The 57,222-nt window shown below is 57.1% G+C and carries 53 protein-coding genes and 1 riboswitch (1 of these 54 only partly in view); of the genes, 29 read left to right on the top strand and 24 right to left on the bottom strand.

Annotation, left to right across the window (positions count from 1 at the left end; genetic code table 11):
- The 13 genes from RMR16_RS17550 to RMR16_RS17490 form a co-directional block, all read right to left on the bottom strand.
- On the bottom strand, nt 1-465 hold the 5' portion of the coding sequence (locus RMR16_RS17550) for a putative urea ABC transporter substrate-binding protein (RefSeq protein WP_320198601.1). Its footprint begins 609 nt before the window's first position; the window shows 465 of its 1,074 coding nt (coding positions 1-465); it begins with the start codon at nt 463-465; its stop codon lies beyond the left edge, outside the window.
- Nucleotides 466-538: 73 nt separating this feature from the next.
- A riboswitch (guanidine-I (ykkC/yxkD leader) is annotated at nt 539-646 on the bottom strand.
- A 192-nt stretch (nt 647-838) separates the two neighbouring features.
- Nucleotides 839-1,345, bottom strand: coding sequence for an EamA family transporter (locus RMR16_RS17545; RefSeq protein WP_320198600.1), 507 nt, complete (start codon nt 1,343-1,345; stop codon nt 839-841).
- Nucleotides 1,342-2,514: a GNAT family N-acetyltransferase gene (locus RMR16_RS17540; protein WP_320198599.1), complete on the bottom strand. Its 1,173-nt coding sequence runs from the start codon at nt 2,512-2,514 to the stop codon at nt 1,342-1,344. Before RMR16_RS17540 ends, RMR16_RS17545 begins: the two co-directional genes overlap by 4 nt.
- Nucleotides 2,498-3,310, bottom strand: coding sequence for an alpha/beta hydrolase (locus RMR16_RS17535; protein WP_320198598.1), 813 nt, complete (start codon nt 3,308-3,310; stop codon nt 2,498-2,500). The genes RMR16_RS17540 and RMR16_RS17535 overlap by 17 nt, the downstream gene beginning before the upstream one ends.
- Complete coding sequence (locus RMR16_RS17530) at nt 3,307-3,651, bottom strand: EamA family transporter (protein ID WP_320198597.1); 345 nt, start codon at nt 3,649-3,651, stop codon at nt 3,307-3,309. Before RMR16_RS17530 ends, RMR16_RS17535 begins: the two co-directional genes overlap by 4 nt.
- Nucleotides 3,648-4,601 carry an arginase gene (locus RMR16_RS17525; protein ID WP_320198596.1) on the bottom strand — a complete coding sequence of 318 codons (954 nt, stop codon included), beginning with the start codon at nt 4,599-4,601 and terminating at the stop codon, nt 3,648-3,650. The genes RMR16_RS17530 and RMR16_RS17525 overlap by 4 nt, the downstream gene beginning before the upstream one ends.
- 4 nt (nt 4,602-4,605) lie before the next feature.
- Complete coding sequence (locus RMR16_RS17520; protein ID WP_320198595.1) at nt 4,606-6,018, bottom strand: aspartate aminotransferase family protein; 1,413 nt, start codon at nt 6,016-6,018, stop codon at nt 4,606-4,608.
- A 14-nt stretch (nt 6,019-6,032) separates the two neighbouring features.
- A complete protein-coding gene (locus RMR16_RS17515; protein ID WP_320198594.1) occupies nt 6,033-6,716 on the bottom strand; it encodes an MtnX-like HAD-IB family phosphatase in 684 nt (227 codons plus the stop codon).
- Nucleotides 6,717-6,805: 89 nt separating this feature from the next.
- The gene (locus RMR16_RS17510; RefSeq protein WP_320198593.1) at nt 6,806-8,170 is read right to left on the bottom strand and encodes a sensor histidine kinase; all 1,365 of its coding nucleotides are present in this window, start codon (nt 8,168-8,170) and stop codon (nt 6,806-6,808) included.
- Nucleotides 8,167-8,829 (bottom strand): response regulator transcription factor, encoded by a 663-nt coding sequence (locus RMR16_RS17505; RefSeq protein WP_320198592.1) that lies wholly within the window; start codon nt 8,827-8,829, stop codon nt 8,167-8,169. Before RMR16_RS17505 ends, RMR16_RS17510 begins: the two co-directional genes overlap by 4 nt.
- Before the next feature lie 287 nt (nt 8,830-9,116).
- Nucleotides 9,117-10,055: a lytic transglycosylase domain-containing protein gene (locus RMR16_RS17500; protein ID WP_432354948.1), complete on the bottom strand. Its 939-nt coding sequence runs from the start codon at nt 10,053-10,055 to the stop codon at nt 9,117-9,119.
- A 237-nt stretch (nt 10,056-10,292) separates the two neighbouring features.
- On the bottom strand, nt 10,293-10,526 hold the full coding sequence (locus RMR16_RS17495) for a BrnA antitoxin family protein (RefSeq protein ID WP_320198591.1): 234 nt from the start codon (nt 10,524-10,526) through the stop codon (nt 10,293-10,295).
- A gap of 145 nt (nt 10,527-10,671) precedes the next feature.
- Nucleotides 10,672-11,550 carry a LysR family transcriptional regulator gene (locus tag RMR16_RS17490; RefSeq protein WP_320198590.1) on the bottom strand — a complete coding sequence of 293 codons (879 nt, stop codon included), beginning with the start codon at nt 11,548-11,550 and terminating at the stop codon, nt 10,672-10,674.
- Nucleotides 11,551-11,775: 225 nt separating this feature from the next.
- Between RMR16_RS17490 and RMR16_RS17485 the strand changes: the two genes are divergently transcribed.
- The 7 genes from RMR16_RS17485 to RMR16_RS17455 all read left to right on the top strand — a co-directional run bounded on the left by RMR16_RS17485 (nt 11,776) and on the right by RMR16_RS17455 (nt 19,164).
- Nucleotides 11,776-12,990: a sedoheptulose 7-phosphate cyclase gene (locus RMR16_RS17485; protein WP_320198588.1), complete on the top strand. Its 1,215-nt coding sequence runs from the start codon at nt 11,776-11,778 to the stop codon at nt 12,988-12,990.
- Nucleotides 12,987-14,003 carry an ROK family protein gene (locus tag RMR16_RS17480; protein ID WP_320198587.1) on the top strand — a complete coding sequence of 339 codons (1,017 nt, stop codon included), beginning with the start codon at nt 12,987-12,989 and terminating at the stop codon, nt 14,001-14,003. The genes RMR16_RS17485 and RMR16_RS17480 overlap by 4 nt, the downstream gene beginning before the upstream one ends.
- Nucleotides 14,000-15,151 (top strand): alcohol dehydrogenase catalytic domain-containing protein, encoded by a 1,152-nt coding sequence (locus RMR16_RS17475; RefSeq protein WP_320198586.1) that lies wholly within the window; start codon nt 14,000-14,002, stop codon nt 15,149-15,151. The genes RMR16_RS17480 and RMR16_RS17475 overlap by 4 nt, the downstream gene beginning before the upstream one ends.
- Nucleotides 15,139-15,885 (top strand): SDR family NAD(P)-dependent oxidoreductase, encoded by a 747-nt coding sequence (locus RMR16_RS17470; protein WP_320198585.1) that lies wholly within the window; start codon nt 15,139-15,141, stop codon nt 15,883-15,885. The genes RMR16_RS17475 and RMR16_RS17470 overlap by 13 nt, the downstream gene beginning before the upstream one ends.
- Complete coding sequence (locus RMR16_RS17465) at nt 15,882-16,694, top strand: sugar phosphate isomerase/epimerase family protein (RefSeq protein WP_432354944.1); 813 nt, start codon at nt 15,882-15,884, stop codon at nt 16,692-16,694. Before RMR16_RS17470 ends, RMR16_RS17465 begins: the two co-directional genes overlap by 4 nt.
- A gap of 164 nt (nt 16,695-16,858) precedes the next feature.
- A complete protein-coding gene (locus RMR16_RS17460) occupies nt 16,859-18,049 on the top strand; it encodes an MFS transporter (RefSeq protein ID WP_320198583.1) in 1,191 nt (396 codons plus the stop codon).
- A gap of 53 nt (nt 18,050-18,102) precedes the next feature.
- Nucleotides 18,103-19,164 (top strand): medium chain dehydrogenase/reductase family protein, encoded by a 1,062-nt coding sequence (locus tag RMR16_RS17455; protein WP_320198582.1) that lies wholly within the window; start codon nt 18,103-18,105, stop codon nt 19,162-19,164.
- Nucleotides 19,165-19,306: 142 nt separating this feature from the next.
- Here RMR16_RS17455 and RMR16_RS17450 read toward each other — a convergent pair whose 3' ends face one another.
- From RMR16_RS17450 to RMR16_RS17440, 3 genes are all read right to left on the bottom strand, one after another.
- Nucleotides 19,307-19,948: a carbonic anhydrase gene (locus RMR16_RS17450; protein ID WP_320198581.1), complete on the bottom strand. Its 642-nt coding sequence runs from the start codon at nt 19,946-19,948 to the stop codon at nt 19,307-19,309.
- 73 nt (nt 19,949-20,021) lie between these two features.
- Entirely contained in the window at nt 20,022-20,897 is an 876-nt protein-coding gene (gene pdxY, locus RMR16_RS17445) for a pyridoxal kinase PdxY (protein ID WP_320198580.1), read from the bottom strand.
- 81 nt (nt 20,898-20,978) lie between these two features.
- Nucleotides 20,979-21,626, bottom strand: coding sequence for a GntR family transcriptional regulator (locus tag RMR16_RS17440; protein WP_320198579.1), 648 nt, complete (start codon nt 21,624-21,626; stop codon nt 20,979-20,981).
- A 255-nt stretch (nt 21,627-21,881) separates the two neighbouring features.
- On the opposite strand from RMR16_RS17440, the gene RMR16_RS17435 reads away from it, so the two are divergent.
- The 5 genes from RMR16_RS17435 to RMR16_RS17415 are packed head-to-tail and all read left to right on the top strand — an operon-like array spanning nt 21,882 to nt 28,065.
- On the top strand, nt 21,882-23,123 hold the full coding sequence (locus tag RMR16_RS17435) for an NRAMP family divalent metal transporter (protein WP_320198578.1): 1,242 nt from the start codon (nt 21,882-21,884) through the stop codon (nt 23,121-23,123).
- Nucleotides 23,124-23,133: 10 nt separating this feature from the next.
- Nucleotides 23,134-23,901: a LamB/YcsF family protein gene (locus RMR16_RS17430; protein WP_320198577.1), complete on the top strand. Its 768-nt coding sequence runs from the start codon at nt 23,134-23,136 to the stop codon at nt 23,899-23,901.
- 12 nt (nt 23,902-23,913) lie between these two features.
- A complete protein-coding gene (locus tag RMR16_RS17425) occupies nt 23,914-24,720 on the top strand; it encodes a putative hydro-lyase (RefSeq protein WP_320198576.1) in 807 nt (268 codons plus the stop codon).
- Between the two features lie 7 nt (nt 24,721-24,727).
- Nucleotides 24,728-26,344: a 5-oxoprolinase/urea amidolyase family protein gene (locus RMR16_RS17420; RefSeq protein ID WP_320198575.1), complete on the top strand. Its 1,617-nt coding sequence runs from the start codon at nt 24,728-24,730 to the stop codon at nt 26,342-26,344.
- Nucleotides 26,341-28,065 (top strand): acetyl/propionyl/methylcrotonyl-CoA carboxylase subunit alpha, encoded by a 1,725-nt coding sequence (locus RMR16_RS17415; RefSeq protein WP_320198574.1) that lies wholly within the window; start codon nt 26,341-26,343, stop codon nt 28,063-28,065. Before RMR16_RS17420 ends, RMR16_RS17415 begins: the two co-directional genes overlap by 4 nt.
- A gap of 20 nt (nt 28,066-28,085) precedes the next feature.
- Here RMR16_RS17415 and RMR16_RS17410 read toward each other — a convergent pair whose 3' ends face one another.
- Together RMR16_RS17410 and RMR16_RS17405 are read right to left on the bottom strand one after the other, a co-directional pair.
- Nucleotides 28,086-28,499 carry a type II TA system antitoxin MqsA family protein gene (locus tag RMR16_RS17410; protein ID WP_320198573.1) on the bottom strand — a complete coding sequence of 138 codons (414 nt, stop codon included), beginning with the start codon at nt 28,497-28,499 and terminating at the stop codon, nt 28,086-28,088.
- A gap of 2 nt (nt 28,500-28,501) precedes the next feature.
- Nucleotides 28,502-28,807 carry a type II toxin-antitoxin system MqsR family toxin gene (locus tag RMR16_RS17405; RefSeq protein ID WP_320198572.1) on the bottom strand — a complete coding sequence of 102 codons (306 nt, stop codon included), beginning with the start codon at nt 28,805-28,807 and terminating at the stop codon, nt 28,502-28,504.
- 325 nt (nt 28,808-29,132) lie between these two features.
- Between RMR16_RS17405 and RMR16_RS17400 the strand changes: the two genes are divergently transcribed.
- Entirely contained in the window at nt 29,133-29,330 is a 198-nt protein-coding gene (locus RMR16_RS17400) for a Flp family type IVb pilin (protein WP_320198571.1), read from the top strand.
- Nucleotides 29,331-29,479: 149 nt separating this feature from the next.
- Here the strand turns inward: RMR16_RS17400 and RMR16_RS17395 are convergent, their stop codons facing one another.
- On the bottom strand, nt 29,480-30,367 hold the full coding sequence (locus RMR16_RS17395) for a methyltransferase domain-containing protein (protein WP_320198570.1): 888 nt from the start codon (nt 30,365-30,367) through the stop codon (nt 29,480-29,482).
- 61 nt (nt 30,368-30,428) lie between these two features.
- On the opposite strand from RMR16_RS17395, the gene RMR16_RS17390 reads away from it, so the two are divergent.
- The 5 genes from RMR16_RS17390 (at nt 30,429) to RMR16_RS17370 (ending at nt 33,368) form a co-directional block, all read left to right on the top strand.
- Entirely contained in the window at nt 30,429-31,205 is a 777-nt protein-coding gene (locus RMR16_RS17390) for a ComF family protein (protein ID WP_320198569.1), read from the top strand.
- 48 nt (nt 31,206-31,253) lie between these two features.
- The gene (gene grxC / locus RMR16_RS17385) at nt 31,254-31,508 is read left to right on the top strand and encodes a glutaredoxin 3 (RefSeq protein ID WP_320198568.1); all 255 of its coding nucleotides are present in this window, start codon (nt 31,254-31,256) and stop codon (nt 31,506-31,508) included.
- A gap of 35 nt (nt 31,509-31,543) precedes the next feature.
- On the top strand, nt 31,544-32,404 hold the full coding sequence (locus RMR16_RS17380) for a carbon-nitrogen hydrolase family protein (protein ID WP_320198567.1): 861 nt from the start codon (nt 31,544-31,546) through the stop codon (nt 32,402-32,404).
- Entirely contained in the window at nt 32,401-32,829 is a 429-nt protein-coding gene (locus tag RMR16_RS17375; RefSeq protein ID WP_320198566.1) for a DUF1178 family protein, read from the top strand. Before RMR16_RS17380 ends, RMR16_RS17375 begins: the two co-directional genes overlap by 4 nt.
- Nucleotides 32,830-32,924: 95 nt before the next feature.
- Complete coding sequence (locus RMR16_RS17370) at nt 32,925-33,368, top strand: SRPBCC family protein (protein ID WP_320198565.1); 444 nt, start codon at nt 32,925-32,927, stop codon at nt 33,366-33,368.
- Between the two features lie 267 nt (nt 33,369-33,635).
- Here RMR16_RS17370 and ubiG read toward each other — a convergent pair whose 3' ends face one another.
- Complete coding sequence (gene ubiG / locus RMR16_RS17365; RefSeq protein WP_320198564.1) at nt 33,636-34,382, bottom strand: bifunctional 2-polyprenyl-6-hydroxyphenol methylase/3-demethylubiquinol 3-O-methyltransferase UbiG; 747 nt, start codon at nt 34,380-34,382, stop codon at nt 33,636-33,638.
- Between the two features lie 219 nt (nt 34,383-34,601).
- Between ubiG and RMR16_RS17360 the strand changes: the two genes are divergently transcribed.
- Nucleotides 34,602-35,420 carry an SH3 domain-containing protein gene (locus tag RMR16_RS17360; protein WP_320198563.1) on the top strand — a complete coding sequence of 273 codons (819 nt, stop codon included), beginning with the start codon at nt 34,602-34,604 and terminating at the stop codon, nt 35,418-35,420.
- A gap of 55 nt (nt 35,421-35,475) precedes the next feature.
- Here the strand turns inward: RMR16_RS17360 and RMR16_RS17355 are convergent, their stop codons facing one another.
- Nucleotides 35,476-37,320 carry a DEAD/DEAH box helicase gene (locus RMR16_RS17355; RefSeq protein WP_320198562.1) on the bottom strand — a complete coding sequence of 615 codons (1,845 nt, stop codon included), beginning with the start codon at nt 37,318-37,320 and terminating at the stop codon, nt 35,476-35,478.
- A gap of 358 nt (nt 37,321-37,678) precedes the next feature.
- Here RMR16_RS17355 and RMR16_RS17350 point away from each other — a divergent pair, with 358 nt between their 5' ends.
- The 5 genes from RMR16_RS17350 (at nt 37,679) to RMR16_RS17330 (ending at nt 44,664) form a co-directional block, all read left to right on the top strand.
- Nucleotides 37,679-38,962 carry an aspartate kinase gene (locus RMR16_RS17350; protein WP_320198561.1) on the top strand — a complete coding sequence of 428 codons (1,284 nt, stop codon included), beginning with the start codon at nt 37,679-37,681 and terminating at the stop codon, nt 38,960-38,962.
- A gap of 169 nt (nt 38,963-39,131) precedes the next feature.
- Complete coding sequence (gene ptsP, locus RMR16_RS17345; protein ID WP_320198560.1) at nt 39,132-41,399, top strand: phosphoenolpyruvate--protein phosphotransferase; 2,268 nt, start codon at nt 39,132-39,134, stop codon at nt 41,397-41,399.
- 35 nt (nt 41,400-41,434) lie between these two features.
- Nucleotides 41,435-42,514 carry a peptide chain release factor 1 gene (prfA, locus tag RMR16_RS17340; RefSeq protein WP_320198559.1) on the top strand — a complete coding sequence of 360 codons (1,080 nt, stop codon included), beginning with the start codon at nt 41,435-41,437 and terminating at the stop codon, nt 42,512-42,514.
- Nucleotides 42,511-43,371 carry a peptide chain release factor N(5)-glutamine methyltransferase gene (gene prmC / locus RMR16_RS17335; protein WP_320198558.1) on the top strand — a complete coding sequence of 287 codons (861 nt, stop codon included), beginning with the start codon at nt 42,511-42,513 and terminating at the stop codon, nt 43,369-43,371. The genes prfA and prmC overlap by 4 nt, the downstream gene beginning before the upstream one ends.
- A gap of 390 nt (nt 43,372-43,761) precedes the next feature.
- Nucleotides 43,762-44,664: a DUF4167 domain-containing protein gene (locus RMR16_RS17330; protein WP_320198557.1), complete on the top strand. Its 903-nt coding sequence runs from the start codon at nt 43,762-43,764 to the stop codon at nt 44,662-44,664.
- A 255-nt stretch (nt 44,665-44,919) separates the two neighbouring features.
- Here RMR16_RS17330 and RMR16_RS17325 read toward each other — a convergent pair whose 3' ends face one another.
- Nucleotides 44,920-45,171: a hypothetical protein gene (locus RMR16_RS17325; protein WP_432354934.1), complete on the bottom strand. Its 252-nt coding sequence runs from the start codon at nt 45,169-45,171 to the stop codon at nt 44,920-44,922.
- A gap of 1,463 nt (nt 45,172-46,634) precedes the next feature.
- On the opposite strand from RMR16_RS17325, the gene clpB reads away from it, so the two are divergent.
- Nucleotides 46,635-49,253 carry an ATP-dependent chaperone ClpB gene (clpB, locus tag RMR16_RS17320; RefSeq protein WP_320202236.1) on the top strand — a complete coding sequence of 873 codons (2,619 nt, stop codon included), beginning with the start codon at nt 46,635-46,637 and terminating at the stop codon, nt 49,251-49,253.
- A gap of 83 nt (nt 49,254-49,336) precedes the next feature.
- Here the strand turns inward: clpB and RMR16_RS17315 are convergent, their stop codons facing one another.
- Entirely contained in the window at nt 49,337-50,332 is a 996-nt protein-coding gene (locus RMR16_RS17315) for a LacI family DNA-binding transcriptional regulator (protein ID WP_320202235.1), read from the bottom strand.
- Between the two features lie 158 nt (nt 50,333-50,490).
- Here RMR16_RS17315 and RMR16_RS17310 point away from each other — a divergent pair, with 158 nt between their 5' ends.
- The 4 genes from RMR16_RS17310 to RMR16_RS17295 all read left to right on the top strand — a co-directional run bounded on the left by RMR16_RS17310 (nt 50,491) and on the right by RMR16_RS17295 (nt 54,655).
- Nucleotides 50,491-51,435 carry a sugar ABC transporter substrate-binding protein gene (locus RMR16_RS17310; RefSeq protein WP_320202234.1) on the top strand — a complete coding sequence of 315 codons (945 nt, stop codon included), beginning with the start codon at nt 50,491-50,493 and terminating at the stop codon, nt 51,433-51,435.
- Between the two features lie 109 nt (nt 51,436-51,544).
- Nucleotides 51,545-52,666 carry an ABC transporter permease gene (locus tag RMR16_RS17305; protein WP_413786061.1) on the top strand — a complete coding sequence of 374 codons (1,122 nt, stop codon included), beginning with the start codon at nt 51,545-51,547 and terminating at the stop codon, nt 52,664-52,666.
- 2 nt (nt 52,667-52,668) lie between these two features.
- The gene (locus tag RMR16_RS17300) at nt 52,669-53,469 is read left to right on the top strand and encodes an ATP-binding cassette domain-containing protein (RefSeq protein ID WP_320202232.1); all 801 of its coding nucleotides are present in this window, start codon (nt 52,669-52,671) and stop codon (nt 53,467-53,469) included.
- A gap of 61 nt (nt 53,470-53,530) precedes the next feature.
- A complete protein-coding gene (locus tag RMR16_RS17295) occupies nt 53,531-54,655 on the top strand; it encodes a Gfo/Idh/MocA family protein (RefSeq protein WP_320202231.1) in 1,125 nt (374 codons plus the stop codon).
- Between the two features lie 198 nt (nt 54,656-54,853).
- Here the strand turns inward: RMR16_RS17295 and RMR16_RS17290 are convergent, their stop codons facing one another.
- Entirely contained in the window at nt 54,854-56,791 is a 1,938-nt protein-coding gene (locus RMR16_RS17290; RefSeq protein ID WP_320202230.1) for a M23 family metallopeptidase, read from the bottom strand.
- Nucleotides 56,792-57,222 lie beyond the last annotated feature (431 nt).

The following is a 57,222-nucleotide window of genomic DNA, read 5'->3' as shown; positions in this document are numbered from 1 at the left end:
TTCCAGCGCGCGGGCGAGCAAATAGTGAGAAACGGAAAATTCCACGAGATTGACGTTTGCCCCTTTGACGTCAGAGAGGCTCGTCTTGTCTTTCAGGATAACGGCGTCATTGCCGTTCGAAAAATCGCCGACGATAACGGCGGTGGTATCGATCCCGCCAGCAGCCGGAATGGAAAGTCCGTCCATGTTGGTCAATGTCACGGCATCGTAGGCGCCAGCGGTATACTGGTTCATCGACTCCACATAGTCGTTGAACTGCGTAACCTCGATATTGATCCCGTATTTGTCAGCCCATTTCTTGACGATGCCATGGTCGTTTGCATAACCCCAGGGCATCCAGCCGACATAGATCGACCACGCAACCTTGAAATCCTTTTTAGGCGCGGCATTCGCAGTGGACACACCGGAGAGCGCCAGCGAAGCCGTGAGCGCGGTGATGGCGAGAATGGTCTTGAATGTCTGCATTGGTATTCCCCTTTTGCTTTTTGTCAAAAAGGGATCGGCACACACCAACGCCGCCAATCCCTTGGCTAACGAGGTCTCCCGGGCTTTTATCCCGCCGTGCATCTGAGCGGAATGTCTCCCCGCCCAGTGGCTGCTCTCGGACCAGTCACGCAAAAGCGCCGGAACCCTAGCAACCAACTCTACGGACATAGAAGCAAAGGCCATGCCAGTTCAATATTGGATTAAAATCAGGGGTATTTGCCCGGCAGAGCGGATGAACGCAAAACAAGCTGGCGTCAAATTGGTCAGGCAGGCAAGGTATGCATGCAATTTAGGCAGTCAGAACACGCCGGCAGCCTTGATCTTCCCGCTCACCGCGCCGTCTTCGGATCAATCATTTTCCCTGATCGCGATGCCATGAAGTTCTCACGGCAAACGGCAGGTGTTTACTTTCCTGCACGGTTGAAGGCAGGGCATCCAGTTCACACCGTTTGCTTGGGGCATAATTTTTACCAAAGACCGAACACCGCTGAATGGATTTCGCTTGAGCAGCGCCGTCTGCGATGAGCCAGGTGCCCGTGAGGATGAGCAGGCTCCCGGCAATCTGCAACAGGGTTATCGGCTCGCCGAAGACGAGCCAGGCGACGCCCATGATGAGAACGTAGCTGACGGCTGAAAGCGGAAAGGCCGCGCTGAGGTCCAGTTCTGACAGTACGGCCATCCATATCCAGAAACAGGCAATCTCGGCAGCAATGGCCAAGCCGAACCAGGGTGAACCGAAAAGCTGGTCGAGCCAGTGAGCGGGAGTATCCGCAATGGCAGCGGCGCTCTGCTTGAGAAAAACCTGCTGCAAGGTGTTCAACAGCGGCACCAGCAGCCAGACGGCGCGGATTGATCTCATGGTGCGATATCCTTGCCATCGTCCCCGGCCAGAAATGGCGCGATCCGCTTGAGAACCGCATGGGCAATGCGGTTGGTGTGGCGGAAGAACATGGCGTTTTCCGTCAGCTCGCTGCCAAGCTTTACCTTGTTGCGATAATAGGCCTGCCCGCTCTGATAACGCTCGATACCGTTCTCAAGACAATAGCGAAGGTTTTCGAACCAGCTCAGATAATAGAGATTGTAGGATCGGCCACGTTCGGCATCCATACAGAAGAACTTGTCGATGAGCTGCCCATCGTCATGAAGCAGGAGGTTGAATGCGAGAACCTCACCCTTGGCGGTATAGACCGTGCAGAAAGCATTCTCCGGCATATGGTGCAGGATTCCGGAAAAATAGGCAGGTGTCAGATCCTCGAACTGCCATTCGCTGCGTTCGCGGGTCTGGTGGTAAAGCTCCATAAAACGTGCCTGCCATGGGCCTAAATCACTCACCCTTTCGACGGTCACTGCCGAAGCGGCACGCAGTTTGCGGCGCATGTCCTTGCGCGTGCCGGATGATAGGGTTGCAAGATAATCGTCTATGGTCTGAAAATCGATGTCGCGCCAGGCGGTCGGCATACCGCTTGTGTCCACATATCCGCGTCGTTCAAGCAACTGGGCAAATGCTGGCTCAAGCGGTAGCGGCATATCCTTGAGGGCGACCAGCGTGCAGCCTTCAGCCGCGGCTGTCGCTTCAAAACCGGCCAGCAATTTGGCCAGGATTGTACCATGGTGCCGTGGTGGCACAGCCGGGTGAAAACCAACGACACCGTTTTCCGTACATGGAGAGCCAAGGCAAGCAAGTTTGAGTTTCAGGAAACGCGGGGCGATGGTGCGAACCCAGCCGATCATGGTGTGCAGACGACCGCGTGGCAGCGTCGTTTCCAGCCCGTAATCGCATAAAAAGGCGGGCATCGCGGCGACGATCATGCCGTCCTGCTCGACGGTGACGTAACGCCAGTGAAAATCATCGAGGCCGCCGTTTTCCACCGCCAAAAGATAATCGTAACCCTCGAGATTTCCCACAAAACAGGCGTTCCAAGCGGAGCGCTCTATCGTCGAAAGACCCTCATGGATCTCGACTTTGAGATGATGCTGGTCAATTTCGACCAGATCGCCAGCCGGTTTTGCTTTAAGATTTTGCAGCATCATCTGTCTCGAAAAAATCGGCGGTGAGATCGGCGACGACACGGCGCTGCCGATCGACATGGATCATGTGATAGCTGTCATCCAGCCAATGAAGACGATTGCGTCCGCCGATATGGTCGGCGATGTAGGTGGCATGGGACGGACCACTCAGATCGTCCTCACGGGAATGAATGATCAAGGTCGGTGTTTTCATCGATGGCAGGCGGGATTTCAGCGTGCGACCAAGTTCGTGCATTTCAAAGAGTGCCTTGCCCGGAAAGCTTTCCAGCATTCCGTCGTTGCCCATGCCCGCAATCAGCCGTCTCATGCGCTCATCCTTGATGCCAAGCGATGCGTTTTCACGAAAGTTCATCCTGCCGAGCAGCGGCAAATGTGAAATCCAGCGCAGATGCGGCGACAGCAATGAGTAACGGTGTGGCACTTCCCAGCCGTCGTAATGAAAGCAGGGAGAGTAGATCGCGGTCGCTTCTATTTTGCCCGGACTGTCGGCCGCAGCCATCATCGCCAGCTTGCCGCCCACGCAGATACCGGCGGCGTAAACAGTGTCGACACGTTTGGAAAACCCGGCTCGCGCCTCGTGCACGCTTTCCAGCCAATCCTCCCAACGGGACCGTCTCAGGGCCGCCGCGTCCATGCCGTGACCGGCCAGAAGCGGCGCAAACACGCTATAGCCGCGTCGGTTGAGATGACGGGCAACGAGACGCATTTCTGCCGGTGCGCCGGTTAGGCCATGGATGAGAAGCACGCCCCTGCCGTTGGTGCCTTCTTCGAAGAGGGTTGGGATTTCTGTTTTCATAGACCACTTGCGCCGACACAGACGACGCCTCCGACAATCAGCGCAATGCCCAGCAGGCGGCGATGATCAAGTCTTTCTTTGAACAGGATCGCTGCTGCAATGGCGATCGTGACATAGCTCAATGCCATGAGAGGAAAGGCGACCGATAGCGGGGTTTCGGCAAGAACGACGATCCACGCCAAGAGTTCGACGCCCCAGAATGCAACGCCTAGCCATGTCGCAGGGACAAGGAGAAAGTTCGTGCCTTCACGCATCGCCGCGTATTTGAAGCAGAGCTCGCGCCCTGTTTCCGTAACGATGCAGAACGCGATCGTCGCAGACAAGATCATTCCGGGGCTCATGCCATCACCTGCGACAGCACTTCGAGAAGGGCGTGATTGGCGGCGCTGTTGATGTTGCTGGCCACATCCATGTCACGTCGCCGCAACGGCTGGTCGATCATGACCTCGGCTTTTTTGAGCAGGCGCATCGCAAGCGATCCACCATACCGCGGCTCGGAATAATCGCCGGTGACGTCGGCGCCGATGATCCGATGGCGCAAGCCGATCTCGTGGATGATCCACAGGACATAGGGCAGGCTCATGCAACCCTGATCCCAGTTTGTGACAGCATCCGAATGAACGAGGCTGTCCTTGTCGATCGTGATGTAGACCGCGTCGGTCTTGATCCGCTGAAGAAGGCGGTCAATGAAATTGCTCTCGCCGAGATTTGACATCAGCACCCAGTGCAGGTCCGATCCGAGCTGGGAATAGCTGGCGCCAGAACCAAATCTGCCTTTCACACGGCTTGGCGGATGTGCATAGGGATATAGCTCAAGTTTGCCGCAGCGGAGCAAATCGAGATTGGCGCCCTTGCGGTCCGGCGATGTAAGATCGTTGCTGCAAACACCCAGCGTGATGATTTTGTTCACATTCGGATGCGCGGCTGCGGCATTGATCCAGGAGCCGCAGTGCAGCCCCTTCGAGAAATGCACCCAGTCTGGATGGTTGTCGATATGAATGACGGTAACCGGGCATTCGAATTCTTCCAAAGCATCGGCCAGCAGCAATGCGGTCACGTGATGAAAATCACCCGATCCCGTGAAACACAGGCGTGGCTGGTGTTTGCGGATACCCTCCACATGCGCAAGACTTTGTTTTAAGGCCCAGAGCCTGTCATTGCGGCTCCAGAGCCGCAATGACAGGCCGCATGTTTTGTCTTCGACTTCACGGGCGCCAGCCGTCAGCGCGGCCCCCACGAAATCGGGTTGCAACTCCAACGCGTCATCCAGATGGAGAAGCAATATCTGCACGGATCTATCTCCGCTCGGCACGGTTCAGGAGTTGATCAAGCAGTTCGATGGCCAGCTTGATCTCCTCAGTCGAAATCATCAGATTCGGAGCGAATGTGATGACGTTCTTGTGGTAACCGCCGACATCGAGCACGAGGCCGTATGTCTGGCCATTGACGTAAAGATCGCCTTTCATGCCCTCATCGCACATCCAGTCGAGCGTGGCCTTGTCCGGCGTGTAGCTATCGGCCTGGCAAATCTCCATGCGTAGCGCCAGACCCAGACCGTCCACTTCACCGATGATGGCATGGCGGGACTTCAGTTCTTTCAGACCTTCCAGGAACAGAGCCCCCTTGGCCATGACGCTCGCACCAAAATCCTCCTCCTGAACCATTTTGAGGGTCTCAAGCGCCACGGCAGTTCCCATGGGGTTGCTGGCGAATGTCGAATGTGTTGAGCCGGGTGGGAAGATGGTGGGGTTGATCATCTCTTCCCGCGCCCAGATGCCAGACAACGGGTTCAGCCCGTTGGTGATGGCCTTGCCGAAGACCAACACGTCCGGCGACACGCCAAAATGTTCGATCGACCACAGCTTGCCGGTCCGGTAGACGCCCATCTGGATTTCATCGACCACCATCAGAATACCGTGCTCGTCGAGCACCTTTTTCAGTTCGATGAAGAAATTCATCGGCGGAATGACATAACCGCCGGTGCCCTGGATCGGCTCGATATAGAAGGCGGCATATTCGGACTTGCCAGCTTTCGGATCCCATACGCCGTTATATTCGCTTTCGAACAGGCGGGCGAATTTCTGTACGCATTGGTGACCGTATTCCTCCTTCGACATGCCCTTGGGGCCGCGGAAGTGGTACGGGAACTCAATGAATTGCGCCCGTTCTCCGAAATGGCCGTAGCGACGGCGATAACGATAGCTGGACGTGATGGCCGTCGCGCCAAGCGTGCGGCCGTGATAGCCGCCCTCGAAGGCAAACATCAGACTTTTGCCGCCCGTATAGTTGCGGACGAGTTTGAGCGAGTCCTCGACCGCTTGCGAACCACCGACGTTGAAATGCACGCGGCCCTTATTGCCGAACTTCCGTTCTGCATCCTGAGCGATCATCGCCGCCAGTTCCACCTTTTCGCGGTGCAGATACTGGGAGGCGACCTGCGGCAGTTGGTCCAGTTGGCGATGCGCAACGGCGTTCAGACGCTCGTTGCGATAACCGAAATTCACGGCCGAATACCACATCTGGAGATCGAGAAAGGGCGTCTCGCTGCTGTCGAAAAGGAAAGAGCCTTCACAGCCGCTGAAGAATTTCGGATGGTCGGTGTAGTGGACCGTATCTCCGTGAGAGCAATAGGCAGCTTCGAGACTGCGAAGCTCTTCTTCGGTGGTCGTGCTGACGACCGGCTCGGCAATTTGCGTATAGGCGTTCATGGTGTTTCCTTGGATTATGCGGTTCTTGCCAGCCGGGAGGCGGGGACTCGGCTGGACGTTTTGTCGAGAAGGCTTGCGAGGGCGGATTGCACATCGACGAAACCCTCGTAGGGAATGAAGGGAATGGCCTGCTGATCGCAGTAGGTGGCGAGCTTGGACTTGGCGAAGACGAGCAGCGCCTGATGCGAAACGCAGAAGTCGCTTCGCCCATCGCCGACATAGATGTGATCGCCCTGCGCCTGAATGATATTGCATTTGCAGACACCAGAACCTGCGGGGCATCCGGCGCTGGCAAAGGGGGTGTCCAGTCGGTATTGAAACCGCTGTTGCGAAATGCTGGATGACATACGGTTGGCAGTCACCGCGATGTTGGTCATGCCGTATTTTGCAAGGATGCGGCGGATGAAGTGATCGACGCCGTCGCTGACGACGGTGAGGCCGACCCCGTTTTTGCGGCAGAAGTCGAAAAACGCAGGAAATCCGGGGTCGATTTCGATCGTATCCAGAAAGCCGTTGAGGTCCTGAAGTGTCGCATCAATCAAGGGGATCTGGGCGCGCATGCACTCCGCTGCGGTGATCTTGCCAGCGATCCAGTCGTCTTCCAAGCGATGCCACTTGTCCGTCGCGAAACGTTCCAGAACGAGATCCGTGACATCGTCCACCGCGATCGTTCCGTCAAAGTCGCAAAATGCATGCATGTCATGCTCCCTGATTTCGTAGGAGAGCATTTAGGCCCGTGATCTGAAGGCAGGATTAGGCGAAGATGAAGCGAAGCTGAATTCGAACGTCAGGCTGCCGGAATTTCGAACCCCACCCGCAGGCCGTAACCCCATTCCGGCGTATCGAGAAGGATACGGATGCCGAGCCGATTGGCTATGTCCGCAACGATCGTCAGTCCAAGACCGGCACCGGCGCTGTCGTCTGCATCCAGCCGGTTGAAGCGTTGGAACGCATGGGGGTGCTGTTCAGGCGAAATGCCCGACCCGGAATCGCTGATGCAGAGACGCCACCCGTTTTCCGCTTGAGCCAGCGTCACCGCGATACGGGTGCCAGCTGGCGAATATTTGATGGCGTTGTCGATGACGTTGTCGATCATGACGCCCAGCGCCGCGCGGTCTGTCATGACGGATGCCTCAACGTTCTCGATCAAGTCCATCTGCACATCGCGACCGGCGAGCGCCTGTCCAAAACCGGCGACACAGGCTGTTGCCAGATTTGTTAGGTTGACAGGCTCCAGCTTGAGAGGTTGATGGCCGACACGGGCAAGGCGCAGCAACTGTTCGATCAAATGCATGGCGCGTTCGTTGCTTGCCACGAGATCCATCATCAGAGCCTTGCGCTCGTCTTCGGAATCACACCGCTCGAGAAGCTGGAGAAGCAGTTTGATCCCGGCTTGCGGTGTTCGCAACTGGTGTGCGGCAAGATCGGAAAACTGACGTTCCAGCGTGATCGATCTCTCAAGTTTATGGAGGAGAACGTTGAGGGATTGTACAAGCGGTGCCAGATCACGCGGTAGCCCGCCACTCGAAATTCGGGCCAGATCGTCCGGGTTTCGGGTTCGGATCTGTTTGACGAGATGGCGGATGCTGCGCAGGCCGCTATTGATCGCCAGCCAGGTGATGAACGCGATGGCCGGGATAAGCACGAGCAGCGGCAGCGAGAGATTGGTCAGAATATTGCCGACGAGCGTTTGTCGGAGCTGAATATTCTCCGCAATTTCGATCGTGACGTCCTGCCCGAATATGGGCAGAGAATAGACACGCCATAACTCGCCTTGAAAGTGCAGGTCCGTAAAGCCTGCCTTCAACTGCTTGAGCGACGCAGGGAAGGCTTTGCTGCTCTCAAGCGCAAGTGTGCTGCCTCTCCAGGCACGGTACGCATGTGCATCGGCGTAATCATCGGCATCTTCGTTGATCGCCAGCTGGTTGTTCATATTGAAATCGAGATCGGGGACGTGTATCTCCGGCCGCTGCGGTGAACTGAGCGGTCGCTTCAGAAGCGACCAGAGAACGTTCGCGTCATTGATCAGTTGAGCGTCATAGATATTGTCGATTTCTCGCCTTGCACTGTGATAGGCGAGAAGTCCGATCACCGTTATCGTCACGATGATCGTTGGAAGGATGCGCAGTAAAAGTCTTTGACTGAGCGTCATAATGCGCGCTCGATCATGTATCCGACGCCTCGGATCGACCGGATGAACTCCGAGCCGAGCTTCTTGCGCAGATTGTATATCGTCACCTCGATCGTGTTGCTCTCGACCAAGGCGTTCAGGTCATAGAGCGCGTATTCGATATCCGCCTTTGTCACGTAACGCCCGCTCCGCTCCATCAGCAACCGCAGCAGATGGAATTCCTTGGCGGGCATATGCAACTGCTGGCCGTTGCGACGCGCGACCATTGCCGAAGGATCGAGCTCTACTTCTCCGCAGCGGATGATGGTTTCCCCACGCCCCTGTCTGCGGCGTATCAGGGCACGGATTCGCGCAAGCAGTTCGTCCAGATCAAAGGGTTTGGTGAGGTAGTCGTCCGCGCCTTCATCCAGCCCCGCGACCCGGTCGCGCACCCCGTCGAGCGCCGTCAGCATCAGGATCGGAATATCATTCCCCTGCTGACGCAGTCGCCGCGCTATATCCAGCCCGCTTTGCTCCGGCATGTTCACATCGAGGATCATCGCCGCGAACTGGCTATCGCGAAGGGCCTCCAGCGCGCTTGCGCCATCACGAAACCAATCTACTCCATAGGCGTGTTTTTCAAATGCCCGCTTCAGCGACGATCCCAGAATCCTGTCGTCTTCAACGATCAAAAGGCGCATTCACCATTCTCCATAAGGGTCGCGATGTCGGGCTGCTCACTTAGAGCGGTAGTGTGTAGATATTGAAACGTTTAAACCAATCGTCAGCGGTCTTTGATCTCCCAAAACGCCAATATCAGGGCAAGCGTCTTGCGAGGATGCCTGTTGTGCAGGGTATTCAGAACGTCCGCATAGACGAGATCGGCATCCGGGCTGTTTGACCAGCGGTGCAATGTCGACTTCGCCGGTCAGGAGGCGCGTGCGGCGCACAGAACCCCGATCTATGAACGGTGTCAGGCCAAGCCGGCTCATCTCCTGTTTCGAAATACCGTACAAGGCACTGAAGCGGCGCGGATGGTGTCGCAGAGCTGGACCGCGGCTTCACGCGTCTCACGTCCAATCCTTGCTGCATATCTTGGTCGATGCCCAAAATTGCCACCGCGCTGCCGGACAATCAACGCGCGTTCTTCATTGAGAGGCGCTGGTAGACTGTTGATGGTGCGTGTGAACAGTCGATCCACGACAGATGGACGGTAGTGCGCGGCAAGCTGAACGCCCCAGGGAGCCCAGTCGGCGCTTCCTTCAAACACAGGTTCTTTCATCTGCCTGGTTTCTGCCAATGCGATGCAAGCGTCCTGAAAAGGGAGGGTTTCATCGAGTTTTGGCGCAGCGATGCTTGGCGGGGAGGCCTGCCAAGCCTCGATCGTATGGCCGGTGATCGCAAAAACGTAATCGCGTGTCTCTATCGGCAGTGCCCCGGTGGACAGAAAACGCGCAAATCCGTTCTCTCCGGCATTGTAAGCGGCCGCAGAAGCACCAAAGTTTCCGAAACTAATTTCAAGCGCCTTCAGATATGCTGCCGAGGCATCCAAAGCATCGATCACATCGAAACTATTGTCGAGTCCACGGCGTTTGGCGGTGGCAGGCATGAACTGGGCAATGCCCTCGGCACCTTTTGAGCTCACGGCGTCTGGCCGGAATAGGCTTTCGCGCCAAATAAGCCGGGCGAAAAAAGCAGGCGGAACACCGTGAATGTCTGCGACGTGACCAATCGTCTGGCAGAGGTCTGTATTGAAGCTTTGTTGACGGATGCAGAGAGAACGAGTGCCTATTTCACGATCGTAAAGGCAAGGTTCATTGGCCGTCGTCTCGCCAGCAGATACAACAATCGGTAACAACACGGCGACCAAACCTGGAAAAACCGCTGTCCCGACCAACCGGATGTTTATGGTTCTATAGGTTCTCATGTTGGGCTTTGAGTGGCTGAGTTATGGAATCCCGTATATTAGACGCGCGAAACACGTATTGAGTGCATGATATAGCATGGGGAAGGCCTTATTATAGTGCCATTCAATGGATGGCGTTTCCTATCCTCATGCGATCACATTCCGCGCGAGCGGGCCTCTCTGGATTTTAAAGGAGCTATGTGAGACCCCCCATTTCCATCGTCTTTCCGCTCTTCGCAATCACCCGACACGTCGTATTTAGCGGCTGTCTTTCATGGCTTTATGAAGGGCGTCGTTGATCCGGTCTTGCCAGCCTGGCCCGTCTTCCTGAAAAAAAGCCAGCACGTCGCTATCCAGCCGGATTGAAACCATTTCCCGGCTATTTGGAATTGCTGGTTTTTCGACCACTTGGGCTGCCGCTTTATTGACGGGTTTGAATAGGGCCTCAGCCGCGTCCATCGGGTTCAAAGGCCTGCGTGGAGTTTTGCTCATCGAACTATCCTGAAAATCGAACAATAATTGTTTTTCGTGTTTCACGGTAAAAAACCACGTCTATCGAAGCAGTCTCACCCAAACGGCATTTTTCGCAACACGGCGTGGATCATATCAGACCTTTTGTCACTCTCGGCGAAAATATCTAACATCTAAGGCTCTTGAGATAATCAATGAGAAGGCGTTGGCGTAAGGAATAGCGATGGGCATAAGGCCACACCGCGTAAACCGGGGTGCTGGCATTTACAATTTCATCGGTGAGGACGGTGCAAAGGTGACCAGCGCTCAGGTCGTCTTCGATCGAGATGATCGGCAGGTATGCGATCCCGACGCCCTGAATAGCCAGCTTGATACGCGTGTCGATATCATTACAAATGATCGATTGAGGGAGAGTGACCGAACCTATGTTTGGCAGAGGCCAGGGCTGTATGAGGCCTGAATTTCTCGAACGATAATGAATGAGTGTGTGAGATAAGAGATCGTCACCCTTGCTTGGGCGACCGCGACCTTCAAGGTAGGCGCGACTGGCAACCAGAACACTCACCATCTCTCCCAGATAATGATAGCGTAAATTGCCATCCGGAACGCCTCCAACACGCAAAGCAGCGTCGAAATTTTCCCCGACCAGATCAACAAATCGATCTGAGAAGTCAAACTCGACTTCAATTTTCTCATGTTTTCCCAAGAAAGCGTGGAGCTTGTCGCTGAACATTTTTGGGACCGGGGCTATACTGATCTTAATCTTCCCGCTTGGCGTTTCGTTGGAAGACAGCATTGCGTTCTGCATCGCATCGATTTCTTCCAGTATACGCTGAGCGTGACCGAGGAAACGTTCTCCCTCAAACGTCAATGAGATACGGCGTGTGTTGCGCTGTAATAACTGTGCGCCAACTGCACCTTCCAGATTTGCCACACGTTTTCCAACCGTTGACGCACTTAAGCCGAGGGCGCGCCCCGCTGACACAAAACTACCTGTCTGGGCGACTTTTACGAACACTGAAATTGCAGAGAGCGATTCGATCATGCCTTGCCACCAAATTTCAAGATTACGTCCCTTTCCGGCGTGAGAGTCCGGACGGGCAGACCGGTTATGTTGCACCGCAATATACTATAGGTACGTTGAGACAGAAAAAATCGCAACCAGTGCGAGCATAGTATTATTTCAGATTAATGGGTCGCAAGATTCGGTCATTCATCCAATCACTATTGATAGTGCCCTCGATATTTCAACTAAGTCAAAGGGGTGGAAATGAACATTCAAGCACATTCTTCAAGCGCGCATCAGTTACGCAAACCTCTCGTAAAAAACTCCGATCTGACGTGGCGCATGCACGCCACTCAGGATGTCAAGTACAGCATCTCCGTCGTTGCAGATCTTCTTGATCCGACCAATCCAATATTGGCTCAGGCCTGTGGCCGGAAGATAGACAATAATCTAAAAACCAAGAGGCTCGCTGTCATTGATAGTACTGTTTATGAGATATATGGAGAAAAATTCAAAGAATACTTTAATTTTTGGAACTTCGACATTCACTGGAAGATCATCCCCGGTGACGAAATCAACAAGAATGTTGATTCCGTGATAGACGTTACACAGGCTATGTCGTCTGCGGGCCTTCTACGCCGTGGGGAAGTCGTGATCGGTATCGGCGGCGGGGTGCTGCTGGACGTTGTCGGCTTTGCGTCCAGCCTTTATCGCCGAGGCATACCCTATGTGCGGATTCCGACGACACTGATGGGTCAGATCGACGCCGGTATCGGTATCAAGACCGGGATCAATCATGGTGAACATAAAAATCGGCTCGGCACCTATTTCGCCCCGTCGACTGCGCTGATCGACCCGATTTTTCTCAAAAGCCTTGACCAGCGCCACATCTCGAACGGTGTTGCTGAAATCATTAAAATGGCACTCATCAAGGATCACGCCTTGTTTGAGTTGCTCGAGGTCACGGCATCCCGGCTCACACCGGAGATGTTTTCATCTGACGATCCCGCCATCAGGGAGATCATGTCTCGGGCAATCGCGGGCATGTTGGCCGAACTTGAACCCAATCTGTGGGAAGCCGAATTGGCGCGTTGTGTCGATTATGGTCACACCTTTAGCCCCTCACTGGAACTGATCGCCGCGCCCGCATTGCTGCATGGTGAAGCTGTCGCGGTCGACATGGCGCTATGCATTGCGCTGGCCAACGGTCGAGGCCTGATCACGCAAACGGAGGCTCACCGAGCGATCAAATTGATACACCGGTCAGGGCTGCCTATAGCCCACGCCGTTTTCCAGCAGGAATTGCTGGAACGGGCCTTGGTCGACACCGTAAAACATCGTGACGGTTTGCAGCGAATACCACTGACCGATGGCATAGGCGCGGCAACATTTGTCAATGACCTCACCGCCGCTGAACTGGCAGCTGCCCTGACGTTCATTGCCGACCAGCAGCGCATATTTGAGCGGGATATACCGTGACAGGCGCGGTCACGGTGATTGACGTCGGCGGCACCCATCTTCGATGGGCGAACTGGACCCCTGAACGGGGTACCTGGGGTCGGCGGAGCGCGCTTAGCCCCAACTTCCGGCGTTATCCGACATTGTCGGCACCTGAACTGCAAACTCGACTTATCGATTCGATTTGCGACATCGTCCCTCATACTGACGATACCATCGTGGGTCTATCGTTCGGTGCAGCCCTAAACCAACTCACTGGTACGGTATACGCCTCCGCGCCGTTATGGGGGCCATATGATACGCCGCTCAACGTGCTGGATATATTGTCACGCAAGAGGGGGGATGTTGCCTGGCACGTCGTAAACGATGTGACCGCGGCCCTGTTGCACGTCGCATCGCAAGAGCTCTGCAAACAAGACCGTAAAGTTATGCTCGTCACCATCAGCACCGGCATTGCAGCACGAACAATAGACCGCAGGACCTCGCGGATTCCCCTGGATGCCAGCGGATTGCAGGGCGAAATCGGCCACTTGCCAATGTCTGCCGTTCTCTTTGACCGGCCGATCATTCTGAAATGCGATTGTGGCGAGCCTGGCCATCTCTCCGCCTATGCCTCCGGGCCCGGCATCAGGCAAATGGCCCTGGCTCTGCGAGAGCGATATCCGAGAGACTGGGAAAATTCGCTGCTCGGACACGGAGATGGAATGCCGTGGGAGGAAACCTTCAGCTCTGCTTTGGTTGCGGGAGACAGCATCGCAACGAAATTGCTGGACGCGGTGACGGCTCCTGTCGCCGACGTCTTGCGAACCGCCCTGTGTTTGGACCCGGACCTGGACCGCATCGTCTTGACCGGTGGCGTGGCTGTCGGGCTTGGCGCGCACTACAGAAACGCCATTTTGTCACATCTGCGCTGCAAAGGCCTCTATCTGACCAGCAAGTTTACACCGCAGTGGATCGAAGACCGAATTGTGGTCAGCGACGCAGATTGTCTCGTCGGAGCAGGAATAGCGGCGTTGATGGAGAGGGTGCCATGACAGAGACGCATCGTGCAATCGTGCGGAAACAGGGTGCGTTGCGTGTCCTCGATCACCCCACACCCATGCCAAAACAACACGAATTGCTGGTTGCTCCACTCTATGCCGGACTGTGTGGCACAGATATTCAAATCTTGCGCGGACTTCGCTCCGAGCCTAGTCCGATCATCGGTCATGAGGGTGTCGCACGCGTGGTCTTCAGCGGTGGCGATGTGCCCGACTATTTGGCGCCGGGAACGCTCGTCTGCATCAACCCGACGCATCGTGACGATTCATCTTTTCTGCTTGGTCACAATGTCGAGGGTCTCTTTCAGGAGCGTGTCCTGATCACTCGCTCTGCTGTGCTTGGCGGGTTGGTGATCCCACTCTCCGAAACCTTCAACACGGAACTATCCACATTGCTGGAGCCGCTGGCGGTGGTGCACTACGCATTTCAACTTCTGGCGGAGCATCACCCACACACTCTGGTCATATTTGGTGACGGGGTCATTGGGCATCTGGCCGCACGGGCCGCTGCTGATCTGCTCGGCGCGACGACACGGATCGTGCATTTGCACCACACCATGCGCGGCATGGATTGGAGCAGAGATCACGGTGTGCCGAATGTTCAATGCGTATTGCATGATGAAGCCGGGGCTCATCGTCTGTCCAAACGCTCTACCCATGAGCGGGTCGCCGTCCTGATTGCCACGCCCCGGGACGCGACATTGTTATGCCTGGAAACCGCACTGCGCAATTTGTCCGGTGAACTTGCCATCGACCTCGTCGGTGGCCTACCGCCCGGCTGTGCAACACAGCTTTTGCCAGGTATCGATTTAACCTCTGTGCGTGCAGCGAACTGCGCGGGCTCACCCGATCCGGCACTGCGATTCAATGTGCAAACCAGCACCGGAAGGACTGTATCTCTCGTGGGTCACCGTGGTGTGGCGCACAGGCATTTGAGAGCCGCTGCAGCAGAGTTGACCAAACATCCGGCGCGTTATCGAAAGTTGATAACCCATCTGGTGGATATCGATGAGGCCGCCGCCGTTATGAGCCAACTGGCCACCTCGCGCGATAGAATCGTCAACGGACACCGGCTGATCAAACTCGCGGTCCGTCTCTCGTCGCAAGGCGATATTCCAGGAGGTCCAAAATGGCTCCATTAGTTGGCCGCCGAGGTCTGGTGGTGGGTGGCTCGACGGGAATTGGGCGCGCCATAGCGCAAGCCTGGTCGCAAGCTGGCATGGAGGTTGTGGTCCTCAGTCGATCCCAACCGGCAGAACCGACCGAACTGCGCTGGACTGCACTCGATCTGACCGATGAGGCGTCAACCAGATCGACGTTGGCTGACGTCGTCGGTGAACCTTTGCACGCTGTAAGCTTTGCGGCTGTTCATTATGGTGATCGGCGGGCCAAATTTTCCGACACGCCCTTGTCGCAGTGGCGCCAACAACTCGAAGTGAACCTCAATGGTTTGTGGCTCACCTTGGCTGCGTCCTTGCCCGTGCTGCGTGAGGCGCGCCCGGGTCTGTTCCTGAATGTGTCCTCCGAAGTCGTCTTCAATGGTGGCCCAGGGCGTGCGGGCTACGCCGCGACCAAGGCGGGGTGCGCTTGTCTCATTGAATCGGTCTCTCAAGAGGAAAATCCCGACGACGTCCGCATCGTCTCGGTGTTGCCGGCGGGCATGGTCGATTCACCCGGCATCCGGCGGCGACGACCGGCCGATTTCGATTATTCCAACTATATGCGTCCGGAGAGTTTCGGTCCGATCGCGGTCGAATTGGCGACCACACTGGATGCAAAATATCATGGCGACAGCTTGATGGTGAACAATGATGGCAGTTGGAGTTCCGTGCGGAGCGGCGTTCCCGCATCCCAAAGCGATCGGACCCGGATGTGAACGCGCCTCGACTGGGTTTAGTCGACTGGCGCTTGCCGGTCAGCGGTCCAGATGCCGTGCTGCTCGCCGCACGGCTGGGAGCCGACGGCATCCAGCTTGACCTCGGAGGCCCGGGGCGAACGCCATGGCTGGACGAAGCAGATCGCCTGCGTGCTCTCCAGTCTGTGCTGGTCGAAACCGGAGTGAGCCCGCTGGCGATCTCCGTCAATGTCCTCAACGATATAGGTTTGACCGCCAAAGAAGGCACGGCTGCGGCCCGTCAGGTCCGGCTGCTTATAAACAGAGCATTCGACGTCGCCGTCGAATTGGGCATTCGTCTCGTACTTGTTCCCAGTTTCAGATGCAGTGCGATCGATACGCCATTGGCACTTGCAAGCACGGCTCGACGACTGCGCTGGGCCTGCGCCGAAGCACAAAAAAGAGACCTGTTGGTGGCGACAGAAAATGTTCTTGCACCAATACAGCTCCAACAACTGATGACACGCGTGGGCTCGCCGAATTTGCGGGTCATGTTGGATACAGGCAATCCCCGCTCCGTGGGTTTGGACCCGCTGAGTGTGTTGCAGGCAGCCGGCTCAATGCTCGCCGACCAGATACACATCAAAAATCCTGACGGCGATACGCCGTTAAGTGTCGAAGATCCGGCAATTCTCAAAACGATTGAAGCACTGCGATGGACTGATTTCACCATCGACGCACTGGTGCTCGAAAACGACTATCGAAATGGTGAATTGGATCGCATCTCAGCCGATCTTGGCTGGCTGAGACTCCAGACAGCTGCGCACCCACGTCACCATTTCACAGCATAAATAGCCAAGCGATTTCAGGAATATGACGATGCATAAAAATAAATAGAATTATTTGTCCAATATCTCGTTTTAACGAAAATTATAGTTTGATTTCGCTCAAAACAAAGCTCTGCCATTCCCAGTTTTGTTTGGGGGTGTGGACTAATTATTGAAAGGAAGGTTTCATGTCGATCATAATATTCGCATTAATGCTTGGCGTATTCTGTGTGGGTACTGCCGAGATTGTCATCTCCGGACTGCTGCCCATTGTGGCAACCGATCTTGCCGTGTCGGTACCGGAAGCTGGTTTGCTGGTGACGGGCTACGCGCTCGGCGTGACGATTATTGGCCCATTCGTGACCCTGTTGACTGGCCGCCTGCCACGCAAAGCACTCGTGCTGGGGTTGATGGGGCTTTTTGTCTTTGGAAATATCTGGGCCGTTTTTGCACACGACTATCAGATGCTCATGGCTGCTCGGGTGTTCACGTCACTCAGCCACGGAACCTTTGTTGCCGTTGCCTTCAATCTGGCTGCGACCCTGTCCCCAGCCAACCGGCAAGGTTCCGCAATGGCCAAAGTTGCTCTTGGCTTCAACATGGCAAACGCACTGGGTGCACCGCTTGGCGCGTTCATCGGACAGAACCTGGGATGGCGCGCCACGTTCGTGGCGATCGTGGTGATTGCCGCTCTCACAATGCTTCTGATCGCGGCATACATGCCCAAGCGCCTTCCCCACATCGAGCAGACAACAGGCGGCACCTTGCGTCGCGAGTTTGGCGCGTTGATTCAACCCAGTCTGTTGTTGGTGGTTCTTGCCACTGTTCTTGCGCAGGGCGCGGTGTTCACGGCGTCCACATATGTGGTGCCGCTTCTCACGGATGTCAGCCAATTCAGCCCGCAAGCGATTGCAGCATTGTTGGTGGTGTTCGGTATTGGCGCAATAATCGGAAACTTCGCTGGCGGCCGCCTTGCAGATGGTCACGTCATGCGAGGCATTGTCATCGTGTTGACGTCTCTGGTCATCGTTCTTGCAATTTTTTGGGTCACCAGTGTCGTGCCGCTGCTGTCTGCCATCACCCTCTTCGTCTTCGGTGCTGTGGGTTTTTCGATTATTCCCTCATTGCAGGCTCGCATTCAGTCCGTTGCACACGCGGCGCCCACACTGGCTCTTTCGGTGAATGTCTCCGCGTTCAATCTGGGAAATGGTCTTGGCGCTTGGCTCGGTGGTGCGGTGATCGCGCATGATTATGGCGTGCGTGCCGTGCTGTTGGCAGGGTCCGGACTTGCTGCCTTGAGCTTGGCAGTCATCCTGCTGTCTTGGGTGTTGGTCGACAAACGGCAAACCGAATCTGCGGTTTGTGGTGCTGCATCCTAGAACAATCCTGACCAGCAAAAACGACTGATGCTTCAATGTGATGGGGAGTTAAGATGCCAAAATTTCCGTCGACCTACAAAACCGTCGCCCTCAAGAGGGGCATTGTAAGTATCGTAACGCGGACCTTTCCCCAGGATGTTCTTGGGGAAAATACTGTCGTCTTAAAACCTGATTACATTGGAATTTGCCGGGCAGATATCAAGGAAATCGTTGGTTCGCGGGATATTCCGACAGATCGTGGCCCCTTGTTTGGCCACGAATTCGTCGGCTCTGTTGCTTTCGCGGGCACGCGGACCGGATTTCAGGATGGTGAGCTTGTAACCTTCAATCCAAACATTGTTCCCACCCGCACCACAGGGTTTGCAGAGTATGTGTTCGTGCATGGTTCAGAAGAACAACTCGCCCAGGCCATCGTGCGCGTGCCCGAGCCCGCCATCCTTGACAATATATGGATGCCAGAGCCATTTGCCTGCGTGGTCCACGCTGTCCAGAAGCTTTTTGAGATAGCGAACCTCACATCGCTTGAGGGGAAAAAAGTCGGCATCATCGGCGCGGGCTGTTCAGGCGTGATGTTTGCCATGTATGCGAAACACCTCGGCGCATCTGTCATCGTCCTGAACCGTGGTGAAATGCGCCGAAATTTCGCGCGCGCGAGGGGTCTTCTGGCCAAATCTGAAGTCTTCGCACTCACAGAGTTTGAGGCCCACCGCAATTCGTGTGACGTCGTCATCGTTGTCCCGACGATTATTACACCGACGCTTCTCGAAAACGCGGCTGACATGGGTGTCAACGGCGCCATTGTGCATATCTATGGTGGGACGCGCCAAGGTGATCTATTTCCATCCACCCAATTGGACATCGATACGGTGCGGAGAAATGAACACATTCAATCCGTTGACTACCAAGGGAAAAAGTTGAGGGTTTCCGGCGCTTACGGGTGTTTTAAGGAAGATTACGAAGAAAGTTTCAGATTGCATAAGCAATATCCCGATCGTTTCCCTCTCGAAAAGATCGTATCGAAGCACATTACCTTTGATGAAATATCGGCACTGATGATGGGCGTTGCGGCAAAAACTGAGGATTATCCCGGAAAAGTCATTCTGAAAGTCGCTTGAAGCATGTCCAGCAAAAGTGTTCAGCAGTTTTGCGACGAAGACATGCAATAAAACAAAGAGTTAAAGCATATTGCGTGAATCCTTTTTCACGCAATATGCTTTAGGATTGAACCGCGCCCACCATCGTCAAGCAGGTTTTCGATCACACTTCCGGGCGGCGAAAGTCGCCTGTTTTGCTGTCCATCACCCACAATTCGCCGGTCGAGATATCGAACCATGCGCCGTGCAGCTTCACTTTTCCGGCTGTTTCCTGCGCCTTCACGAAGGGAAAGCCGCGCAGGTTGGCGATGGAGTTGCGAATCGACACGCGCTCCAGCGCCGTCTGGCGTTCAGATGCAGTCATCACATCGTTGCCCTGAATTTGCTCGGCAGCGGATTTGACCATGTTCATCCATTTGCCGATGAAATCGCCGGGGGACAATGGCTCCATATTGGGGTCAAGCGCCGCGGTTATGCCGCCGCAACGGCCATGGCCCATCACCACGATGTCTTTGACCTTCAAAACCTGTACGGCATATTCGATGGCCGCTGATGTGGCGTGATATTGCCCATCCGGCTCGAAGGGCGGCACCATGTTGGCCACGTTTCTCATGACGAAAAGTTCTCCCGGTCCGCAATCGAAAATGGTTTCGGGCGCGGAACGGGAGTCACAACAGGCAATGACAAGGGTTTGCGGCTTCTGGCCGGTGTCTGCGAGTGCGCGGTATCTTTCGCGCTCATCGGTGTAACGCCCAGCCATGAAATTTTTGTAGCCGTTCAGGAGGTAGTCTGGAAAATCGTTCATGATATCGCAGGACCGTTATGCTGGGCCAAGATCACAAAGCGACCTGGCGCGTTGAAAACTCATCTTTCAGCCGCTATTTGCCCTTGCTTCGCGACGGATGCAAGAGATGACGCATTTGTACCATGGCCATGGGTGTGGAAAGACTTGACGCATCGGTTTCCAGCGTCAACTCGTTCAAGCCCCGTTTCATGGTCCGAGCCAGCACCTCAAACACACTGGCGGTTGCCAGTTGCAGTGCTTTTTCGTCGTCCATTCCCTGCATCAACCGTGCCAGGAAAAGCGCAGAGAGAAGATCGCCCAGCCCGTTCGGCACGTTGTCGATGGAGCGATGTTCGGCAAGAAGCGCATGGCGACCGCTGAGGAAAAGATTGCCGATACCGCCCGCCATCATTGGCACCGCTGATGTCACCAGCATTTTCGGCGGACCAAGCGCCAGGGCGGCATCCATGATCTGATTGTTGGTTTCAAGGTCTGCACCACTCATCCACGCCAGTTCATAGCGGTTGGGTGTCGAAACCGTGGCCAGAGGCACCAGTTCATCACGAATGGCCTCCGCCGTTTCAACCGGCACATAAAGCCCGCCCTTGTCACCGATGACCGGGTCGCAGAGATAGATCAGGTCCGGGTTGCTGTCTTTCATGGTGCGAATGAGATTTGCCACAGAGCGCACCTGATCGGCGCTGCCGAAATATCCGGTGAGGATGGCGCGCACTTCACCGGAAAATTTGGAACCGGCCAAATCCTGCATGGCCTTGTCGAAATCGCCATTGTCGAACCGCAGCCGGGTTGAAGGACCGTGGCCGGGATGCCATGGCATGACGATGGTTGGAACGGCCCAGACCGGGAACCCCAGCGTTTCCAACGCAAAGACAACGGCTCGGTTGCCGACGGAGCCGCGCATGACGTGGCTGGAAATGACGATGACGGAACCGTTGGTGTTGTCCTGCATGGCGCACTCGTTCAGCTGGGCAGTCTATTATGGGTCCGTCATGGCATATCGGACCGCTGCTTTCCACTGCTTTGATGTGGCTTATTTTGCGGCACGCTCCAGTGCCTTCAGCACGGTGCGTTCGGAATGGTTCAGGTACAGCTCCATCTGCGTCGCGGCCTCCGTCACGTTTCCGCTCTCCACCAGAGACAGAATTTGATCGTTCATATCCACGAAGGGCGAATGAAGCTGTTCCGGGTCGTTCAAAAGCCCGAAGCTCAGGCGAAGTTCGGCGGCGACGCGGGCGTAAAAATCGCTCAACCGGCTGCTGTCGGAAAGGTCGATCACGGCGGCGTGGAATTTCATGTTGGCACTGCCGACTTCGCGCCAGTCTCCCAGATTGCGATGTTTTTTGGCCTGCTCGACCGCGTCCTGCATGGTGGCAACCGCCGGGTGCTTTGGCCATGCCTGCCGCAATGCGCCGCATTCCAGCATTCGCCGGACGCGGTAAATGTCGATGATCTGGTCTGTGCTCGGCACAGACACGAAAACACCGCGATTGGCCTCGTGTCGCAACAGCCCGTCCTTGGTCAAAAGCCGAAACGCCTCGCGCAGCGAGTTGCGTGATACATCGAGACGTTCGCTGAAGGCCGCCTCGGACAGTCTCTGGCCGGGCGTCAGCTCGCCGATAATCAGGAGGTCACGAATATCCTTGGCCACGCGGTCTGCAAGCGGCAAAGTTTCCGTCATAACGTTCCCTTCATACGGCGTTTCATAGCGTGGAGCGGTGTTTGCTGCACCGCATATGCCGGTTGCAATATCACAAATCTTAGGCAGCATAAGTAAAAATCGTGCTTATTTCCAACGCATGTGTCCCAAATATTGCGCATAATGAAAGAACGATATCATTTTATTGTTCAACAATATTGACAATTTTGTAGATCACGCCAAGATCGGCTTACAGCATCCGCGAGGGGCGGATTGCCAATGGAGCGGAGAAAATCCATGGAGCAGACAAAAATTGCCCAAACCGTCGAATTTGCGCGATCGAGGCGCGCATCCCTAACAGCCGCAATCTTCCTGATGGCGACTTCGGCGATTGGTCCGGGTTTCATCACCCAGACGGCCACCTTTACCGCCAAGCTTGGATCGGCCTTCGCCTTCGCCATCCTTGCTTCGATCCTGATCGATTTTGTCGTGCAGCTGAACATCTGGAGAATCGTAACATTGACCCGCATGCGGGCCTCCGATATCGCCAATGCCGCGATACCCGGCTCCGGGTATGTGCTGGCTATTCTCGTGATCGTCGGCGGACTGTTCTTCAATGTCGGAAACATCGGCGGCTCTGGCCTCGGCCTCAACGCCATGCTCGGCCTTGATCCAAAGTTGGGCGGTGCGCTCAGCGCGCTTCTGGCTATCGGCATCTTCCTGTCCAAACGCGCCGGTATGGCGGTTGACCGCTTTATCATCTTCGCAGGTATTCTGATGATCGTTCTGACGGTCTATGTCGCCTTCGCGTCTGGCCCACCCGTGGGTGACGCTCTCTTCCAGACGTTCCTGCCATCGACAATCGATTTCGCAACCATCACGACCATCGTTGGCGGTACCGTCGGCGGATATATCACCTATTCCGGTGCGCATCGTTTGCTCGACAAGGGAATGGTCGGCATCGAGAATCTTGGTTCGGTAAACCGGGCTGCCCTGACCGGCATCGCAGTAACAGGCGTCATGCGCTACGTGCTCTTCCTTGCCATTCTTGGTGTCGTTGCCAGCGGCGTCGTCATTGACGTTTCGGGAAAAGGCGCCAATCCAGCGGCGCAGGCTTTCCAGGTCGCCGCAGGTGATATCGGTCTGAGAATATTCGGCATCGTTCTTTGGGCTGCCGCCATCACCTCGGTCATCGGTGCGGCCTATACGTCGGTTTCCTTCATCACCGTCTTCAACAAGAATATCACGGAACGCGGTCGCAACATCGCGACAGTGATCTTCATCGCCGTGTCCCTTTTCTTCTACGTGGTCATCACGACACCACCGGCACAGATGCTGGTCTTCGTCGGCGGTCTCAACGGCCTGATCCTTCCGATTGGTCTGTCGATCTTCATCTACGCCGCATGGGCCCGGTCTGATCTGATGGCTGGTTATCGCTATCCACGCTGGCTTCTGGTGCTTGGTGTCATCGTTTGCGCGCTGACGTGGTACATGGGCTACAAGTCCATTGGCCCGATCTTCGCACTTCTGACAGCATAAGGAGAAAAACATGGCTTCTATCGATCTGAACAGCGATCTCGGCGAAAGCTACGGTGCGTGGAGCATGGGCGACGATGCGGCAATGCTGGCCGTCGTTTCCAGCGCCAACATTGCCTGCGGTTTCCATGCGGGAGATCCTGCCGGCATCTACCGCACGGTGAAAGCCGCCGCCGAAAATGGCGCAGTCGTCGGAGCCCATGTCTCCTATCCAGACCGCGTCGGCTTTGGTCGCCGCGATCTGGACGTGACCTCGGAAGAACTGATTGCCGACGTCATCTACCAGATCGGCGCGCTGAAAGGCATCGCGGCTGCGGCTGGCACGGCCGTGCGTTACGTCAAGCCGCATGGTGCGCTTTACAACCGCATCGCCAATGACGCCAAGCAGGGCCAAGCGGTGATCGATGGCATCAAGGCCGTCGATGCCTCGCTGGTCTTGATGGGCCTTGCCAATGCGCCGATCCTTGATCTGGCCCGCAAATCCGGTCTTGCGGTCGTTGCGGAAGCCTTTGCGGACCGTGCCTACACGCCGCAAGGTCAGCTCGTATCCCGTCGCGAGGCCGGTGCCGTGCTGCATGATGCGGAAAAAATCGCCGCCCGCATGGTCCAGCTTGCCCGCGAAGGCACGCTGGAAGCCATCGATGGCAGCATCGTCAAGATCGAAGCGCAGTCCATCTGCGTGCATGGCGATAGCCCCGGCGCCGTTGCCATCGCACAGCAGATCCGTCAGCGGTTCGAAGCCGAAGGCATCGACATCCGTTCTTTCGTCTCCAGCAATTAAGGAGCGCTCACGATGATCCCGACATCCTTTTTGAACCACACGGATGCGACAGCCGCCCGCAAGGCGCGTGACGATTATCGCAATGGTCTTGTCGCACCGACATCCGGCATCGCCCCCGGTTTTACGCAGGCCAATATGATTGTGCTGCCGCGTGACTGGGCCTTCGATTTCCTGCTTTACGCACAGCGCAACCCAAAACCCTGCCCGGTGCTGGATGTGTCCGACCCCGGCGTGCCGACAACGCTGCTGGCCCCCGGTGCCGATCTGCGCACCGACCTGCCGCTTTACCGCATCTGGCGGGATGGAAAGCTGGTGGAAGAAACCGCAGACGCGACCAGCGCCTGGGCGGAGCGGGATGATCTGGTCGCCTTCCTCATCGGTTGCAGCTTCACGTTCGAAACGCCGATGGTCGAAGCGGGCATTGAAATTCGCCACATAACGGACAAATCCAACGTGCCGATGTATCTGACCAACCAGCCATGCCGTCCTGCCGGGCGGTTGAAGGGCAATATGGTCGTGTCCATGCGTCCCATTCCCGCCTCGCGGGTGGCGGATGCGGCCACCATTTCCGGCCGTTTTCCCGCCGTTCACGGCGCGCCCGTCCATGTCGGCTCCCCCGAAGAGATCGGCATTGCCGACATTTCCAAACCTGAATTTGGAGATGCGGTGCGTATCGAACCCGGCGAAGTGCCGGTCTTCTGGGCGTGTGGCGTCACCCCGCAGGCCGCAGTCATGGCGTCTGGCGTGCCGTTTGCGATCACGCATTCTCCCGGCCATATGTTCATCACCGATATTCCTGATTCCGCCTATCATGCGTGAGGACAAGATGCGTTTTTTACCCGTCAGCCTCACCACCCTTCTCGTGGAACTCGCCGATCTCGATCAGACGCTTGCGCTCTTCGCATCGCTGGACGCCGATCCTGTCGAGGGCATTGAAGAAACTGTTCCGGCAGCCCGCACGCTGATGATCCGTTTCCGCCCGGAAAAGATCACGGCGCAAGCACTGGCCGCAGACATCGCCACCCGCGATCTGTCCGCAAAAATCGCGCCATCGGATAATCTGGTGGAAATTCCGGTGCATTATGATGGCGAAGACCTTGCCGATGTGGCGGAACTCACCGGCCTCAGCGTCGAAGAGGTTATCCAGCGCCACACGGACAGTGAATTTACCGTTGCGTTTTGCGGTTTTGCACCCGGTTTCGGATATCTGGTGGGCGGCGATCCCGCGCTGCATGTGCCGCGCCGCCAAAGCCCGCGCACCCGTATCCCGATGGGATCGGTCGCGCTTGCCGGTGCCTTCAGCGGTGTTTATCCGCAAAACAGTCCCGGCGGCTGGCAAATCCTCGGCACCACGCCGTTGAAAATGTGGGATATCGAACGGGATCCCGGCGCGCTGTTTCAGCCCGGTTATCGCGTCCGCTTTTTCGACATGAACAAGCCCGGTCGCAGCATCGACATTCCGTCATCCAAACCCGTCGCGAAAGCTGTAGCGAACACCAGTGCCGCACATTTCGAAGTGCTTGCCGCACCCATGCCCGCCGTGTTTCAAGACCTTGGACGGTTCGGCCAGACGGGGCAGGGCGTGTCCGCCTCCGGCGCTTTGGATCGCGCTGCCTTCAACACGGCCAACCGCATCGTTGGCAACCCGGCCAACACCTCTTGTCTGGAGCTGACGCTCGGCGGCTTTTCCTTTAAAAGCGCAACCCGTGCCGTCATTGGCGTCGCCGGTGCCTCCTGCACCATCACGGTGAAATCAGACGTTTACAGCTTCGACGCCAGCCCCTATGCGCCGATCTCGCTTGAGCCGGGCGATGTGGTCACTTTCGGCAATCCAGCAAAAGGCATGCGCTCCTATCTCGCCGTTCGTGGTGGTTTCGATGTCGCGCCGGTTCTTGGCAGCACGGCAACCGATACGCTGGCTGTCGTCGGTCCACAAAGTGCCACAGCCGGTTCGATCCTCAATCTGCGACAAGAAAAAGCTGGCCTTACCAGCGTGTCCATCAACGAGGTTCCGGCCTTTGATCTGCCACAGGCAGGCGATGTCGTCACGCTGGATATCGTGCTCGGTCCGCGCACCGACTGGTTCACGCAAAAGGGCATTGAAACGCTGACAGGCCAGCTCTGGCAGGTGACGCCACAGTCCAGCCGTGTCGGCATTCGCCTTGCCGGTGAGGTGCCTGTGGAGCGCAAGGACAGCGCCGAACTGCCCAGCGAAGGCACGGCAAACGGCGCAATCCAGATTCCCCACAGCGGCCAGCCGGTGCTGTTTTTGGCTGACCACCCGCTGACGGGCGGTTATCCGGTCATCGGCGCGGTTGCCGAATATCACCTCGACCTTGCGGGCCAGATACCCGTGAACGCCAAAATCCAGTTTCGCCCGCTCGGGCCTTTTGCCGAAATCACGGCAATGAAGAACACAGAATTTTCGGGAGACAAACCATGAAAAAAGTCCTGATTGCCAATCGTGGTGAAATCGCGGTGCGCATCATCCGCGCCTGCCGCGATTATAATATCGGATCGGTGGCTGTATATGCCGATCCTGATCAGGATGCGCTGTTCGTGCGTCTCGCCGACGAAGCCTATGGTCTGGAGGGCGTGCGCCCGGCAGAAACCTATCTCGATATCGAAAAGCTGATCGGCATTGCCAAGCGTTCCGGTGCCGATGCGGTTCACCCCGGTTATGGCTTCCTGTCCGAGCGCGCCGAATTTGCCCAAGCCGTCATCGATGCGGGCCTGATCTGGATCGGTCCAGACCCTCAAGTCATCAAGGTTCTGGGAGACAAGGTCGAGGCACGCCGCATTGCCACCAGCGTTGGCGCTCCCTTGGTTGCGGGCAGCGATGGTCCGGTTTCGACGGCGGCGGAAGTCACCGCATTTGCCGAACAACACGGCCTGCCGGTGGCGATCAAGGCTGCCCATGGCGGCGGCGGGCGCGGCATCAAGGTCGCGTGGAAAATGGAAGAGATTGCCGATCTCTACGAATCCGCCGTGCGCGAAGCCACTGCCGCCTTCGGACGTGGCGAATGTTTCCTCGAACGGTTCCTGGATCGCCCGCGCCACATTGAAGCGCAGATCATTGCCGATAAGCATGGCAATGTGCTGGTTCTCGGCACCCGCGATTGTTCGCTCCAGCGCCGCAACCAGAAACTGATCGAAGAAGCACCTGCGCCGTTTCTCACGCCAGAACAGCGCCAGAAAATCCATGACGCCGCCAAGGCAATTTGCGCGGCAGCGGGTTATTCCGGTGCAGGCACCGTGGAATTCCTGCTCGGCGTCGATGGCACGATTTCCTTCCTGGAGGTCAACACACGCCTTCAGGTGGAACACCCGGTCACGGAAGAAACAACGGGCATCGATCTGGTCATAGAGCAGTTCCGCATTGCCGAAGGTCAGCCGTTGCGTGTCCTCGAAACACCAGAGCCACGCGGCCATTCCATGGAATTCCGCATCAATGCCGAAGATCCCGGTCGCGGTTTTCTGCCAACCCCCGGCGCAATCACCCTGTTTGATCCGCCATCCGGCCCCGGCATCCGTCTGGACAGCGGCGTCGTAACGGGTTCGACAATCCCCGGCGTCTTCGATTCGCTGATGGCGAAATTGATCGTCACGGGTGCGGATCGCGATCAGGTGCTGCGCCGCGCCCGCCGCGCGCTCAAGGAATTCCGCATCGAAGGCATCGCCACGGTTCTGCCCTTCCACCGCGCCGCCATCGATACGGACGATTTTATCGGCACGGATGGTTTCAAGGTTCACACCCGCTGGATCGAAACCGATTTCGCCGACATGCCGGATGCCATGGAGCGCCCCGCACCAGCCAACGACGCCTCCATCACCCGCACATGGCTGGAAATCGATGGCAAGCGCGTAGCCGTCGGCCTGCCGCACCTGCTGTTGGCCGGACTTGGTGGCGTCGGCGGCGCTTCAGCGGCCTCGATTGCGCCCGCAAAGCCACAGGTAGACGACATCACCGCACCCGTTTCCGGCACGCTGCAATCCTTCAAGGTCAAGGATGGCGACACCGTATCGGAAGGCGATCTTGTGGCTGTGATGGAAGCCATGAAAATGGAAACCCAGGTCACAGCCCCAAAATCCGGCACAATCCGCTTGCGCGTCAAGGAAGGTGATTACCTTCAGGCGGGCGATGTGGTGATTGTTTTCGAGTGATCTTTTCGAAAGCCGCCTTATTAGGCGGCTTTCGTCGCTACAACTTCAGAAATCAGTTCAGGATGATTGTCGAGGAGTGCCAGTAGCTTTACCAGCGCGACAGGCGGTTTCGCGTTTCCGCGCTCATATCGCGAAAATGCGTTGTCACCGCCTCCAAAAATACGCCCCGCCTCTTTCTGATCCAGATCAAGCTTTTTCCGAACCTTGGCGATGAATTTCGGATCCACGCCGATTTCCTCGTTTATTTGCCGTTTGAACGACCGCATTTCCGCGCCATACCGATCACCGTTCAGGCGATCAAGAATGACCTCGTCACAGGCAGGGCAGAAATCACCTTCAATCGCTTTGATTGTCGTTGTTTTACCTTTGTAGGTGAAAGATAAGTCTCGCGTTTCGTGGCACAATTCTGCGCCACCGCACACAGGGCATTTCATCTTCATTTCTCCTTGAACGATACGATCAAAAGTCCATTGGTGATGGTGAGTTTGATATAGGCTTGTGTTCCGTTACCCAGAAATGGCCGGTATACGTCTTGCCATATTGTCGCGTCTTTATGTGTGGTCATGGATTTATGCAGGTCATTAGCAGTCAATTTCTTGATGATTGAGCACATCTCATCAAGCGTTTCGATCCCTAACTCGTCTGCCCCCTCATATGCAGTGTTCGTTGCCCGTACATTTTCAGCTTCGATACATTTACACACGTCTTCCAATGGATAATGCGCGCTTTTTTTCTCTGTCATTGTTAAATAAACCTATTAGGTTAAATTGGCAATTAGGTTATAAAAATATTTTGTTAGCCGGTGGCTCAAACGAGGTACGGCTTTTATTAGGTGAGGAAAATTTGTCTTTTTCTCCTTCCGTCAAAACGAGTTTGAATGTGCAAATTACGCCATGTGCCTCAAGCTCTGGCATCATCTTCCCACTCTTTTCCAGATTAGTTGGCGCACGAACGGTGAAATGACAAGGGTAAGAGGGTAACCAATTGCACACTTTATTGCGGTATTGTGCCGTCTGGTTTCATCTGCGGCGTGTCTAGGCGCCGCGCCGGATTAGGGGGCTTTCCGGATGGCAGGCAGAGCAGAATTCGTGTTGGGCAAGCTGGCTGCGCTTTTTGCCGACCGGCAAGGCGCAACCGTGATCGAATACGGTCTCATCGTCGCCATCATCTCCACCGCGCTCATTCTGGGCATGGAAAGCATCGGCACCAATATCGAAGCCGTGTTTGAGTTGATTGCCACCACATTTGCCAACGCGATGGCCTGACCACCGTACTGCCTCAGACTGCCAACAAATCCCTCCCGTCATTCCGGCCTTGAGCCGGAATCGAGCAGAGCCGCGCCTGCGGCACGAAAGAGCCTCGCGCATCAAAGACTTGATCGCACTGGATCTGGGATGAGGGAGTGGTAAAATGCTTACTCTTCGCCGTCCTTGGAAGGCAGCTTGATCTCCGCAGTCTTCAACGCATCGGCCAGCCGCACTTTGGCAGAGCCGGGCTTCAGCGGCTTTTGCTGGCTTTCATGCGGTGCCCAGCCGGATACGTAGATGATCGAGAAGGTGGCGCGGATGCGGCCATCGGGATCGCTGTATTTTTCGGCATAAAGCTCTGCGGCGCGCAGGAAAAAGCCTCGCGTCAGCGGTTTGCGGCTTCGGTCCATCAAGGGGTTCGCCATGCCCATCGCCCGCAAATCACGCATCAGCGGAAAAATGGAATCGTAACGCACCGTATAGGTTTCGACATCCGTAACCGGCAGCGCAAAACCGGCGCGTTGCAACAACGCGCCCACATCCCGCACATCGGCAAAGGGAATGACGCGCGCATTGGCGCCGCCGGTCAGTTCCACTTCCGCCGTCAACAGCACATCGCGCAGTTCCTGCAATGTGCTGCTGCCGGGAATGGCGGCCATGAACAAACCATCCGGCTTCAAGGCACGGCGAATCTGGATCAGGGTTCCGGGTGTGTCATTGGTCAGATGCAGGGTCAGTGGCGAAACGATGAGGTTCGCGGAGGCTGGTTCCAGCGGCAGTTCCTCGATGGGCGCAATCTGATCTGCGCCAAACACCGCATCCGTGTCCACACGCGTGACCGTGTCGACCTTGCCGGTTTGTAGAATGCGCTGCGCCGTGATGCCCGTTGCGCCATGCAGTTCGATGGCCGTGTCGAAATGCCGTTCCACGATGGCGATGCGGTCTGCCAATTCGTCTGCGGCGATATTCAGCAGAAACAGCGCCTTGTCGTCCTTGAAACGCCATGCGCGCTTGCGGTTTTTCTCTATCAGCGCCGCGTCGAAAACTATGTCCATGCCGTGATCCATCCAAACTTTGCTGTCGCAAAGGCACCCGTTCGCCCCTATTGTCAACCTTATGGGTGAAGGACAAAAGCTGTTTTCAGGAATGGAAGGGTTGCGGGTGCTGCGGAGTGTTCTGCGCGCTGCCGCCGATTTTGTCTATCCGCCATGCTGCGTGGGTTGCGGGCGCATGACGAATACGGGTGGTGCGCTGTGCGTGGAATGCTGGGCCGGTGTGCAGTTCATCGACCGGCCCTATTGTGAAGTGCTGGGCATTCCCTTCGCCAAGGATCACGGGCCGGGGGTTCTCAGCGCTGCGGCAATTGCCGACCCGCCACCATTTGAGCGCCTTCGTGCCGCCACCGTTCACGATGGACCAGCCCGCAAGCTGGTGCATCAATTGAAATATCTGGATCGGACCGATCTTGCCCGCCTGATGGCATCGTGGATGCTGCGCGCCAGCGATGGTACGGTCGCCGCCTGTGATGTCATCGTGCCGGTGCCACTGCACAGACGCCGGTTTCTGGCGCGCCGCTTCAACCAGTCGGCAGAGCTTGCGCGGCATCTCGCCGTTTTGTCGGGTAGGCCTTTTCTGGCGTCGACGTTGATAAGGGTCAAACCGACCAGCCGGCAGGTGGGGCTTTCAGCTCGCGCCCGCCGGCAAAATGTGCGCGGTGCCTTTGCCATCGCGCCGGGTCGGGATGCGGATATTCTGGGCAAGCGCGTGGTGCTGGTGGATGATGTTTACACCACCGGGGCCACTGTCGCCGCCGCGGCCAGACGGTTGAAGAAGGCCGGTGCCGCAGATGTCACTGTTTTGACCTTTGCAATGGCAATTTCCGGGCCTATATGACGTGACAGAAACAAGGCTTTGACGAGCCATTTGCGAGGTTTATGATTGATGGCATCCGTTACGATCTACACGCGTGATTTCTGCGGTTTCTGCGCCCGCGCCAAAGCTCTTCTGGAGAGCAAGGGCGTGGATTTTGCCGAATATAACGCAACGGTAAATCCTGACTACCGGCAGGAAATGATTGAGAAATCCGGTCGCAACACCTTTCCGCAGGTTTTCATCGGCACGCAGCACGTTGGCGGTTGTGATGACCTGCACGCGCTGGATCGCGACGGCAAACTCGACGCGCTTTTGGCTGATTGAGCTTCGGTAAGACGATGATACAGAGGACTGAACAGATGAGTTTCAAGGCTGCCGCAATCCAGATGTGCTCGGGCGTCGATCCGAAAACCAACGCCGATGCTATGGAGCGTCTGGTGCGTGAAGCGGCAGCGCAGGGTGCGGTGTATGTTCAGACCCCTGAAATGACCGGCGCCATCCAGAAAGACCGCGACGTGCTTCGCGCCGGTCTCAAGGATGAAAAGGGCGATATCATCGTTTTGACGGCGGCAAAGCTGGCGCGTGAACTCGGCATTTACGTGCATGTCGGTTCCACAGCCATTGCCCGCCCCGACGGCAAGATCGCCAATCGCGGCTTCCTGTTTGCGCCGGATGGCGAGCGCATCTGCACCTATGATAAAATCCACATGTTCGATGTCGATCTGGACAATGGCGAAAGCTGGCGCGAAAGCTCGGCTTATGAACCCGGTAAAGAGGCCCGCGTGGCCGAGTTGCCGCTGGCGACGTTCGGTTTTGCGATCTGCTATGACGTTCGGTTCCCGTCGCTGTTTCGCACGGAAGCCGTGGCCGGGGCGCAGGTTTTGACCGTTCCCGCCGCCTTCACGAAACAGACCGGCGAAGCCCATTGGGAAGTTCTGCTTCGTGCCCGCGCTATTGAAAACGGTGCCTTCCTCATCGCCGCCGCCCAGGGCGGTGTGCATGAAGATGGTCGCGAAACCTTTGGCCATTCCATTATCATCGATCCATGGGGCAATGTGTTGGCCGTGGCCGGTGGTGCTGGCGAGGAAATCATCTTTGCGGAGATCGATCCATCCGCCGTTGCCGCTGCCCGTGGCAAAATCCCCAATCTCAAAAATGCCCGTGATTTCAACCTTGATACGGTGAGAGGCGGCGCGGCTGCGGGAGGCGGCGTTCAGTGATACGCTATTCGCTCTCCTGCGAAAAATCCCACGAATTCGAAGGCTGGTTTTCCAGCAGCGCTGATTTTGACAGCCAGCTTTCGCGCGGCCTCATCAGCTGTCCGTCTTGTGGTTCGCAGAGCGTGTCTAAAATGCTGATGGCACCGTCCGTCTCAACGGCACGCCAGAAAGATGCGACACGCACGCTGGCCATGGACAAGGCCCAGAAGATCGCCTTCGCCAAGATCAGGGAAACCCTGGCCACCATTCGCTCCAATGCCGAAGATGTCGGTGATAAATTTCCCGAGGAAGCCCGCAAAATTCACTATGGCGAAGCGGAAGAGCGCGGCATCATCGGACAGGCCTCGCCGGACGAGGCCAAGGCGCTGATCGAGGAAGGCATCGACGTGGCGCCACTGCCGATCCTGCCGGATGATGTGAACTGACGGGTCTTTTCGCAAGATTTTTTTGAGCATTGTCGGATCGACGGCCCCATATTCGTCCTTGTTGTTGTAATGCTTCCAACACAGGGACCACGATCATGCCCAACACCATCACATTTCATCGCGTTCTGGCGGCCAGCCCGGACAAGGTCTATCGCGCCTTTCTGGAAGCGGATGCACTTGCCAAATGGCTGCCGCCGAACGGTTTTCTCTGCACCGTGCACCATTTCGAACCCACCGTCGGCGGCGCATTCAAAATGTCGTTCCGTAACTTCACGACAGGCGAAATCCACGGCTTTGGCGGTGAATATCTGGAACTCGTTCCCGGTGCGTTGTTACGCTATGCCGAAAGGTTCGATGACCCCGCCGTGGCCGGCGAAATGGAGGTTGTGGTGACGCTGAAAAAAGTGTCGGTCGGAACCGAAATCACCATCAGCCAGTCCGGCCTTCCAGATATCATTCCCGTCGAGGCCTGTTATCTCGGTTGGCAGGAATCACTCCGCAACCTCGCCCGCGTGGCTGAGCCTGATATCAGGAATTAGAAAATCGCGTGAATGGCTTTTACAGTACACGTTAGCGGGTGTGGCCGCCCCCCTCTGCCCTGCCGGGCATCTCCCCCACAGGTGGGGAGATTAGCTAGACGCATGTTCCCCACTCTATTCGCAGCGTTTGAGATGGGCGATACATCACCACGTGCCGATCTCCCCACCTGTGGGGGAGATGCCCGGCAGGGCAGAGGGGGCGGCCACACCCAACGCCATTTATCGTGAAATACCCCCGACCTGACAAACTTTAGAAAATCGCCCGGATTACGCCGGGCGTTTCGCCAGCAGCATGTAATTGACTTCCATATCCGGCGAGAGGTTCCAGCGGTCCTGGAGCAGATTGTAAAACACGCCAGTGCGATGGACGATGTGCATGCCATCGGCGGTCAGCGGCTTTTCCAACTCGTCCGGGCGCACCAGCTTTTCATATTGGTGGGTGCCGCGCGGCAACCAGCGCAGCACGTTTTCAGCGGCAAAAATCGCCAGTGCGCGGGCTTTGAGCGTGCGGTTGATGGTGGCGGCAAACATCAGCCCGCCGGGGCGCACCATTTTTGCGCAGGTGGTGACGAAGAAATCGACGTCTGCCACATGCTCCACCACTTCCATGTTCAACACCACATCGAAGGTCTCGCCCGCTGCCAGCAATTGCTCGGCGGTCACGGCGCGGTAGTCGACGCTCACGCCACTTTCGCGGGCATGGGTGGAGGCAATGCCGATGTTTTTGTCGGATGGATCGGCACCTACCACATCTGCGCCCATGCGGGCCACGGGTTCGGACAGCAAACCGCCACCGCAGCCGATGTCCAGCACCCGCAGGCCTTCCAGCGGGCGGTGTGCCCTGGGATCACGACCAAAGTTCTCGCAGACCTTGTTGCGAATATATTCCAGCCGCACCGGATTGAATTTGTGCAGTGGCCTGAATTTGCCGGTCGGGCTCCACCATTCCGCAGCCATGGCGGAAAACCGGTCCACTTCGCTCTGGTCGACGGTTGTTTTCGCGGTCTCGCTCATGGTTCTGCTCCATCTCATACTCCCCCTGAAGTCGGATGATTGACCCGTGAAGTCAAGGGCAGGGCACAAAAGACGTAGGCGATAGCGCCTGCGCCTTGTCGTCGCAAGGAACTGATATACGGTCATTTTCGCTTCATGCTGTGTTCATGATGGAACGCGTAGTTTCCAAGCGTGACATGCCGGATATCGGCGGCCAAGCCTTTGCTTGAGGAGAATGAAGTGAAGAAAAAACTGTTTGGTGCAATTGCGCTGCTTGCGCTCATGGCTGCCCCGGTGATGGCGCAGGCGGCAACGCAAGGCTTTTCCACCGCCAACGTCAATATGCGCTCCGGCCCCAGCACGGCTTACCCTGCCGTTGTGGTCATTCCGGTGGGCGCGCCGCTGACGATCCATGGCTGCCTGTCGGACACGCCCTGGTGCGATGTGTCGTTCAGCTATGGTCGCGGTTGGGTGGCAGGACGTTATGTTCAGGCAAGCTATCGCCAGAACCGCGTTTATGTCGAGCCCCGTTATTATCGTGATCTCGGCGTTCCGATCATCACGTTTGAAGCTGGCCGTTACTGGGATAGCCACTACCGCGACCGCGATTTCTACCGCGATCGTGACCGTTGGCGTCGTCCGTCCGGCGGATATTGGAATGCGCCGCCACCACCACGTTCCGATTGGGATCGTCCTCGTCCGCGTGACGAATGGCGCGACCAGAGAGGTCGCGATGACAACCGAGGTCGTGGCCCGAATGATGGCCGTTGGGAACAGCGCTACGGCGATTGGAACCAGAACGACCGTCCACGCCCACCGCCCCGTCGCGATGACGACCGTCAGCGTTGGGATAACAACGACAATCGGGATAGCAGCCGGAACAGAGACAATGGCAGTGACAACCAGAGAGGTCGAGACGCAGCTCGTGAGTGGAACAGGCTACGTGAGGACGATAATGCTGGTCGTCGTCCGGACGTAGATACTCGCAGAATGGTGCCGCAGAACAGAGAGGGCAGCGGATGTGTTATTGGTGAGGCAAACTGCGCGCCACGCCAATAAACTGGGTGCCTTATAAACAAAAGCCCGGCGGAATATCTCCGCCGGGCTTTTTTGATTAACTGCGATCTTTTTTCTTCGGAGCGCGTTTTTCGAAAGGCTTGTCTTTTTTGCCTTCGAACTTCCCCGGTCCGTCACCGGCAGGCCGTGGCTTTTTCCATGGCTTGTCGTCGGTGCGGCGCTCGCCTGCACCTGCTGGCTTGGCGGTGAATTTCTTTTGAGCCTTGACCGGGCGGGTGTCTTCACGGCTGGCGCCGGTCATTTCCGGCTTGCCGTCCATCGCCTTGACGCGGATGCCCTTTTCCAGCGCCATGTCCTTGCCGAGTGCGGATGTGAAACGGTCCACCGCATCGGCGGTCAGTTCCACATAGGTTTCCGTCTGCTGCATACGAATCGCGCCAATGTCCTGACGGGTCAGCTTGCCGAAGCGGCACAGCATCGGGATCAGCCAGCGTGGCTCGGCATTCTGCTTGCGGCCAACCGAAAGCGTGAACCATGCGCTGTCGGCAAAGTCCGAACGCTCGCGGCGTGGTTCATTGTTTTCGACGTGCTCGAAGCCCTCGCGGCGCGGTTTGCGGCTGCCATCGAGCGAAACTTCGGCAATGTCTTCCGGTGCGGAACGGCCCGCGTGGTAGAGACGCACAAAAGCGGCAGCAACCTTTTCGGCGCCGTGCTGTTCCAGAAGCTTGTTGACGAAATCGCGCTCGTCATCGCTGACATTTTCGTTCAGCGATGCATCGGCCAGAAGGCGTGTGCCATCCCGCTCGGTGATTTCTTCAACGGATGGCGGACGAACCCAGGCGGGGCTGACCTTTGCACCTTCGAGAAGGCGTTCCGCCTTGCGGCGCTGGCTCATCGGCACCACGATGGCGCTGATGCCCTTCTGTCCGGCCCGGCCCGTGCGGCCGGAACGGTGCAGCAATGTGTCGGAGTTGGTTGGCAGATCGGCGTGGATGACCAATTCAAGACCCGGCAAGTCGATACCTCGGGCCGCAACGTCCGTTGCCACGCACACGCGGGCACGGCCATCACGCATGGCCTGAAGGGCGTGTGTCCGCTCGTTCTGGCTGAGTTCACCAGACAGCGCCACGACCGAGAAACCACGGTTGTTCAGGCGTGCGGTCAAATGGTTGACGGCGGCGCGTGTCGAGCAGAACACGATGGCATTGCGGGCTTCATAATAGCGCAGCGCATTGATGATGGCGTTTTCGCGGTCGGACGGGGAAACCAGCATGGCGCGGTATTCGATATCGACGTGCTGCTTCTGCTCGGATGTCGTTGCAACGCGCACGGCGTTTTTCTGGTAGCTTTCGGCCAGTTTCGCAATGCTGCGCGATACCGTTGCCGAGAACATCAGCGTGCGGCGTTCGGCAGGCGATTCTTCCAGAATGAATTCCAGATCTTCGCGGAAACCAAGGTCCAGCATCTCGTCGGCTTCATCCAGCACCACGGCGCGGATGGACGACAGATCGAGCGCCTTACGCTTGATATGATCGCAAAGACGGCCGGGTGTGCCAACGATGATGTGCGCACCGCGCTCCAGCGTGCGGCGCTCGGCACGAATGTCCATGCCGCCAACGCAGGACGCGATGGAAACACCGGTAAACTCGTACAGCCACTCCAGCTCGCGCTTGACCTGCATGGCAAGTTCGCGGGTTGGGGCAATGGCGATGCCCAAAGGTGCACCGGCTGGGCCAAAACGACCGTTCTTCTGAAGAAGTGTCGGCGCAATCGCGATGCCAAATGCAACGGTCTTGCCGGAGCCGGTTTGCGCGGAAACCAGCGCATCGGCATCCGCCAGTTCCGGTGCAAGCATAGCCTTCTGCACAGGCGTCAAATCTTTGTAACCGCGTTTTTCCAACGCCTGTGCAATCGCCGGGGCGATACCCTGGGTGTCTGTCATCTACCGTCTTTCGGATATTGGGCTGCCTGCATCCGCTCGAAACCATTAAATTATAAGGGTCATAAAGCAGCCGATACGGGCCATTTCGGCCATTCAGCCAGTTGAATTGACGCGCTCTTACTGTGAATAAGGGCGTTTGTACAGACCAATGCGGTACGCTTGCGTCATTGTGACGTGCTTGTGCACGGCATGGCCTGTTTCAAAAGGCGTACCGCATGGTTCATAAACGGCATTGCGTGCACCTCGCCTTTTCGTTATGAGACCCGCAACTTGAGGCCTTTCGTTTAGAAAGTGCCGACTGGGTTGTGCTCTTGTCCACTGTTTTTTGTGGCAAATTGGGATGGTACTGGTCAAAACTATGGCTCGCATTGTCATGAAATTCGGCGGCACGTCCGTCGCAAACCTAGAACGCATTCATAATGTCGCACGGCATGTGAAACGCGAAGTGGATGCTGGCCATGAAGTGGCCGTTGTCGTATCCGCCATGTCCGGAAAAACCAACGAGCTTGTGGACTGGGTTCAGAACACGCCGAAGGTTGCCGGTTCCAGTGGTGGTGCCGCCTCATTTTATGATGCGCGGGAATATGATGCCATCGTCGCGTCCGGTGAACAGGTCACATCAGGTCTTCTGGCCATTGCCCTGCAATCTTTGGGCGTCAATGCGCGCTCATGGCAGGGCTGGCAGATCCCCATCCGCACGGACAACGCCCATGGCGCGGCCCGCATTCTGGACATTGATGGCAGCGATATCATTCGCCGCATGGGCGAAGGCCAGGTTGCGGTCGTTGCCGGTTTCCAGGGTCTTGGGCCAGATAATCGTATTGCCACGCTCGGTCGCGGCGGCTCCGATACCTCTGCCGTTGCCATCGCCGCTGCCGTGAAGGCAGACCGTTGCGATATCTACACGGACGTGGACGGTGTTTACACCACCGACCCGCGCATCGTGCCAAAGGCGCGCCGCCTGAAGAAGATCGCGTTCGAAGAAATGCTTGAAATGGCGTCTCTGGGCGCAAAAGTCTTGCAGGTCCGCTCGGTCGAGCTTGCCATGGTGCACAAGGTTCGTACCTTCGTGCGCTCCAGTTTTGAAGATCCCGATGCTCCGGGCATGGGTGACCTTATCAATCCGCCCGGTACTTTGATTTGTGACGAGGATGAAATCGTGGAACAGGAAGTCGTAACCGGCATCGCCTATGCCAAGGATGAAGCACAGATTTCGCTGCGCCGCCTCGCGGACCGGCCCGGTGTTTCCGCCGCCATTTTCGGACCGCTGGCCGAAGCGCATATCAACGTCGATATGATCGTGCAGAACATCTCCGAAGATGGTTCGCGCACCGACATGACCTTTACCGTTCCCTCGGGCGATGTCGCCAAGGCGATCAAGGTGTTGGACGACAACAAGACGCAAATCGGTTTTGACGTCGTTCAGAACGAAACCGGCCTTGCCAAAGTGTCGGTCATCGGCATCGGTATGCGCAGCCACGCGGGCGTTGCCGCCAGCGCGTTCAAGGCGCTTGCCGAAAAGAATATCAACATCAAGGCCATCACAACGTCGGAAATCAAGATTTCCATCCTTATTGATGGTGCTTATGCGGAACTTGCAGTTCGCACTTTGCATTCTGCTTACGGTCTGGATAAGAGTTGATTCTGTAATCTCGTTACACGCCATCCGATTCTACGGGCGTTGTGTCCTGATGTTGCGTCGACTGCGCATCCATGCCTTGCGGCTTGCTGTGCAGGCGCTATAGTTTTTGATCGATCCTTTCACGCGGATCATGTCGTTCCGCGTGTTACAGTGTCAGGGAGCACACGCGATGAGAGACCTTTCCGCAGGTCCGCGCGTCCTGCTCAAGCGGCTTCGCGAGATGATGGCGGAGCACCTTGAGCCGCAGGAGCGCCTCGACCAGATTGTTCGGCAAATTGCCAGCAACATGGTCGCAGAAGTGTGTTCCGTTTATGTGCTGCGTTCCGACAGTGTCCTGGAGCTTTACGCCACCGAAGGTTTGAACAAGGACGCGGTGCATCTTGCCCAGTTGAAAATGGGGCAAGGTCTTGTCGGCACCATTGCCGCATCCGCCCAACCGCTCAATCTTTCCGATGCGCAGGCCCATCCTGCTTTCCGCTATCTCCCTGAAACGGGTGAGGAAATTTATCATTCTTTCCTCGGTGTGCCGATTTTGAGATCCGGTCGCACTCTTGGCGTTCTTGTCGTTCAGAACAAGACCAGCCGAACATACCGGGAGGATGAAGTTGAAGCGCTTGAAACAACCGCGATGCTTATTGCGGAAATCGTGGCGAGCGGTGAATTGAAAAAAATCACCCGCCCCGGTGTGGAGCTGGACCTCACACGGGCCGTCTCCATCGATGGCGACGCCTATGGTGAAGGTATCGGCCTTGGCCATGTCGTGCTGCATGATCCGCGTATTGTCGTTACCAATCTTCTGAACGAAGATGCCGATATGGAAATCCGCCGGCTGGCCGAAGCCATCGGCTCCCTGCGCCTGTCCATCGATGACATGCTTCAGCGCCGTGATGTCGCAACGGAAGGTGAGCACCGCGAGGTGCTGGAAACCTACCGCATGTTTGCGCATGACCAGGGCTGGGTGCGCCGCATGGAAGAGGCCATTCGCAATGGTCTGACGGCAGAAGCGGCGGTCGAAAAGGTTCAGAGCGACACCAAGGCGCGCATGATGCGCCTGACCGACCCCTATCTGCGTGAGCGGATGCATGATTTCGATGATCTGGCCAACCGCCTGCTGCGCCAGCTGATCGGGTATGGCGGTCGCCCGCCGGAAGAAGACTTTCCGGCAGATGCCATCGTTCTGGCGCGCGCCATGGGTGCCGCCGAACTTTTGGATTATCCGCGTGAAAAGCTGCGTGGTCTGGTGCTGGAAGACGGCGCGGTCACAAGCCACGTCGTCATCGTCGCACGCGCCATGGGCATTCCCATCATCGGGCAGGCGGCAGGCATCGTCGCCCTGGCCGAAAACAACGATCCTATCATCATCGATGGTGATGATGGACAGGTGCATCTGCGCCCTGTCATCGATCTTCAGCGCGCCTATGAGGAAAAGGTTCGGCTGCGTGCCAAGCGTCAGGAACAGTTCCGTGCGCTTCGCGATGTCGAGCCGATCACCAAAGATGGCGTGAAAGTCGATCTGAAAATGAATGCCGGCCTGCTGGTAGATTTGCCGCAGCTCGAAGAATCCGGCGCGGATGGCATCGGCCTGTTCCGCACCGAACTGCAATTCATGATCGCCTCCAATATGCCCAAGGGCGAGGAGCAGGAAGCCTTTTATCGCAGCGTTCTGCGCAACGCCAAGGGCAAGCCTGTCACCTTCCGCACGCTGGATATCGGCGGCGATAAGGTCGTGTCCTATATGCGCGGTCAGGAAGAGGAAAACCCGGCGCTGGGCTGGCGCGCCATTCGCCTGTCACTGGACCGTCCGGGCCTGATGCGCACCCAGATGCGTGCCCTTTTGCGCGCGGCGTCGGGTGCGGAACTGCGCATCATGCTGCCGATGATTACCGAGGTTGGCGAAATCCGTGCGGCGCGGGAACTGTTGCAAAAGGAAGTGCAGCACCTGTCCAAGTTCGGCCATTCCCTGCCGCGCAAGCTGCAATTTGGCGCCATGCTGGAGGTGCCAGCCTTGATGTGGCAGCTGGATGAGTTGATGGCCGAGGTCGATTTTGTGTCGGTCGGGTCCAACGATCTGTTCCAGTTCACCATGGCGGTGGACCGTGGCAATGCGCGTGTGTCGGATCGTTTCGACAATCTCGGCAAACCGTTTCTGCGCATTCTGCGCGATATCGTTCGCGCCGGTGCCCGCAACAACACGCAGGTCACGCTCTGCGGTGAAATGGCCAGCAAACCACTGTCGGCCATGGCGCTGATCGGGCTTGGTTTCCGCTCCATTTCCATGTCGCCCACCGCAATCGGCCCGGTGAAGGCCATGCTTTTGGGGCTGGATGTGGCAACGCTGGCAGATGATTTGAACGCGGCGCTGGACGATTACAAATCCCTGGAAAGCACGCGGCAACTGCTTTTGCGCTATGCGGCGACCAATTCCATCCCTATTTGAACAATAACAACACCAGCAATTGGAGTACGTGACAGGTGGCGAAGCTTCCCGTCGAAAAAATGCGTGAGCTTGAGCGGCGTTTCGGTGAAATCGAAGCGCGCATGTCGGCTGGCCCTGCCGCCGATGTTTATGTAAAGCTGGCGTCAGAATATTCGGAACTCCAGCCCGTCGTGGAAAAAATCCGCGAATACGAAAAGGCACTGGCCGAAGCTGCGGATCTGGAGGCACTTCTGGCCGACAAGTCCACCGACAAGGACATGCGTGATCTGGCCGAAGCCGAGTTGCCGGAGATTTATTCCAGCATCGAGGCGCTGGAAAAGGACATGCAAATCCTGCTGCTGCCGAAAGATGCAGCCGACGAGAAGAGCGCCATCGTCGAAATCCGCGCTGGCACGGGCGGTTCGGAAGCGGCCCTTTTTGCCGGTGACCTTTTCCGCATGTATGAGCGTTTTTCCAGCGCCAAGGGCTGGAAAGTGGAAGTCCTGTCGTCCAGCGAAGGCGAAGCGGGCGGTTTCAAGGAAATCATCGCCACCATCACCGGGCGCGGCGTGTTTTCCAAACTGAAATTCGAATCTGGCGTCCACCGCGTGCAGCGCGTGCCGGATACCGAGGCCAGCGGCCGCATTCACACCTCGGCGGCGACGGTCGCCGTTTTGCCGGAAGCCGAAGACATCGACATCGAAATCCGCCCGGAGGATATCCGTATCGATACGATGCGCGCATCCGGAGCAGGCGGCCAGCACGTCAACACCACCGACTCTGCTGTCCGCATCACCCACCTGCCCACCGGCCTCATCGTCACATCTTCAGAAAAATCCCAGCACCAGAACCGCGCCAAGGCCATGCAGGTTCTGCGCTCGCGCCTTTACGATATCGAGCGGCAAAAGGTCGATAGCGAACGCTCCGCCGACCGCAAAAGCCAGGTCGGCTCCGGCGATCGGTCAGAGCGCATTCGCACCTATAACTTCCCGCAGGGCCGCGTCACCGATCACCGCATCAACCTCACGCTGTACAAGCTCGACCGCATGATCGAAGGCGATATCGATGAGATGGTCGACGCGCTGATTGCCGATTATCAGGCAGGCCAGCTGGCCCAACTTGGCGAGCGCCATTGAGCCAGCCTGATGTCCAAACCCTCGTCGCTGAGATCCGCAAACGTCTGGAAAGCGCCGGCGTTGCCGATCCGCTGATCGACGCGCGGCTGTTGATCGGTGGGGTCATCGGCTTTTCGCTGACGGATTTCGTGCTGAACGGCACGCGCCCCGTCACCGATGACGAGGCCGCGCAAATCGAAACCATGGTCACCCGCCGCGAAAAGGGTGAACCCGTTCACCGCATTCTCGGCCACCGCGAATTCTATGGCCTCGACCTTTTGCTGTCGCCCGGCACGCTGGAACCAAGGCCGGATACCGAAGTGCTGGTCGACGCCTTGTTGCCGCAGCTGCGGCGAATCATCGCGCACAAAGGCCATGCCCGCATTCTCGATATGGGCATCGGTACGGGCGCGATTTGCCTGGCGCTTTTGCACGAATGTCCGCAGGCATCAGGCGTCGGCAGCGATATCGCAGCCGATGCCATGAACACGGCGCGCAAAAACGCGGAGCGCCATGGTCTTCAGGATCGTTTTGAAACCATAGAAAGCAACTGGTTCGCGCATATTTCGGGCCGCTTCGACATAATCGTGTCAAATCCGCCCTATATAAGAAGCGAAGTCATTGAAAAGCTTGACCGTGACGTGCGGGACTTTGATCCCATTGCCGCACTGGATGGCGGAAAAGACGGTCTTTTGCCGTATAGGGCCATTGCCGAAAAAGCGGCGGATTTCCTGAATGATAGCGGTGTTATCGGGCTCGAAATCGGCTACGATCAGAAGGCGGATGTCACCGCCATATTTGCGGCCCAAGGCTATGTTTGCGTTGAAGCCATAAAAGATTACGGCGGCAATGATCGTGCTTTGATCTTTTGCAAATAAATGAGGCCGCACCATCTGTGTTTTGTTCAAGGATATTCTGCAAAGCAAAAGAAAAGGCTTGGATTTCCGCAGGAAGCGGGATAGTTTGCGGGCACATGTCGGGTGGCTGAAGGCGAATTTGAGATTCGTCAGGGTTTGGATCGGTCCCGAAACGGGTTCTTTTGAGAGCCCCCAAAGGCTGGGCGTTTCCGGCATGTGAATCAGTAAACTTTTTATCGCAGGCGGCTCGATGCAGCATTTGCGCATCTGGTCGGTATACGCGAGGTTTTGTCCCAAGAGGGCGAAATGCGTGATGGGAGCATTTTCGGAAAATCGCCTTTTGGCGTCCCTTCCGAAACTGGATCGAAACAACGAGAATTGTCGGCGCGACAGAATTCAGGTGAGCAATTGATGAGGCCAGGACAGCAAAACAAGCGCGGCCGAGGGCGTGGTAGCAACAATAATAACAACAATAACAATGGTGGTGGTGGAAATAATAATAATTTCAACCGCAAGGGCGGTAACCCGCTGACCAGATCCTATGACAGTTCCGGCCCCGATGTTAAAATCCGCGGCACGGCCCAGCACATAGCGGAAAAATACACGACGCTGGCCCGTGATGCGCAAAGCTCCGGCGACCGTATCATGGCTGAAAACTATTTGCAGCACGCGGAACACTACAACCGTATCATCGCATCGGCTCAGGCTCAGATGCAGGAACGTTTCCAGCGCGATGAGCGCGGCGAATTCCAGAATGACCGTGACGGCGATGATATCGACGGCGATGACAACGATGACGGCTTTGTAAACGCCGCGCCCGTTGCGCAACAGGATTATTCCGAGCAGCAGCGCCCGCAGCGTCAGGAACGCCAAGAGCGTCAGGACCAGCCGGAACGACAGGAGCGTCAGGAACGCCAGCCACGGGAAGGTCAGGATCGCCCAGAGCGTCAGGATCGGAACGAACGCCGCGACCGTCGCGACCGCCCACCCCGGCAGGAGCGTCAGCCCCGCGAAGCGCAGGACGAGAATGCTCCCGTGCTTGTCAACGCACCCGTGGCTGTGCCAGTCACCGTCCCTGTTTACGATGCAAGTTCCGCACCGCAGCCTGTTATTGAAGGCACGCCGAAAGAGGTTGCTGTCGAAGAAGAAGCACAGGTTGGTTCGGCTCCTTCGGAGCGCGCCCCCCGCCGCCCCCGCAGCACCAGCCCCCGTCCCCGCCGCCCCCGCCGCACGGCAGGCAGCGAAGAGGGTGAAGCTGCACCGGAAGGCACAGAAGGAAGCGAAGCCGCAACTCTGGAAAACGCTGCGGAATAACGCGGTTCGTTTTATGGGTCTGAGAGACAAAAACCCCGGTTCGCCGGGGTTTTTTCGTTTTGGGGGAGGGGTGGTGGTGTTCTGGGCTAGCATCGAGCAAGACTTGGCATCTCACTTTCTTTCCCACCTCATCCATCATCCTGAGCTTGTCGAAGGAGAGGCGGGAGCGAAGCGACCCTCGAAGGACGAGGGATGCGGAACGCAAGTGCGCCAACCAACCGATGCTTCGAGGCTTTGCCCTTCGGCCAAAGCACCTCAGCATGAGGATGGAGGGTAAGGCACGCCCATCAAAATTCCCACTGTCACAAAAATATAAAATAAAATCAATGCTTTATAAGATAAAATCACGTAATATAAAATTTTCGCAACTTTCTCCACACGCTCCAAACCTGAGAGATAATACCCCTGTTCCGCCTTCGGATACACCGCAAGGCGTTGCGGCGAGGCGGGATCGGTGCTGGCGGTGAAGGGGTTACGCAAACCTTCACCGCCGGGGCCGGGCAGCAAATCCCCCCGGCGGCAACGGGAGGAGGATGACGCCGGTTGCGGACCGGCTGGCGTTGTCTTCCCGATGCCCGACCTGGCCGCATCGACCCGAAGATCGCTTGATCTTCGGAAAGTACGATGCGCAACCAGGAAGTCCGCCGCCGGGTGTACCGACAGCTCATCGTCTTGTGGTCGAACGCGACCATCGGGTGAGAGGCGAAAGTCAGGCGGTACACAGGAACACGCTGCATCTGCCCCGCACCGTAGCGATACGGCGCGGACGGATCGCAAGGACGACCCGCAGCCGTTGGTGCAGCGGGACGTCTTTGCGAAAAACGGATCGATCCTCCCGCCCCTTGATTATCGGCGCGGGAGCAAATCGAAGGCAGATGGGGCCGAACTGGCAGGCGGTGTTCTGGAAACAGGATATTGCCACCCGGATGGGAAGGGTTGGACCTTGGCTATGTCCGACCGGTTCTCCGGCAAGGTTTTCCCTTCGCCCTCCGGGATTGCCAGCCATGGCAAGTGGATTGCTGTCCGGCAACAACAGCCGAGCGGGGCGCTGAGAGGTGCCATTTTATACTACCCAACGAGGCAACTTTCTGCGCCCCGTCCGACATACCATGGCCGATCAGGCGATGGACACTGAATGAAGATCACACCACGGGCAGACGCTGCCGCGTGAACGGCGAAGCTTGGGGACGAGTTGGCCGGGATTTTTGACAGGATTGGATTTGCGGTTGAGTGCGTAGCCGGATGCTTCGAGGGCGCTGCGCGCCACCTCAGCATGAGGGTGGAGGGTGTGGCGAGGAATGCAACGGTGACAGGCAGAGCTAACGGCGGGGAGTGCAACGTAACGGCAACGGGTGCGACAGTAGTAACCCTCATCCTGAGGCGGGAGCGAAGCGACCCTCGAAGGACGAGGGTTGCGGGACGCAAGTGCGCCAACCAACGGATGCTTCGAGGCTTTGCCCTTCGGCCAAAGCACCTCAGCATGAGGGTGGAGGGTGTGGCGAGGAGTGCAACGGTGACAGCCCGAGGGTGTGGCTCATCCCCCTCTGCTTTGCCGGGCATCTCCCCCATAGGTCGGGAGATCGGCTAGAGGTCACCATCTCGCCCATCTTGAACGTTGCGAATAAAGCGAAAAGCGTGCCACTTGCTAATCTCCCCACCTGTGGGGGAGATGCCCGGCAGGGCAGAGGGGGGCGAGCTTTCTCCGGCGCTGGCGATTTCTCCCCACCCAAACCCGCCGACTTAAAAATCAACACGCCCTCACCATCCACCTCTTTAAACCAGCAAAATTCCATACCATATCAAGTCCATCAGAGCGGGATGCGCGGTGACAAGCCAAACCTCCCACTCAAGGCGGTCACTGCACCTTCAAAATGCAAAGATCGCAGCGGGGCTTGCCGCTTCAGGGAGCCTCAACCCTAACATTCCGTGCTGTGCCGAAAACGGGCAGGGCGGTACAAGGAGTTTTGAGAATGAACATTGAAAAATATTCCGAGCGCGTCCGTGGATTTTTACAGTCTGCGCAGACCTATGCGCTTGCCGAGAATCATCAGCAGTTTGCTGCCGAGCATGTGCTGAAAGTCCTTCTGGACGATGATCAGGGCATGGCTGCGGCCCTCATCGAGCGTGCCGGTGGCAATGCCAAGGAAGCGCGGCTTGCCAATGATGCCGCCCTTGCAAAATTGCCGAAAGTCACCGGCGGCAATGGCGGCCTTTCGTTGACCGCACCGCTTGCCAAGGTGTTTTCAACCGCCGAAGACGTCTCCAAAAAGGCTGGCGATAGTTTCGTCACCGTGGAGCGGCTGTTGCAGGCGCTGGCCATTGAAACCTCTGCCTCCACCTCTGCTTCGCTCAAAAAAGCAGGCGTGACCGCACAGGCGCTCAATCAGGTCATCAACGACATCCGTAAAGGCCGCACCGCAGATGGTGCCAATGCCGAGCAGGGTTTTGATGCGCTGAAGAAATATGCGCGTGACCTGACGGCAGAAGCCCGCGATGGACGCTTGGACCCGGTGATCGGTCGTGACGACGAAATTCGTCGTACGATCCAAGTCCTTTCGCGCCGCACCAAGAACAACCCCGTGCTGATCGGTGAGCCGGGCGTCGGTAAAACGGCGATAGCCGAAGGTCTGGCGCTCCGCATCATCAATGGTGATGTGCCAGAAAGCCTGAAAGACAAAAAGCTGATGGCGCTCGACATGGGTGCCTTGATCGCCGGTGCGAAATATCGCGGTGAGTTCGAAGAGCGTCTGAAGGCCGTTCTGAATGAAGTTCAGGCGGAAGCCGGCGGCATTGTGCTGTTCATCGATGAGATGCACACGCTGGTCGGCGCCGGTAAAGCCGATGGCGCGATGGATGCGTCCAACCTGCTCAAGCCCGCTTTGGCGCGCGGTGAGTTGCACTGCGTTGGTGCCACCACGCTGGATGAATATCGCAAGCATGTGGAAAAAGACCCGGCATTGGCGCGTCGTTTTCAGCCGGTTCTGGTCAGTGAGCCGACCGTCGAAGACACGATTTCCATTCTGCGCGGCTTGAAGGAAAAATACGAGCAGCACCACAAGGTCCGCATTTCGGATTCGGCTCTGGTGGCCGCTGCGACCCTGTCCAACCGCTATATCACCGACCGCTTTTTGCCGGATAAGGCCATCGACCTGATGGACGAGGCCGCCTCGCGTTTGCGGATGCAGGTGGATAGCAAGCCGGAAGAACTGGACGAACTGGATCGCCGTATCATCCAGCTCAAAATCGAGCGTGAAGCCTTGAAGCAGGAGACCGATGTGTCGTCGGCAGACCGGCTGAAAAAGCTTGAGGACGAGCTGACCGACACGGAAGAAAAGGCTGATGCGCTGACGGCCCGCTGGCAGGCGGAAAAGCAGAAGCTCGGCCTTGCCGCAGACCTCAAGGGACGGCTGGATGAAGCCCGCAACGAGTTGGCAACGGCCCAGCGCAACGGCCAGTTTCAGCGTGCCGGTGAGTTGACCTATGGCATCATCCCCGGTCTGGAAAAGGAACTGGCGTCTGCTGAAGAGCATGATAGCAGCGGTGCCGGTTCCATGGTTCAGGAAGTGGTGACGGCGGATAATATCGCCCATATCGTGTCGCGCTGGACCGGCATTCCGGTCGATAAAATGCTGGAAGGCCAGCGCGAAAAGCTGCTGCGCATGGAAGACGATCTGGCCAAGTCCGTTGTCGGGCAGGGCGAGGCGGTTCAGGCCGTGTCGAAAGCGGTTCGCCGTTCCCGCGCAGGTTTGCAGGATCCGAACCGGCCCATCGGCTCGTTCATCTTCCTCGGGCCAACCGGTGTGGGCAAGACCGAGCTGACCAAGGCATTGGCGCGTTTTCTGTTTGACGACGATACGGCCATGGTCCGCCTCGACATGTCTGAATATATGGAAAAACACTCCGTTGCCCGGTTGATCGGCGCGCCTCCTGGCTATGTCGGTTATGAGGAAGGTGGAGCGTTGACGGAGGCCATTCGCCGCCGTCCCTACCAGGTCGTATTGTTCGACGAGATCGAAAAAGCGCATCCGGATGTCTTCAACGTCCTGTTGCAGGTGCTGGATGATGGCCGTTTGACCGATGGTCAGGGCCGCACTGTCGATTTCAAGAACACCATCATCATCATGACCTCGAACCTCGGTTCCGAGTTCTTGACGCAGATGGGCGATAATGACGATGTGGCTTCGGTGCGTGAGATCGTGATGGAGCGGGTGCGGGCGCATTTCCGGCCTGAATTCCTCAACCGTATCGACGACATCATCCTGTTCCATCGCCTGCATCGCAATGAGATGGGTGCCATCGTCGATATCCAGCTTGAGCGCCTTTTGTCCTTGCTCAGCGATCGCAAGATCCAGCTGGAACTGGACGAGGATGCGCGCAACTGGCTGGCCGACAAGGGGTATGACCCCGCTTACGGCGCACGTCCGCTGAAGCGCGTCATCCAGAAATCGGTTCAGGATCGCCTTGCCGAAATGATTCTCGGTGGCGAAATCCCCGATGGTTCGCGCGTCAAGGTGACGTCAGGCACGGATAGGCTGCTGTTCAAGGTCAAGCCGTTGCGGCCTGACATCGAAACCGCCGACGCGGCATAATGAAACAGAAAGGGCTCCAGCGATGGAGCCCTTTTCATTCCGGCCTAGCGTTTAAGCATAGGCATGGGATGCTTTAATCGCAGCTATGTCGAGGAACGCTCGATAAGCCTGCCGCGCAAACGGGCAGAGTGCTTCGTCGCTTGACCGCCAATCATGTCCAGAATCCGCCCGATCATCTGGTCACGCGGCTGTTCGTAGGTGGTCAGCGCATAACTCGGAGCGGCTGCCAGCGGTATGTTATCAAATCCGACGAAGGCCATATCCTGTGGAACGCGCATTCCGAATTCCGAGCGTGCCACATCCATCGCGCCGACCGCCAGGACGTCGTTTTCGCACATGATAATATCCGGACGCAGCATGGCCGGCGTCCGGTTCAAAAAGCAACGCATGGCGTCGGCACCAGACTCCACCCGGTAGCTGCCGGCCATGATGGTTGTGACGACTTCGACGTTACGGCTTGCCCAGGACTGCTGGAAATACAGGGCACGCCCCAATCCCAATTGAAGGGTTTCCGTGCCGGACAGGAAGGCCGGGCGCTTGTATCCCTTGCCGGCCAGGTGCTCGACGATCTCCTTCATCGCCTGCTCGGAATCGCAGAGCACGGACGGTACATCGGGAAACTGGCCTTCCCGCGCCAGGACATAGAGCGGAGGCAGATGCTCGCCCATCTGCATATCCTTGATGATCTCGTCACGAAATGCCGTATCAAAAAGAACGATGGCATCCAATTGGCGCTGCGCGGCATCCAGTACTGCGCTGACATGGTTGAAGTTCGAGTTGAGGTTGATGAGGACCGTCACCAGGCCGCGTTCCTGAGCTTCCTCGGTGAAGCGTTCCAGAAACGACCACTTATAAGGATTGGAGAAGTCGTCCACCAAAATGCCGATTTGCTGCGTGCGGTTGGTGGCCAGGCTGCGGGCTAGAAGGTTCGGCCGGTAATTCAGCACTTTTGCGGCCTCTTCGACCTTTACCCGCTTTTCCGAAGACACCGAGGCGCCTTCCCTGAACGTCCGGATGACGATCCACTTTGACACTCCAGCCAAATCCGCAACATCTTTTGCGGTAACGACCTTCCGCATCACAACCTCAATTCAGAATAAAAAATCCATTTCACAATAAAATGGAATGCAACCTTGATTTTCGTGCCTGATCGGATATTTTGCAAGCGTATGCCACCGGTGGCAAAACGAGGAATTGGGGTTTTTCACCGGTTGAGGCAGCTTTGGAGGAGCAAACAATGAAATCCGTTTTGAAAACACTCATGCTGGGCGCTGCACTGCTCGGTTCTGTCGCGCCACTGTCATTTGCAAACGCACAGGACACGCGAATCATCGTTGTGAGCCATGGTCAGGCCAACGATCCATTCTGGTCTGTCGTCAAAAATGGCGTAAACGCAGCCGCCGAAGACACCAAGGTATCGGTCGATTACCGTGCGCCGGAAACCTTCGACATGGTGGCCATGGGCCAGTTGATCGATGCAGCCGTCAATCAGAAGCCGGCTGGCCTGGTGGTGTCCATTCCCGACGCTTCCGCGCTCTCGCCGTCTATCAAGCGTGCAGTTGATGCCGGAATTCCGGTGATTTCCATGAATTCGGGATCGGACGTCGCCAAATCGCTTGGTGCGCTACTCCATGTCGGCCAGGACGAATACACTGCCGGCAAGGTCGCAGGCGATAAGCTCAGGGAAATGGGCGGCAAGAACGGCCTTTGTGTCAATCATGAAGTTGGCAACGTATCTCTCGATGAGCGGTGCAGGGGCTTTGCCGACGGCTTCCGCGGGCAAGTTGCCGTCCTTCCGGTCAGCAATGACCCGACCGAGGTACAGGCCAAGGTCAAAGCCGCACTGAGCTCGAACCAGGCCATCGATACGCTCATCGCCCTTGGTGCAGGCACGAGCGGAGAACCGTCTCTGACCGCCGTGGCAGAAGCCGGCAAGACCGGTAAGATCCACGTCGCCACCTTCGACCTTTCTGCTGGCTTCCTCAAGGCGGTGGATGCGGGCGAAGCCTCATTCGCGATCGATCAGCAACAGTTCCTTCAGGGCTACCTCCCCGTCGTGTTTCTGGCCAACTACGCCAAATACGGCCTCATTCCTGGCGGCGACGTGCCGTCTGGTCCGAACCTGATCACCAAGGAAAAGGCTGCTCAAGCCATCGAACTGTCTGCAAAGGGCATTCGCTGATCCACATCCGAACCGAATGACTGTCCCTCCTTTCCCCGCGTCATCGCGGGGGGAGGGCGCTCGCGACCGAAGACCTGTCTTCGATCCCCCGTTTCCCATGGGAGGAACCATGACCATGACCGAACAACATATCATCCCAACGCTAAAGGCCGACGAGCGGATGAAGCAGGTGAGTTTTCTCACACAATTGATGCGCCGCCCCGAACTGGGGGCCGTGGCGGGTCTTATCCTCATAACCGCTTTCTTTTTTGTCACCGCAGACCGCACGATGTTTTCCCTGGCCGGTCTAATGACTGTTCTGGCGCCAGCTTCGCAGCTGGGTATCCTGGCGATTGCCGCAGCCTTGCTGATGATCGGCGGTGAATTTGACCTCTCGATCGGTTCGATGGTTGCCTTTTCCGGACTAATCTTTGGCGTGGCCCTGACCAACTTCGGGCAGCCGCTCTGGATTGCTATTCTGGTGACTCTGGCCTTTGCGGCATTGATGGGTGCGATCAACGGTCAGATCGTCATCCGCACACGGCTCCCTTCCTTTATCGTGACCCTTGCCTTTCTGTTCATCCTGCGCGGCCTTACCCTTGTCGGCCTGAAATGGGCCACGGGCGGCTCCACGCAACTTCGCGGTATCGATCAATTTGTCGGCAACAGCTATCTCAAGGGTGTTTTTTCGGGCCAGGCATTCCAAGGTGTTTTCTTGTGGCTTGCCAAGCATGACCTGATCGACAAGTTCGACAATGGCGTGCCCAAGGTCACGGGCGTGCCGGTCTCGGTGATCTGGTTCGTGCTGTTGGCCGGGCTGACCACATGGGTTCTGCTGCGCACCCAAGTCGGCAACTGGATATTCGCCGTGGGTGGCGATCCCGTTGCCGCCCGCAATTCCGGTGTACCGGTCGATACTGTGAAGACAAGCCTTTTTGCCCTGACCGCCTGCGCTGCAACGCTCGTCGCCATCATCACCGTGCTGGACGCCGGATCGACGGACGCCCGCCGCGGCTTCCAGAAGGAATTCGAGGCGATCATCGCGGCGGTCATCGGCGGCAGCCTTTTGACCGGCGGCTACGGTTCGGCCATCGGCGCTTTCTTTGGTGCGATCATCTTCGGCACTGTTTCCATCGGCCTGACCTACACGAAATTCGATTCCGACTGGTTCCAGGTGTTCCTCGGTGCCATGCTGCTGATCGCAGTCCTCTTCAACAACTTCATCCGCCGCAAAGTCACAGGGGTGCGCTGATCATGGTTTCTACAACGAATGACTCCAACACCCCCATCATCGACGTCAGCAATATCGTCAAGCACTACGGCTCCGTCATTGCGCTGTCGGGCGTATCCATGCAGGTCTCAAAGGGGGAAGTCCTCTGCCTTCTGGGTGACAATGGCGCCGGCAAGTCGACGCTGATCAAGACGCTTTCCGGCGTGGTGAAGCCCTCCGGAGGCAACTTCCTCGTTGAAGGCAAGCCCGTGTCGTTCGACAGTCCTCGCGACGCGCTGGATGCTGGTATCGCCACGGTCTATCAGGACTTGGCTATGATTCCGCTCATGTCGATCACGCGCAACTTCTTCATGGGGCGCGAGAAGATGAAGGGCGTCTTCCCCCTCCGCCGGCTCGACCTCAAGCATTGCGATGACGTGACGCGCGCGGAGATGGCGAAGATCGGTATTGACATCCGAGATCCCAATCAGGCTGTCGGCACCTTGTCGGGTGGTGAGCGCCAATGCGTGGCGATTGCACGCGCCGTATATTTCGGTGCCAAGGTCCTGATCCTTGATGAACCGACATCCGCATTGGGCGTCGCACAGACGTCCATGGTGCTGAAATATATCCATCAGGTCCAGCAGAAGGGGTTGGGCGTGATCTTCATTACCCACAACGTGCGCCATGCCTACGCGGTCGGCAATCGCTTCACCATCCTGAACCGGGGAAAGACGCTCGGCACGTTCAAGAAGGATGAAATCGACATCGACGCTTTGCAAAACCTGATGGCTGGCGGCAAGGAACTTCAATCGCTGTCTGCCGAGCTTGGCGGGACCATCTGATCGCTCAAGGGGTGCGGGCAACAGCCGCGCCCGGTTCAACACACTCAACGGGGGAAACGACGTGAAAAAACTTGGCGTTGGCCTGATCGGCACGGGTTATATGGGCAAGTGCCATGCGCTGGCATGGAATGCCGTGGCGGCCACTTTCGGCACCGGACTGCGTCCGCAGCTGGTTCATCTCGGTGAGATTTCCGACGACTTGGCCAGGCAACGCGCAGACGAGTTTGGATTCGAGAGACATTCCGGCGACTGGAGGGCGGTGATCGCCGATCCAGAGGTCGATATTGTGTCGATCACCTCACCAAACCAATTCCACATAGAGATGGCGATTGCCGCCTTTAAGGCAGGCAAGCATGTTTGGTGCGAAAAACCCATGGCAACGAAGCTCGTCGATGCGCAGGCTATGCAGACGGCTGCGAAAAGTGCCGGCACATTGGCCGTTCTCGGCTACAACTATATCCAAAGCCCGGCGATCCGCCAGATCGAAGCCTTGGTCAAGGATGGCCGCATCGGCCGCGTCACCCATGTTCGCATAGAGATGGACGAGGACTTCATGGCGGCCCCCGACATGCCGTTTTCCTTCAAGCATCGTGCCGAATCCGGCTACGGGGCCTTGGACGACTTTGCCGTTCACCCGTTGTCGCTTCTTCACACGATCGTCGGCCTTCCCGTCGAAGTGATCGTCGATATGGCCAAGCCGTCGGAAATGTTGAAGGATGGACAGGGTGAAGACAGGCTGATTGAAACTCACGACATCGCCTCCGCCTTGTTGCGCTTTGATGGCGGGCTGACAGGGATACTGGCGGTCAATCGCTCGGCTTGGGGCCGCAAGGGCCGGATCGCTTTGCAGATTTTGGGCACGGAAGGCTCAATCCTGTTCGATCAGGAGCGCGCCAACGAGTTTCAGCTTTACCTACGAAACGACCCTGGGGACATACAGGGCTTCCGGACCATTTTGATCGCCCCGACCCACGCGCCCTACAACCATTTTCTGCCCGCGCCAGGCCACGGCCTCGGCTTTAATGACCTCAAGGTCATTGAAGCGCATGAAATCATCAAGGCACTGGAAGGCGACACTGCGAGGCTGATCGATTTTGATCAAGGCCTGAAGATCGAGACCGTCGTTCATGCGATGGCGAGATCGCGTCACGACAATGCCTGGGTAAAAATCGGAAGAGAGAGCTGAGCTAAACGGATTTGCGGCGACCAGCTGGAACGCCGCAAGGCCAGTGGACGCAATGGCCAGTAAAGCCGCGGGCGAGGGAACGCGGCGCGTGCCATCATGTCATCTTTATCCAGAAGCCATAGTTCGCAGCATCAAACCAGACGAATGTGCAAAGGATATCGCACAGGCGGGATATGCTGCCGTCAAACGTCAAAGGCTCTAGCGGCTGGCAACCTGATCCGGCTTGGCGTCGATGTTCAGCAGCGTATCGATGCGGCGTCTCTCATCTGAAAATCGTGCCAGTGCTTCGCCCGAAAGAGATTTTCCACCCGGCAAACGCACCTTCATGGCATCGACCTTGGTGCCGTTGACGATCAGCTCATAGTGAAGATGTGCACCGGTCGAAAGGCCCGTCGAGCCCACATACCCAATGACCTGACCCTGCGTCACGCGCGCACCCTCGGTCACACCTTTGGCAATGGCGTTTTGGTGATTGTAAGACGATACATAACCATTCGCATGGCGGATCAGCGTCTGGTTGCCATAACCGGAAGCCCAACCCGCCTTTTCGACCACACCATTACCCGTCGCGATAATCGGCGTGCCGCGCGCCGCCGCCCAATCGGTGCCGGTGTGCATACGGCTGAACCGCAGAACCGGGTGACGGCGCATACCGAAACCGGAGGTCATACGGCCGTTCGGCACGGGATTGCGGATCAGAAACTGGCGAATGCTTTTGCCCTGGCCGTCAAAATAATCGACGCTGCCATCATCGGCGTTCTGGAAACGGTAAAAGCGCGTTTCATTGTCGCCAAACTTGGCATTGACGTAGAGCAACTCGGATTGGTCGGTCGCCTTGCCGTCCGGCCCCTCGACGGAGAAGAACGCCTCCAGCGAATCCGTCGGTTTCAGCTGCGCCTGAAAATCAACGCTGCTGGCAAGAAGTTTGACGAGCTGCGAAACCATGGTCTGGTTCATGCCATAGGTCAAAGCGGCGCGATAAACACCATCATACACACGTGGCAGATCACGGTTTGCGGTCAGCGGCGCGTTGCTGCTGTCAAAAGCGGTGGCAATCGCATCCAGTAATGGCGGCTCGGTGCCTCTGACGAAACGTTTCGTGTCATTCGTTGCCACAGTCACGACATGGCGCGACTTGCGATAAAGGCTGGCACGCACGACATCGCTTTTCTCATCGCTTTGCAAAATGCCAATCCGCAGCACATCACCGGCTTGGACGTCTGACGATCTGTTTTCCGCGCCAAGCGCTGCTGCCGTCTGTTTTGCCTGCTCCTTGGAGTAGCCCGCGCCGAACAGCGCTTCTTCCATCGTCTGAGCCTGACGCACAGGGATCACGTCGTCTGCATATTCCTGAAACTTGATGGTCGCTGCCTGCGGTGTGGAAACAGACATGTTCTGCTCGACGACACGCGCTGAAAGCCCTGCTGTCATGTCCACGTCTTCGGTGGCTTCGAAACGACGCGGATCGATATAATAAAGCGCTGCAAGCTGCTCATTACCGTCGGTCAGCATGGAGCCGTTGGAACGCACTGCCTCCTCAACCTCATCGAAGCTCATTCCACCGGCGTAAGCAAAGGGGCTGTTCTTCGTCGGGAAGGCGACCGTTTTGAGGCTGACCTCCGATTCCACTTCCGAACCATAGATAGTGCCGGTCTTGCTGGCCGCGGGGGAGGCGTCGTCATTTGTCGCGAAGATATTCAGCGGATCAAAGGGAGGATAATCCTCCTGATTGCTGTAATTGGCAGCGAGCGCGATCTTTACATGGGAAAACGGCACCTTGCGCACCACTTCCTTGTCGCCGTCATGAATAACGGTGGACACTTCCATCACGGAACGGTCGGAAGGTCTGGCCGCAATATTGGGTGCCAAGAGCCGTGTACCGCGTCGCACTGTTTCAGACGCATCATGTTCCATATCAGCGCGGGCAAAAGCTTCGGCCGGAATGGCCAGCTGCTGCCGACCATCGAGGGCGGCAAACAAAGCCACGCCCATCAGGATAGAAGAGGTAATACCCGTGAGGAATGTCCCGCTCAGCCAACGCAAGGAGATTTCCCGCCGGTCAGGCGCCCGCCGTCCTTCCGCCAAGATAGGCGGTTCGGTTCCAAGCGAGCGGATCATTTCGCGATCCGTCATCATGCCTGTTGCGACCAGTCGTACATATACTCTCCAGAAAACCTGAGCCGAAGATGTGCAACTTTCATAGTCCTGAGTCAAACACGGGCTTCTCTAAGCACCGCTTTGTACCAAGGCTTATATATGTGCATGCTTCGTTGGTGTCGGAGATATGGGGAAGAGATGTCGAAAACGTGGCGCGTGGCTTGTATGGCGTGTGTCTGGCGTGATTTTGGGGCTTGTTTTGTGGTTTGGATTTTGGGCGGGCGGGGTCATTGACTGCTAATATTCGAAATAAGCTTTTAATATCATATGGTTATGACTTTTCTGTATTTTCTTCAAAAGTGGCTGTTGACTATGTATTGGGTGTAGTTCTATAACCCGCTCACTGAACGAGGGCGGCGGCGCTGCTAGCGACGATGTCCTTCGTTCTAGAGAAAACCGAAGACTGAGCG

Source organism: Agrobacterium sp. rho-13.3 (genome assembly GCF_033957765.2).
Taxonomy (GTDB): Bacteria; Pseudomonadota; Alphaproteobacteria; order Rhizobiales; family Rhizobiaceae; genus Agrobacterium.
This window is presented reverse-complemented; position numbering and strand designations above follow the sequence as displayed.

What these genes read in the sequence shown, in the direction of transcription:
- RMR16_RS17545 (WP_320198600.1), bottom strand. Translation starts at nt 1,345, where the DNA reads ATGAGATCAATCCGCGCCGTCTGGCTGCTGGTGCCGCTGTTGAACACC.
- RMR16_RS17540 (WP_320198599.1), bottom strand. Translation starts at nt 2,514, where the DNA reads ATGCTGCAAAATCTTAAAGCAAAACCGGCTGGCGATCTGGTCGAAATT.
- RMR16_RS17535 (WP_320198598.1), bottom strand. Translation starts at nt 3,310, where the DNA reads ATGAAAACAGAAATCCCAACCCTCTTCGAAGAAGGCACCAACGGCAGG.
- RMR16_RS17530 (WP_320198597.1), bottom strand. Translation starts at nt 3,651, where the DNA reads ATGAGCCCCGGAATGATCTTGTCTGCGACGATCGCGTTCTGCATCGTT.
- RMR16_RS17520 (WP_320198595.1), bottom strand. Translation starts at nt 6,018, where the DNA reads ATGAACGCCTATACGCAAATTGCCGAGCCGGTCGTCAGCACGACCACC.
- RMR16_RS17515 (WP_320198594.1), bottom strand. Translation starts at nt 6,716, where the DNA reads ATGCATGCATTTTGCGACTTTGACGGAACGATCGCGGTGGACGATGTC.
- RMR16_RS17510 (WP_320198593.1), bottom strand. Translation starts at nt 8,170, where the DNA reads ATGACGCTCAGTCAAAGACTTTTACTGCGCATCCTTCCAACGATCATC.
- RMR16_RS17505 (WP_320198592.1), bottom strand. Translation starts at nt 8,829, where the DNA reads ATGCGCCTTTTGATCGTTGAAGACGACAGGATTCTGGGATCGTCGCTG.
- RMR16_RS17500 (WP_432354948.1), bottom strand. Translation starts at nt 10,055, where the DNA reads ATGAGAACCTATAGAACCATAAACATCCGGTTGGTCGGGACAGCGGTT.
- RMR16_RS17495 (WP_320198591.1), bottom strand. Translation starts at nt 10,526, where the DNA reads ATGAGCAAAACTCCACGCAGGCCTTTGAACCCGATGGACGCGGCTGAG.
- RMR16_RS17490 (WP_320198590.1), bottom strand. Translation starts at nt 11,550, where the DNA reads ATGATCGAATCGCTCTCTGCAATTTCAGTGTTCGTAAAAGTCGCCCAG.
- RMR16_RS17485 (WP_320198588.1), top strand. Translation starts at nt 11,776, where the DNA reads ATGAACATTCAAGCACATTCTTCAAGCGCGCATCAGTTACGCAAACCT.
- RMR16_RS17475 (WP_320198586.1), top strand. Translation starts at nt 14,000, where the DNA reads ATGACAGAGACGCATCGTGCAATCGTGCGGAAACAGGGTGCGTTGCGT.
- RMR16_RS17470 (WP_320198585.1), top strand. Translation starts at nt 15,139, where the DNA reads ATGGCTCCATTAGTTGGCCGCCGAGGTCTGGTGGTGGGTGGCTCGACG.
- RMR16_RS17460 (WP_320198583.1), top strand. Translation starts at nt 16,859, where the DNA reads ATGTCGATCATAATATTCGCATTAATGCTTGGCGTATTCTGTGTGGGT.
- RMR16_RS17455 (WP_320198582.1), top strand. Translation starts at nt 18,103, where the DNA reads ATGCCAAAATTTCCGTCGACCTACAAAACCGTCGCCCTCAAGAGGGGC.
- RMR16_RS17450 (WP_320198581.1), bottom strand. Translation starts at nt 19,948, where the DNA reads ATGAACGATTTTCCAGACTACCTCCTGAACGGCTACAAAAATTTCATG.
- pdxY (WP_320198580.1), bottom strand. Translation starts at nt 20,897, where the DNA reads ATGCAGGACAACACCAACGGTTCCGTCATCGTCATTTCCAGCCACGTC.
- RMR16_RS17440 (WP_320198579.1), bottom strand. Translation starts at nt 21,626, where the DNA reads ATGACGGAAACTTTGCCGCTTGCAGACCGCGTGGCCAAGGATATTCGT.
- RMR16_RS17435 (WP_320198578.1), top strand. Translation starts at nt 21,882, where the DNA reads ATGGAGCAGACAAAAATTGCCCAAACCGTCGAATTTGCGCGATCGAGG.
- RMR16_RS17430 (WP_320198577.1), top strand. Translation starts at nt 23,134, where the DNA reads ATGGCTTCTATCGATCTGAACAGCGATCTCGGCGAAAGCTACGGTGCG.
- RMR16_RS17425 (WP_320198576.1), top strand. Translation starts at nt 23,914, where the DNA reads ATGATCCCGACATCCTTTTTGAACCACACGGATGCGACAGCCGCCCGC.
- RMR16_RS17420 (WP_320198575.1), top strand. Translation starts at nt 24,728, where the DNA reads ATGCGTTTTTTACCCGTCAGCCTCACCACCCTTCTCGTGGAACTCGCC.
- RMR16_RS17415 (WP_320198574.1), top strand. Translation starts at nt 26,341, where the DNA reads ATGAAAAAAGTCCTGATTGCCAATCGTGGTGAAATCGCGGTGCGCATC.
- RMR16_RS17410 (WP_320198573.1), bottom strand. Translation starts at nt 28,499, where the DNA reads ATGAAATGCCCTGTGTGCGGTGGCGCAGAATTGTGCCACGAAACGCGA.
- RMR16_RS17405 (WP_320198572.1), bottom strand. Translation starts at nt 28,807, where the DNA reads ATGACAGAGAAAAAAAGCGCGCATTATCCATTGGAAGACGTGTGTAAA.
- RMR16_RS17400 (WP_320198571.1), top strand. Translation starts at nt 29,133, where the DNA reads ATGGCAGGCAGAGCAGAATTCGTGTTGGGCAAGCTGGCTGCGCTTTTT.
- RMR16_RS17395 (WP_320198570.1), bottom strand. Translation starts at nt 30,367, where the DNA reads ATGGACATAGTTTTCGACGCGGCGCTGATAGAGAAAAACCGCAAGCGC.
- RMR16_RS17390 (WP_320198569.1), top strand. Translation starts at nt 30,429, where the DNA reads ATGGGTGAAGGACAAAAGCTGTTTTCAGGAATGGAAGGGTTGCGGGTG.
- grxC (WP_320198568.1), top strand. Translation starts at nt 31,254, where the DNA reads ATGGCATCCGTTACGATCTACACGCGTGATTTCTGCGGTTTCTGCGCC.
- RMR16_RS17380 (WP_320198567.1), top strand. Translation starts at nt 31,544, where the DNA reads ATGAGTTTCAAGGCTGCCGCAATCCAGATGTGCTCGGGCGTCGATCCG.
- RMR16_RS17370 (WP_320198565.1), top strand. Translation starts at nt 32,925, where the DNA reads ATGCCCAACACCATCACATTTCATCGCGTTCTGGCGGCCAGCCCGGAC.
- ubiG (WP_320198564.1), bottom strand. Translation starts at nt 34,382, where the DNA reads ATGAGCGAGACCGCGAAAACAACCGTCGACCAGAGCGAAGTGGACCGG.
- RMR16_RS17355 (WP_320198562.1), bottom strand. Translation starts at nt 37,320, where the DNA reads ATGACAGACACCCAGGGTATCGCCCCGGCGATTGCACAGGCGTTGGAA.
- RMR16_RS17350 (WP_320198561.1), top strand. Translation starts at nt 37,679, where the DNA reads ATGGCTCGCATTGTCATGAAATTCGGCGGCACGTCCGTCGCAAACCTA.
- ptsP (WP_320198560.1), top strand. Translation starts at nt 39,132, where the DNA reads ATGAGAGACCTTTCCGCAGGTCCGCGCGTCCTGCTCAAGCGGCTTCGC.
- RMR16_RS17330 (WP_320198557.1), top strand. Translation starts at nt 43,762, where the DNA reads ATGAGGCCAGGACAGCAAAACAAGCGCGGCCGAGGGCGTGGTAGCAAC.
- clpB (WP_320202236.1), top strand. Translation starts at nt 46,635, where the DNA reads ATGAACATTGAAAAATATTCCGAGCGCGTCCGTGGATTTTTACAGTCT.
- RMR16_RS17315 (WP_320202235.1), bottom strand. Translation starts at nt 50,332, where the DNA reads ATGCGGAAGGTCGTTACCGCAAAAGATGTTGCGGATTTGGCTGGAGTG.
- RMR16_RS17310 (WP_320202234.1), top strand. Translation starts at nt 50,491, where the DNA reads ATGAAATCCGTTTTGAAAACACTCATGCTGGGCGCTGCACTGCTCGGT.
- RMR16_RS17305 (WP_413786061.1), top strand. Translation starts at nt 51,545, where the DNA reads ATGACCATGACCGAACAACATATCATCCCAACGCTAAAGGCCGACGAG.
- RMR16_RS17300 (WP_320202232.1), top strand. Translation starts at nt 52,669, where the DNA reads ATGGTTTCTACAACGAATGACTCCAACACCCCCATCATCGACGTCAGC.
- RMR16_RS17290 (WP_320202230.1), bottom strand. Translation starts at nt 56,791, where the DNA reads ATGATGACGGATCGCGAAATGATCCGCTCGCTTGGAACCGAACCGCCT.